This window comes from Ruegeria sp. B11 (assembly GCF_056539785.1).
The window spans coordinates 57,672-100,508 of record NZ_JBQFVO010000009.1; the positions used below are offsets into that span (position 1 = coordinate 57,672).

The window sequence follows — 42,837 nt, forward strand, 5'->3', positions numbered from 1 at the left end:
ATGAAATCTGCAATTACGGTGCGCCAAATCCAGCGCCGGAGCGATTTGATGGGCGATTCCGCTTGACCTTTGGGGCTGCACTCTGTTGAACCCACCGGGTGTGTTTCACTGCTCAAGGTGGCTGTCCCCGATGGACGATCAGAACAAAAATCTCATCCTTGCAACCGCGCTCAGCTTTCTGGTGATCCTTGTCTGGTTCGTGCTGTTCCCACCGCCGGAATCAACCACGACGCAGGACGCTGCAGAAATTGCTGCTCTGGAAGGCGACGAGGTGCAAACACCCAGCGCGACCAGCACCGTGGGTGAAGCCACAGCGACCGCCGAGGAAACGCTGCCAGAGGAACAAGCCCCTCGCGTCAACATCGACACCCCCCGTCTGAAAGGCAGCCTGTCCCTGTCCGGCGGGCGGATCGATGAGCTGTTTCTGAAAGATTATAAAGTCTCGATCGAAGAAGGCGCGCCTATTGTTGAGCTGCTGTCTCCGGTTGGTTCGGAATCGGCTTATTATGCCCTTTACGGCTGGGCACCGGGTACAGGAGTTGCAGGTGCGGATGTCCCGGGCCCCAACACGCTCTGGACATTGGAAGAGGGTGAGACGCTTGGCGTAGACAACCCCATCACGCTGGCCTGGGACAATGGCAATGGCCTGACTTTCCGCCGCACCATCGCGGTCGACCAGGACTACATGTTCACAGTTACCCAATCGGTTGAAAACGCGACCCAATCCGAGGTGGGCATGGCCCCCTATGGCATTCTTGCACGCCACGGTATTGGTGAAGATGGCGACCTTCCGGGCCTGAAAAACTTCTTCATCCTGCATGAGGGTGTGATCGGCATGGCGGACGGCACGCTGTCAGAAGTTGACTATGGTGATGTCCGCGATTTTGACATCGACCCGAACGAACGGGCGCAGGCCGAGGTCTATCAGGTCAAGGAAGATGGCTGGATCGGCTTCACGGATCACTACTGGATGACCACGCTGATCCCAGAGCCGGGCTCGACCTTCAAAGCAGCCGCAAAATATGACTCGCGCCGCAAAATCTATCAAACCGAAACGGTGCTGCCGACGCTGACCGTAGCGCCGGGTGAGACTGCTAAAGTGACCACACGCCTGTTCGCTGGTGCCAAGGAATGGGAAGCCATTCGGGAATACCAGGCCGAAGGTGTGCAGAAGTTCATCGACAGCATCGACTGGGGCTGGTTCTTCTTCCTGACCAAGCCGATCTTCTGGCTGCTGCACAACATCAACCTGCTGATCGGCAACATGGGCTGGTCCATCATCGGCCTGACCCTGATCATCAAGGCGATCCTGTTCCCGCTGGCGTTCAAATCCTACGTTTCGATGGCCAAGATGAAGGAATTGCAGCCCCAGATGGAGGCCTTGAAAGAGGCCGCAGGGGATGACCGCCAGAAGATGCAGCAAGGCATGATGGAGCTGTACAAGAAGGAAAAGGTTAACCCGGCCGCAGGCTGTTTGCCGATCCTGATGCAGATCCCCATCTTCTTCTCGCTGTACAAGGTGATTTTTGTCACCATCGAACTGCGTCAAGCCCCATGGTTTGGCCCGTTCCAGGACCTCAGCGCTCCGGATCCGACCTCAATCTTCAACTTCTTTGGTTGGCTGCCTTGGGCGGCACCGCAGCCTGAAAGCTTCATGGCGCTGATCTTTATCGGTATCCTGCCACTGCTGCTGGGTATCTCGATGTGGCTGCAGCAGAAACTGAACCCGGCACCGACCGATGCAACACAGGCGATGATCTTTGCCTGGATGCCATGGGTTTTCATGTTCATGCTGGGCGGATTTGCCAGCGGTTTGGTGGTCTACTGGATCGCGAACAACACGATCACATTTACCCAGCAATACCTGATCATGCGGAGCCAGGGCTATACGCCCGATGTATTCGGCAACATCAAATCAGGCTTCAAACGAACGCCAAAGACGGACGACAAATGAGCGGTTCGGTCACCAGCATTTGGCGGCACCCGATCAAAAGTCACGGGCGTGAACGCCTTGATCGCATTACCATGATCCCCGGGCATACCATGCCCGGGGATCGTGTTTGGGCGGTTGCACATGAGGCGTCGAAAGCGGATGGATCGGAATGGGCACCCTGCGCCAATTTCAGCCGAGGCGCGAAGGCCCCTCAGTTGATGGCAATCTCGGCGCAGCTGCAAGGCGACTCGGTCACGCTGAGCCATCCCAATCGCCCCGATCTAAGCTTTGAGCCCGACGTGCAACAGGATACCTTTCTGGACTGGGTCAAACCGCTGATGCCTGCAGATCGCGCTGCGTCTGCCCGCATTGTCCGCGCCGCTAATCGCGGCATGACGGACAGCGATTTTCCTTCGATCAGTTTGTGCAACATGTCGTCGCATCGGGCGGTCGAACAGAAGCTAGGCAGGGATCTTTCTATCGCTCGCTGGCGCGGAAATATCTGGTTCGATGGCCTGCCGCTGTGGAATGAGTTCGACTGGATTGGCCGCGACATCCGGATCGGCGAGGCCGTTTTTCATGTGCGCGAACGCATCACGCGGTGTTTGGCGACAACCGCCAACCCTGAAACGGGTGAGCGGGATGCCGACACACTGGGTGCGCTGAGCAGCTGGGATCATCAGGATTTTGGCGTTTATGCCGAAGTTCTGGAAGGCGGCACCATTCACACCGGTGACGAGGTTCAGGTTCTATGACCACACTTCCCTTTCCACTAGCTGAAACTCCAGATGAATTCGCAACGGAAACCGGTCGAAAGCTGTTTGCCGGGCCATCCGAATTCGTCAAAGGCGTCGTTGCGATGGATGGCCTGCCTGCGCCCGATCGGTTGGAGGTATGTTTCGCCGGGCGTTCGAATGTCGGTAAATCCAGCTTGATCAACGCGCTAACGGGCACCAAGGGGTTAGCACGTGCCTCGAACACGCCGGGGCGTACACAAGAGATCAACTTTTTCACGCAAGGGCCTGAACTCTATTTGGTCGACCTGCCAGGGTACGGCTATGCGAACGCGCCGGTGAAGGTCGTGGAAAAATGGCAACGTCTGCTGAAACAGTATCTGAGTGGACGTCAGACCCTGCGCCGTGCCTTCGTCCTGATCGACTCGCGCCATGGGGTGAAACCTGTGGACGCCGAGATCATGAAGCTGCTGGATACCAGCGCAGTGACCTTTCAGTGCGTTCTGACAAAGGCCGACAAGGTCAAAGCAAAAGACCGGGAAAAAGTGCTGGACCAGGTGCGCGCCGCGCTTTCGAAACATCCTGCAGCCTTCCCCGAGATCGTGTTGACCTCATCCGAGAAGGGCGACGGCATTCCGACCCTGCGTTCGATCATTGCGCATCTGGAGTGACGCTGTTCAGCAATATACAAGTCATGAGCTAAGGAAACCGGGTCGCGCCCATCGGGTACGGCCCGTTCAGATTGGCTGTTTCCGCGATCCGGTCTTGGCACCATCCTCCAAACGCCCTAACACAGGGTCCCAGAGGGACAATCAGCCATGAAGACACGAGATATGAACCGGGATTGGATCGCCACCGCCGCCACATTGAACAGCGCCCTGCCCTATCTGCAGCGATACGACGGTGCGATTGTCGTCATCAAGCTAGGTGGCCACGCCATGGGCAGCGACGAAGCCATGGAAAGCTTTGCGCGCGATGTGGTGCTTATGCGTCAGGTTGGCGTAAACCCGGTCGTCGTGCACGGCGGTGGCCCGATGATCAATGCGATGCTCGACAAACTGGATATCCAGTCCGAGTTTGTGGGTGGTAAACGCGTGACGGACAAAGCCACAGTCGAAGTGGTCGAAATGGTCCTGTCGGGCCTTGTGAACAAGCGGATCGTGCAGGCGATCAATGCGCAGGGTGGCATGGCTGTGGGTCTGTCGGGCAAGGATGCCCATTTGATGATGTGCGAACAGACCGACGCCTCGCTCGGGTTTGTCGGCACACCGTCCGAGATGAACCCCAAAGTCCTGCATGACCTGTTTGCGCATGATGTTATCCCTGTGATCGCGCCGCTGGGCGCAGGTCGGAATGGCGAAACCTTCAATGTGAATGGCGACACTGCAGCCGGGGCGATCGCCTCAGCTCTTAAGGCAGACCGCCTGCTGCTGCTGACCGATGTAGCGGGCGTCAAGAACGCAGCGGGCGATGTCGTGACCGAGCTCAAGGCTGGCCAAATTCGTGAGATGACGCGTGAAGGCACTATTGCGGGTGGGATGATTCCAAAGACCGAAACTGCGCTGGACGCGCTGCATAATGGCGTTCGGGCGGTCGTTATTCTGGACGGGCGCGCGCCAAATGCGGTGTTGCTCGAACTGTTTACGGAACACGGTGCCGGATCCTTGATCCGTCCTGATTAACGCCATAGTGATCTTCAACATCTTGCACCGGGCATTAACATGCCCGATTGTGAATGTATGGAGAACGAGCCCCTATTTCGCCTAAGCGTGTTTTTGATCCTGTTTGTTGTGTTTGCGGCGGCAGAGACTATTGCGCCAAAACGCTTACGAACCTGTCCGCGAAAAAATCGGTGGCTAACCAATCTATCAATCACTGTTTTGAACACACTGATGCTCAGGACTATGGCGATTGGGTTGCCCTTATTGGCAGTTGGCGCTGCCATTGATGCCGGGAAAAATGGATTGGGCGTTTTTAATTGGCTCGCCTGGCCAGGGTGGGTTGAGCTTATTCTATGTGTGCTGATTCTGGACTTTGCAATCTGGCTACAGCATCTGATTACCCACAAGGTGCCAATCCTTTGGCGGCTACATCGTGTGCATCACGCCGACCGAGACATGGACGTCACTACTGCAGTCCGCTTTCACCCTGTTGAAATCGCGTTGTCCATGATCCTGAAAATCGGGCTAATCTATCTGCTCGGCGCCAGCGCCCTGGCTGTGATCCTGTTCGAGATCCTTCTTAATGGCACAGCGTTGTTCAATCATTCAAACTTGAAGCTCCCCCTTGCCGTTGACGCTGTTGTACGTAGGATTCTTGTGACACCCGATATGCATCGCGTACATCATTCGGTATTCCGAACAGAGCATGACAGCAATTATGGCTTTGCACTGTCTATCTGGGACCGAATGCTGGGGACTTACATTGCACAACCTCGGGACGGGCACGAACAAATGAGCGTGGGATTGGAATGGCAGGACGATCGACCAACAAAACTGGGCTGGAGCCTGGCTCTGCCCTTCCGCCGTTGATGACCTACGCCAATGTCGAACGAGCAGCCACTCAGGTTGGGCTGATAGTTATGGGTGCACTTCATCCAAGGCCCAGTGAAGCAAAGCAACTTAATGACGGAACCCTAATCCTTCTGGGGGCTGCAGGGGCATTCTGGCCTGCTCTGAAGGCCTCGGCTGAGTGGCAGGATGGCCAACCCGACCCGGTTGATCGCTGGTCCAGACGGGTGATCGGCCAGCTTGCGCGGGACATGAGGGGCACCGCCTACTATCCGTTCGGCGACCCACCATACGCACCCTTCATTGACTGGGCACTTAAGTCCGGTCGCACCTTCAGCAGTCCGGTCGGGGCCCTGGTGCACGATACGGTAGGGATGATGATGTCATTCCGTGGTGCGTTGCATTTTGCGGATGAGTTCTCAATTCCATCCGTTTCTCAATCGTCACCCTGCACAGAATGCCCCGCGCCATGTGCAACAACCTGTCCGGTTGGGGCATTGAACACCCACAGCTTCTATGACGTAGCAGCCTGTCATGATCATCTCGATACCAAGACGGGACACAGCTGCATGAATAAAGGCTGCCTTGCCCGGCTCGCCTGCCCTCTCAGCGCCGGCGCAGAGCGCCAGCCAGAGCAATCTGCGCATCACATGAAAGCATTTCACCGATCATGACCCGCACACTGATCCTAATGCGCCATGCCAAGTCCAGTTGGGGCGATCCCTTTGCCGAAGATCACGACCGCCCGTTGAACAATCGAGGACGCAAATCGGCCCCCGCGATTGGGGCGTGGCTGCAAAGCAATGGCTGGCTACCGGATGACGTTATCTGCTCAAGCGCCAAACGCACCCGGGAAACGTGGGACAGGCTGGGGCTGAGCACCCCGGAAATCCGCTTTACCCCCGCCTTGTATCTGACAGGCCCCGATGAGATGTTCGCCGAATTGGCCACAGCCACCGGCAATACCGTACTAATGCTGGGGCATAATCCCGGCATCGCTGCATTTGCAAATCGGCTGGTACGCAACCAGCCCGACCATTCGAGATTCTACGACTATCCGACTTGTGCAACGACTGTAATCCGGTTCGATATCCCCGACTGGAATGCGCTCAAATGGCATCAGGGTGAGGTTCTGGGCTTCACGATCCCACGCGAGCTGCTGGAATAGAAAAAGGCGAGGTCGACACCCCGCCTTCTTGGTTTTCTTATCCGAGTTTAGTGTCCCAGTATCTGGCTGAGGAACAACTTGGTCCGTTCGCTCTGCGGGTTGTTGAAGAACTCTTCCGGTTCGTTCTGCTCCACAATCTGACCGGCATCCATAAAGATCACGCGGTTGGCGACCTGGCGGGCAAAGCCCATCTCGTGGGTCACACACAGCATGGTCATGCCTTCCTCGGCCAGTTCGATCATGGTGTCGAGCACCTCTTTGATCATCTCAGGGTCCAGCGCCGATGTAGGTTCATCGAACAACATGATCCGCGGCATCATGCACAGCGAGCGGGCAATCGCCACACGCTGCTGCTGACCACCCGAGAGCTGACCGGGATACTTGTCGGCCTGCTCAGGGATCTTCACCTTTTCCAGGAAATGCATCGCGCGCTCTTCGGCCTCTTTCTTGGGCGTCTTGCGCACCCAGATCGGGGCCAGCGTGCAGTTTTCCAGAATGGTCAGGTGCGGGAACAGGTTGAAGTGCTGGAACACCATGCCAACCTCGGACCGGATTTTGTCGATGTTTTTCAGGTCATTCGACAGCTCGGTCCCATCCACAATGATCGTGCCCTGCTGGTGTTCCTCCAGCGCGTTCAGGCAGCGGATCAAGGTAGACTTGCCCGACCCCGACGGCCCCGCGATCACGATCCGCTCGCCCTGATTGACGGTCAGATTGATATCGCGCAGCACGTGGAAGGCCCCGTACCACTTGTTCATATTGGTGATTTCGATGGCGATTTCGTCGCTCACCTGCATTTTGGAGCGGTCGATTTCGCGTTCAATTGCAAGTTCAGACATGTGTTGAACTCCTTAACGGTGGCCAGTCTGAAGCTTGCGCTCCAGGTACATGGAATAACGGGACATGGAGAAGCAAACCACGAAGAACAGAACGCCGATAAAGGCAAACAGTTCCCAGTAGACGCCGTTCCAGGCGGTATCGGCGCGGATGCCGTTGGTCAGGCCAATCACGTCGAACAGACCGATGATCGAGACCAAAGTCGTATCCTTGAAGATACCGATGAACGTGCTCACGATGCCCGGGATCGAGATTTTCAGCGCCTGTGGCATGATGATCAGCCGCTGCGCCTGCCAGTAGTTCAGGCCCAGACTGTCTGCGCCTTCGTACTGACCACGCGGCAGGGCAGCCAGACCACCCCGGATCACCTCGGCCATATAGGCGGCCGAGAACAGGGTCATCATGATCATCACCCGCAGGATGATGTCAAAATTGGTGCCCGGCGGCAGGAACAGGTTCAGCAGCAGCGATGCCACAAACAGCAGGGTAATCAGCGGCACGCCCCGAATGAACTCGATAAAGCCCACGCACAGGTATTTGACGATCATCAGATCGGACTGACGACCCAGCGCCAGCACGATACCGATAGGCAGCGAAACACCAATGGCCACGACACCCAACAGGATCGCTAGCATAAAGCCACCAAAGTCGCGGCTTTCCACCGGCGCGATACCGATCGGAATGATTGCATTGATTGCGTCAGCCACGGAACCGGCAGCAAACAGCCACCATAGTATGGGCAGCGCAATCGCAAGGATAATCGCGGCAAGAGACCCGGCAACCGGAAGCGCAAACTTGTACGCGAAATACCCGATGGCAAATCCGGCGGCGACCATGAGCGGCCCCCAGATCGACCCACCCCACATCAGCCAAGGCAGCAGGAACGGATAAGCCGCCGTTGCAATCAACAGCTTACGCGGCACCTTAGTGAACAACACTGGCGCAATAGCAACCAACAACAGGATGAAGGTCAGGTTCGGACGGAAATAGGCCGGCCATGCCCCGGTTTCAGGCGGGTTCGACCATGTGGCATCCGGATGCGCCGGATACGGCGGATAGAACCCATATAGCAGCTGTAGCCAACGATCCTTGATCACACCCCAGCAGGCATGACCATGCGTATCGCCCCAGGTGGCCATCATGATCTCACGACATTCCGACAGGGAATTGGCGTTCCAAACAGATTCGAACGTCCAGGACAGGATGTTGGAGAGCACATAGTAGATGAAGACCAGCGATACGATCGTCAGGATGGCGTTCAGCCAGCTTGAAAACAGGTTATGCTTGATCCAGCCCAGTACACCGACCTCGGAGGCGGGTGGTGCCTGTTCCGGCAACATTTCCGTGCGGACAAATGAAACATCACTCATATTACCGCTCCACCAGTTTGACACGGTTGTTGTACCAGTTCATCACCGCCGAAATGCTCAGCGAGATGGACAGGTAGACCAGCATCAGCAGCAGAACGCATTCCAGCTCGCGACCGGTTTGGTTCATGGTGATGCCACCCAGCGTACCCGTGATGTCCATATATCCGACCGCGATCGCCAGCGACGAGTTCTTGGTCAGGTTCAGATAGTTCGAGATCATTGGCGGGATGATCACCCGCAACGCCTGCGGCAAGATCACCAGACGCATGGTCCGGCCCGGGCGCAGGCCCAGTGCGGATGCGGCCTCGGTCTGACCCTTGGAAATGGCCAGAATACCGGCGCGCACGATCTCGGCGATGAATGCCGCAGTGTACAGCGACAGGGCCAGCCACAAGGCAATCAGCGAGTTACGAAGGTGGGTACCGCCGCTGAAGTTGAAGCCTTTCAGCTCAGGGTAGCCCAGGTGAAAACCCAGAACGCCCAGCAGGATGGCTGATGGCACGAACAAAAGGCCCAGTTGGATGTGCCAAATGGTCGGGCGATCGCCGGTCTTTTCTTGCGTTGAATTGGCCCAGGCCGAAACCTTGCGCATCGCAAAGATGCTGCCGCCAAACACGATCAAGAAGGCGATCAGGTCAAGCGAAACATCAAAGCGCAGGCTTGATGTACCGAAAAGGTGGATATCGCCCAATCCGCGCGAGAACAGAAACTCGGGGATATAGACACCGCGATTTGTGACCGCGACCGTGCCAAAAAGATCCATCGTGGCTTCTGGGTTTTCACCTCGGAAGGCGCGCGGTGCTGGCAGGCTTTCAATCAGGATCGCCATGGCGAACACGATCCAAAGCAGCACTGGAACGTTACGGAACATCTCGACATAGACCGTCATGATCCGCGCGATCAGCCAGTTATTCGACAGGCGCAAAACACCGACCATGACACCGATGATCGTTGCTGTGATACAGCCCAGAACTGCAACAACCAGAGTGTTTAGCAGGCCTATAAACGCCGCGCGCAGATGTGTATCGCGCGAGTCGTATTCCAGCAGGCGTTGGTTGATGTCATAGCTGGCCGGTTCGGCAAAAAAGTCGAACCCGACTGTTCTGCCCAGCGTTTCAAGGTTCTGAATGGTGTTGTTGATAATCCAGGCTGCCAGAAGCATGAAACCGATCATCGCTATGACCTGAATGGTCGCAGATCGGTACCGCGTATCATAAAGGAGCATGGACAGCCGGAAGTGCTCCTTCGGCGGGTCAGTGAGTGTCGTCATGACCTATGTATATCCCCGTGCATCCCGGATGTTGGCAGAGTTTGCCTCTGCTCAGATCGTTCCGGGCGTGTTTCTTATGGAAGGAAAAAGGGCGCGGGTTCCCCCGCGCCCTTTTCCGTGGATCTTAGCGGAAAGGCGGTGCGTACAGCAGGCCACCATCGGTCCACTGTGCGTTCAGGCCGCGTGCCAGACCGATCGGGGTTTCCTCCCCGATGTTCTTGGCAAACACTTCGCCGTAGTTACCGCCGACTTTGATCGCGCGCTGTGCCCAGTTCGCGTCCAGACCCAGCATCTCACCCAGCGTACCTTCGGTACCCAACAGGCGGTTTACCTCTGGGTTGTCGGTGGCGCCACTGGACATCTCGTCGATGTTCGCCGAGGTTACACCCAGCTCTTCCGCTGCGATCAGTGCGTTCAGGGTCCAGCGGACCACATCGCCCCACTCGTGATCGCCGTGACGGACCAGCGGGCCCAGCGGCTCTTTCGAGATGATTTCGGGCAGGATCACGTGGTCGCCTGCGTTTTCAAAGGTGGCGCGCGTAGCAGCCAGACCCGATGCGTCGGTAGTGTAAACGTCACAGGCACCAGCCAGATACTGCTGCTGCGCTTCGGCGTTGGTTTCGATCGGAACCGGCTCGTAGCTCATGTTGTTGATGCGGAAGAAATCCGCCAGGTTAAGCTCAGTTGTGGTGCCGGTCTGGATGCAAACGGTTGCACCGTCCAGTTCCTTGGCCGAGCTGACGCCCAGTGCCTTGGGAACCATGAAGCCCTGACCATCGTAGTAGTTGATGCCGACGAATTCGAACTTCAGGTCGACGTCGCGGCTGAAGGTCCACGTGGTGTTACGGGCCAGCATGTCAATCTCGCCCGAAGCCAGCGCGGTGAAACGTGTTTTACCGGTGGTCGGGATGAACTCAACGGCGCTTGGGTCGTCCAGAACGGCGGCGGCTACCGCGCGGCATACGGCCACGTCAAAACCCTGCCACTCACCATTGGCATCGGGGCTGGCAAAGCCGGGTACGCCGGTTGCGACGCCGCAGTTCAGCTTGCCGCGGGCTTTCACGTCGTCAACGGTACCCGCTGCAGCTGCGCCAGCAGCCAGGCCGGCAATGGTTGCCACGCCCAAAATTACGGATTTTTTCATTTTTACCTCTTCCTGATTTTCCATCCCTGAATGGAACGGTTCGATCCGGCGCATAGGCGCCAGAAAGGTTACCCAAAAGGTGTCTCCCCTTTAGTGGCCCGAGTTTGGGCGTATTCATCAACAAACGTCAAGGGCTGGATCAGGGAAAACGATAGGTCTTTTCTGCCAGAATCGGACACAAATTCACGATTTGACGAGAATCCGTCTCAGAACGAGAGGTCAAAGAACTGCTTTGCGTGCAGAAAGGCGGCCCGTTTCACTTCGGCGGCAGCATGTGCCTCATCGTCGTGGCCCCATTGTTCGATCTGCCAAAGCTCGTCCAGCCGAGAAATGCGCCATATCTCATCCGGTTTGCGCCAATTCTGCGCAGCGGCAAAACCAAGAATCAATGACCCCGACAGGCTGACGAGGTCATGAAACGCCGCCAGCTGGAACGCATTCAGTCCATGCACCCGGTCACGCAGGCCTTGCAGCACCTCGGCAGCTTGCGGTTGATGCACCACCCCTGCACGCGGGATCAACCGCGCGCCCAGCGCGTCCGCAGCCCAATCCAATGCAGGATCCCAGGCCTCGGACTGCCGCTGCTGCAACGTTTCGGGATGGGTCGCCCGATAACACAGCAGATCCGAGTCGCCGTAATCGGCCAGCATATCGGCAACCTCACCATGCTGGTGCCGCACCTTGTCGATCGCCGCATTGGCCGAACGGGTGAATGGCATCGTGGTCGGATCGATTTCCTTTTCCTGTGCATCCCATTCCCGTGCAACGGCCTCGGCCATGGCACGCGTGGGCAGGTCCAGCGCAGCCTTGGCGGGCGTTTTGACCCGTCGACCATCCAGTTCAACCGTATAGCCCACGTCGGTCTCAACGACCGTGCTTGTCGTCCAGAAGCGTTTGGGTTTCCAGTCGCTCATCTCTTTAGCCCCAGATCTTGGCCAGTGCGCCTGGCAATTCTTCGAATGTTTCGATCACATGTGTCGCAGCCGTCAGTACCCGACGATCGTGATAACCCCAGCTGACACCGATCCCGGCAACCTGCGCGGCTGCGGCCATATCCATGTCAAAGCTGGTGTCGCCCACCATGACGGCTTGCGCAGCCGGCACGCCCGTTTCAGCCAAAGCTGTTTCTATCATCGACGGGTGCGGCTTGGACGGGTGGTGATCTGCAACCTGACGAGTAATGAAATGCTGCTGCAACCCATGCCCTTCAAGCAGCGCATCAAGCCCGCGCTGAGATTTGCCTGTGGCCACTCCCAAAAGAACCTCGGGCTGAGCGTGAAGAGCCTCAATCACTTGGCGCGCTCCGGGATAAAGCGGCGAGCTTGCGGCGCCCTGCTCCAACCTTTGCGCGTGATAGGCCTGCTTATATCCGTCAACCAATGCGCTTTGTATCCGCTCGGACTGATCTGCTGCCAGACGCGCCATTGCATGGGGCAGAGATAAACCGACGATGGACAGGATGGCGTCACGGTCCGGGACCGGCAGTGACTGCGCCTGAAAACAGGCGGTCATTGCCGAAACAATGGCACCCTGACTATCGACCAGAGTGCCATCCACATCAAACAGGACTAGCCGCAATGGGGCGTTCATCGCAACTCCTCAAACGGATCATCTGCAGCGAGGTCTTCGGTCCAGCCCAGCGTATCCCAGCTGTGTTTCATATGATCCGGTAAAGGCGCCGTAAGCGAGATGGGTTTGCGGGTCATCGGGTGTTCAAAGGACAGGCTGCGGGCGTGGAGGTGCAGCTTTTTGCTGATGATACCTCCCAACTGCGCGCCCCAGCCATCGCCGAGGTTTTCCTGCCCCGAGCCGCCATATTTCCCATCGCCAATGATCGGGTGACCGATCGCCGCCATATGCGCACGCAGCTGATGAGTTCGCCCAGTCACCGGCTCCATCGCAACCCAGGCGGCTCGCCCTGCAACGCGATAGAGCGTTGCATAGAGCGTATGCGCGCGTTTTGCGCCGGGCGTATCGTTCACCTCGCTCGGATGAACAGCGATCATCTTCTCGCCTTCGCCATGCTTACCATGCCCCGGTGCCTTGACCAGCCCGGTCTTGATTTCGCCCAGGTACGGAGTTGGAACACCAGCTACCAGCGCCCAATAGATCTTTTCGGTGTTTCGGTGCCGGAAGGCTGCCGTCAGCCCTTTGGCGGCCTCGCGCGTACGGGCCATCAGCAGAACGCCAGATGTGTCCTTATCCAAACGATGCACAAGGCGCGGGTTCTCGTCATACCCAAAGCGCAACGCTTCGGACAGGCTGTCCACATGGCGGGTTTGACCGCTGCCACCCTGAACTGGCAAGCCATGCGGCTTGTTCAGCGCCAGCACGTGATCGTCTTTATAAATCACGCAAGACTGGATCATCTTTGCGTCAGCGTCCGAAACACGATGCTTTACGACAGCGGGCTTATGGTCGGCGTCTGGCAGCGGCGGCACGCGCACAGACTGCCCGGCCTCTAGCCGCGTCGAAGCTTTGACCCGACTGCCATCTACGCGCAGTTCACCCTTGCGGCACATCTTCTCGATCCGGCCCTGGCTGACATGAGGAAACAGGCGGCGCAGCCAACGATCCAGCCTCTGGTCGCCATCGTCCTCTGCTACGGTGATCACCTGTACGCCGCTCATGCCATTGCCCCTTGTTCCGCACGGCTGATCCGCCCGGATTGTGCGTGTTTCAGTGCCTTAGAAATCATGCGCGTCTGTCGCGCGCATCGGGTGCAGAGTCAAGTCTAGCCCTGATTGCGTTGCGTTCTCAGCTTGGCGAAGTATTCCAGCCGTTTTTTCAGCTCGCGCTCAAAACCACGCTCTATCGGCTGATAGAGAACCGGGCGCTTCATATCATCCGGGAAATAGTTCTGACCCGAGAACCCATCTTCGGCATCGTGGTCATAGGCATACCCTGCACCATATCCCTGATCCTTCATCAGCGATGTCGGAGCGTTCAGGATATGTTTGGGTGGCGGTTCACTGCCCGATTGCTTGGCCAGCCGCATCGCCGCCTTATACCCCACATAGGCCCCGTTCGATTTCGGAGCGAGAGCCAGATACACCAACGCCTGCGCCAGTGCCAACTCGCCCTCGGGCGAGCCCAGCCGTTCATAGGTTTCCCAACTGTGCAGGCAGATCGATTGCGCCTGAGGATCGGCCAAACCGATATCTTCAACCGCCATCCGCGTGATCCTCCGCGCCAGATAGCGCGGGTCTTCGCCGCCGGTCAGCATCCGCGCAAACCAATACAGCGCCGCGTCAGGGTCCGATCCACGCACCGATTTGTGCAGGGCTGAGATCAGATTATAATGCTCATCCCCCGATTTGTCGTATTTTGCGGCCCGCCGCATCAGGCGCGTCGACAATGCATCCGGGTCCAGATCGGCGTCCACTTTCCAAGCAGCTACCTGTTCAATCAGGTTCAGTAGTGCGCGACCGTCGCCATCCGCCATCTCCTGCAGCGCCTCGCGGGCGGCAGACGTTAGTGGCAAGGCGCGGTCAAGCTCTTTCTCGGCGCGTTGTGTCAAACGCTCAAGATCAGCAAGGCTAAGGCGTTCCAGAACCAACACCTGAGACCGGCTGAGTACCGCCGCGTTTAGCTCGAAGGAAGGGTTTTCGGTCGTCGCGCCAACCAGGAGGATCGTGCCGTCCTCCATATGCGGCAGAAACCCGTCCTGTTGCGCTTTATTGAAACGGTGGATTTCGTCAACAAATAGTAAGGTGCCCTGCCCGTTCTGACGACGGATTTTAGCAGCCTCAAATACCTTCTTCAGATCCGGCACACCGGTAAAAATCGCGCTGATCTGTACGAAATGCAGATCGGTCTCCTGCGCCAGCAACCGGGCGATGGTTGTCTTTCCTACACCCGGCGGGCCCCAGAAGATCAGGCTGGACAGGCTACCTGACGCGAGCATCACCCCCAATGGCGCATCTAGTCCCAAAACCTGCTCTTGCCCGATCACCTCAGACAGGGATTGTGGGCGCAAGCGATCCGCAAGCGGCCTGTGCGGCGAAGCGGTTGGTTCCGCAGAACCGGTATCGAACAAATCACTCACGGATCACAACCGAAACCGCAATGAGATTAACCGGCTTCCCCGCTCAATCTCCATCTGTACCCGGCGACCTGGATCGGTCAGGGCCTGAACGATATCCTCCGGTGTCTCGGTTCTGGTTCCGTTGATACCTTTTACGACATCGCCCACACGCAATCCTGCGCGGCCGCCATAGCGGTTCGGATCAACCACTACGACGCCGGTCTGAGACAGCGACAAGCCAAGCTTTACGATCACCGCCGGATTTACACCCGAAACGATCAGACCTGGCATGACCGTATCCTCGTCCAGCGTAGTCTCATCCGCCGCAGGCGTTTCAGGCGGTTTGATCAGCGCCACTTCAATATCCGAGCGGTCTTCGCCCCGCAGCCGAGTCAGGACCGACTTTCCACCCACCCCGGCAACAGCCATGCGAAATTTCATCTCGGCCGGAGAATTCACCTCGTCTCCGTCGACATGAGTGACAACGTCCCCGACCCGCAGACCCGCTTCTGCCAGCGGACTCAGTTCATGTAAGTCAGAAATCACCACCCCGAGAGGGATGGCCATACCCAGAGACTCGGCTATATCCGCGCTCATGTGTTGACCGGCCATTCCTGCCCAAGGACTTACGAAGCTTTCGTTGCCTGCCTGCGCCTGCCGCAGGAATTCGGCCACCAGATTGGCCGGAATGGCAAATCCGATACCGTTCGATCCACCTGACCGTGTCAGGATTGAGGTGTTTATACCAATCAGATCGCCATTCACATCGATAAGCGCGCCACCGGAATTGCCCGGGTTGATCGCCGCATCGGTTTGAATGAAGTACCCTCGTGCATTTCCCGTCGCTGTTCCGGTACGCGCCAGCCCTGAAATAATTCCTGATGAAACAGTTTGGCCTACGCCGAACGGATTTCCGATCGCCAGCGTCAGCTCTCCTACTTCAACCTGATCGGAATCGCGCATCTGCAGGAACGGCAGATCGTTTGCCTCTTCCAACCGCAAGATTGCAATGTCGCTTTCTTTGTCACCCAGAACGACTTCGGCAGTGAATTCACGACGGTCGGTAGTCACGACCTGAATTTCCGATGCCATCCCCACAACGTGGTAGTTTGACACCACATACCCATCACCTGTGAGGATCACGCCAGAGCCGAGCGAATTCTGCACACGGGGGCGTGGCGTCCCAAATCCACGGCCAAAGAAGTCCTGAAAGAACGGGTCAGAAAATAGCGGATTTGCCCGCCCTTCGCGCACAATCTTGGCGTAGATGTTCACAACCGCCGGGGCAGCCTGCTTTACGACAGGGGCGAACCCGAGGCTGATTTCGGTCTGGCTTTTTGGTACCTGCGTCTCCGCGGCTGCCGGTATTGCGCCCATCAGCAATACTAGGGAACACAATAGTCTTAGCATCATCGGCCCTCCGGCAATATCGCCAACCGGATATGCGGGGCCGGTGCAAAGATTGCAAGCGACATAACCCGCTGCCTTCGACAATGCCGAGGATCTACCGCTTTCTTTTGAGCTATTCGCACAAATACACAGCTTCAGCATTATGGCTTCGCAAAGCGTTGCAAAAGTTTCACAGGGAGTTGTGTTATGTGTTGGACTTGGCGCTGAATCCAATCAGAGGGAACGACCATGCACAAAGACCGGGAATTGACCTTTGCAACGGCCCTTGCCTCTCATCATCGAAATAAGAGCTTTGTGCGGGAAGAGCACGCCCACGAGTATTACCAGGCCTCACTACTGAGTGCCGTCATGCAGGGGGTCTATGATGGGACTGTTTCCATTGGTCAGCTGCTGGAACACGGAGATTTCGGTCTCGGTACCTTCAACGCCCTGGACGGAGAAATGGTGGTGCTGGATGGTGTCGCTTATCGCCTGGATGGGGAAGGCAAAGCGACAATTGCGGATAACGGCGCGCTGACACCATACGCAGCCGTCATTGACTTCAAACCAACGATTTCGCTTGCGTTGGATTCTCCGGTTAACAAATCCGATTTCGAGGAGGGTTTGGATGACATGGCCGATGCAAAGAACCTGTTTTATGCGGTTCGTTTCACCGGATTGATCAAACACATTAGGTATCGAAACGTTTTGAAACAGGAACGGCCATACAGACCTTTGCTGGAAGTCGTCAAAACGCAGGCCGAGTTTGAATTGGAAAACGTGGAGGGAACTATTCTCGGGTTCCGCTGCCCTGACTACGCAGTCGGGATCGGCGTACCGGGTTACCACTTGCATTTCATCTCTGACGACCGGACCACCGGTGGGCACGTACTTGATTATACATTGACCCGGGGAGAGATCGAAATCGATCACACCTCGTCTCTTCATCTGGAACTGCCAGAGACAGAGGATTTCTCTGACGCCAATTTGTCCGCGGGAGCGTCAGCGGATGGCATTCTGAAAGCCGAAAGCAATTAAATTTAGACCGCCTTGGATTGTCACACGGAGCAAAAGAAAACCCCCGCGTCTGCGACGCGGGGGCTGAAACTCAGATATAGCCAAGGCTTATTCTTCGTCTGCGGCCTCTTCAGCGGCAACACGAGCTTTGTCAGCTGCGCCTTTGGCGTCGATGTCGCGGTCAACGAATTCGATGATCGCCATCGGTGCCATGTCGCCATAGCGGAAGCCTGCTTTTAGGATACGGACATAACCGCCCTGACGCTCGGCGTAACGAGGGCCCAGAACTTCGAACAGCTTGGCGACGTCTTTGTCTTCTTTCAGCTGTGCTGCGGCCTGACGGCGGGCGTGCAGGTCGCCGCGCTTGCCCAGAGTGATCAGTTTTTCAACGATCGGGCGCAGTTCTTTTGCCTTGGGCAGAGTTGTTTTGATTTGCTCATGCTCGATGAGCGAGCCAGCCATGTTTGCAAACAGAGCTTTGCGGTGCTCATGAGTACGGTTCAGGCGGCGATAACCACGTGCGTGACGCATTTTCTAGTTCCTTCTTTCGCGTTTTGCTTTGTCTGGCCGGCGATGCGTGTCACCGGCTCTCCTTGGGGCGGAAGTGCCCATATGGTCCCCGGCAGCCCGGGCATTTGTGAAAACGCGCTTAGAACGCGTCTTCAAATTTCTTGGCCAGATCTTCGATGTTGTCGGGCGGCCAGTCCTCGACATCCATGCCGAGGTGCAGACCCATACCGGACAGCACTTCCTTGATCTCGTTCAGCGACTTGCGGCCGAAGTTCGGAGTGCGCAGCATCTCGGCTTCGGTCTTCTGGATCAGATCGCCGATGTAAACGATGTTGTCGTTCTTCAGGCAGTTTGCCGAACGGACCGACAGTTCCAGCTCGTCCACTTTCTTCAGCAGCAGAGGGTTGAACTCCAGACCATCGTCTTCGTCCTGGCGGCCAGCCGATTCCGGCTCGTCGAAATTGACGAAGATTGACAGCTGATCCTGCAGGATGCGTGCGGCAAATGCCAGCGCGTCTTCCGGCGTGATCGAACCGTCGGTGTCGATCTTCAGGGTCAGCTTGTCATAGTCCAGAACCTGACCTTCACGGGTCGGCTGAACGTCATAGGCAACCTTTTTGACCGGCGAATAGATCGCGTCGATCGGGATCAGGCCGATGGGTGCGTCTTCGGGCTTGTTCTTCTCAGCCGAAACGTAACCTTTGCCGGTGTTGACGGTCAGTTCCATGAACAGGTCAGCGCCATCATCCAGGTGGCAGATGACGTGATCGCGGTTCAGAACCTCGATGCCAGCGCTTTCGCTGATGTCGCCAGCGGTGACAACTGCGGGGCCTTTGGCATTGATCGACAGGCGCTTGGGCCCTTCGACTTCCATGCGCAGGGATACGCCTTTGAGGTTCAGGATGATGTCGGTGACGTCTTCACGTACACCGGCAACCGAGCTGAACTCGTGCAAGACGTTGTCGATCTGAACGCTGGTGATGGCCGCGCCTTGCAGCGAGCTCATCAGAACGCGACGCAGCGCGTTGCCCAGGGTCAGACCAAAGCCACGTTCCAGCGGTTCTGCAACCAGGGTTGCCTGACGTGCGGGATCGTTGCCCGGCTTGCCGTCAAGCTGGGTCGGCTTGATCAATTCTGCCCAATTCTTATGGATCATGTAATCCCTCCATTCCTGTCCGCGCCCCATGACCAACAAGGTGCAGACGCCCGAGGTTCAAAATGACGTGCTGGGGCCGTGCAAAAACACAGCCCCAGCCTAATTCAAAATCGCTTAGACGCGACGACGCTTCGGCGGACGGCAGCCGTTGTGAGCGATCGGGGTCACGTCGCGGATCGACGTGATGTTGAAGCCCACTGCAGCCAGCGCACGCAGAGCCGATTCACGACCCGAACCGGGGCCCTGAACTTCGACTTCCAGCGTCTTGACGCCATGTTCCTGCGCCTTTTTGCCTGCATCTTCTGCAGCCATCTGAGCGGCGTAGGGGGTCGATTTCCGCGATCCCTTGAAGCCCATGGTACCGGCAGACGACCACGAGATGGCGTTGCCCTGTACGTCCGAGATCAGGATCTTGGTGTTGTTGAAGGTCGAGTTCACATGGGCAACGCCCGATGCGATGTTCTTACGCTCTTTGCGCTTAACGCGAGTCTTATCACGTGCCATCGGTCAGACCCTCCCTTATTTCTTCTTACCGGCAATGGCCTTTGCGGGGCCTTTGCGGGTACGAGCATTGGTGTGGGTACGCTGACCGCGAACCGGCAGGTTGCGGCGGTGACGCAGACCGCGATAGCAGCCCAGGTCCATCAGGCGCTTGACGTTCATCTGAACTTCACGACGCAGGTCACCTTCGACGGTGAAGTTTGCATCGATGTGCTCGCGGATGGCCAGAACTTCGGCGTCGGACAGTTCATTGACGCGACGGTGCGCTTCGATGCCTACGGCTTCGCAGATCGCTTTGGCCGAGGTGTTTCCGATACCGGTGATATATGTGAGGGCGATTGGTACCCGCTTTGCAGTCGGGATGTTTACGCCGGCAATACGTGCCACGTGTCACTTTCCTTTTTGTTGCGGTTCCGTAACTCCGGAACCTTTTTTCACAACACTTGACCGTGGCAGTGACGCCAGAGGGTCCAGTATTATTCGAGGTGGTCGGGGCAATTGGGACGAATCCCGCATGCGGTCTTGATTCCCTTTAGGGATGGGGGTGCGTAGAGACTTTTAAGAGGATCGTCAAGCCATACAAAGTGAGGTTGGAATTTCATTCCCTCACCACATCGACCCGATGCGACATATCGTGGCAAATCCGGAGGCCTTGATCCGAAAATTTACACTGTATCTCTTCACGCTCTGCACTGAGTTTCCCTCCAAAAAATCTAAAAGCAAGGAATGGAAGAGAAAATAAGATGGCAACCGATATTGTCGATTTGAGCGGTGGAAAGAAACCGAGTATCGGACCAAACATAAAGATAGCCGTAAACACACAAATAGCAGGCAAGGTTCGTTGCCTGAACGTAGTGCTTTCCGCCTTTATAAGCTCTCCATATCTTTCGAATGCTTCTTCAAGATCTTCAGGAACCGGAACAGTCGTCGACTGCATCACCCCAAAACAGCTTCAATCGACGCCGTAACTTCCTTGATATCCGCCAGCCCGTTCACCGGACGCAGATCGCCTTTGGCGTAGTAGTAACCAATCAGCGGAGAGGTCTTTTTATAGTATTCCATCAACCGCGTGCGCAGGCTGTCTTCGTTGTCGTCGGCGCGACGGACAAAGTCATTTTCCTTGCCGCAATTGGTGCATTTGCCATCCGCAGGAATCGGCTTGGTGTTGTCGTTATAGACCTCACCACATCCGCCGCAGGTTGACCGCGCCGTGATCCGGTCCACCAGCGCGTCATCGTCCACACGCATCTCGATCACCGTATGCAGCGACTGGCCCAGCTTGGTCAGCAGAGCCGACAACGCGTCGGCCTGCGCCAGCGTCCGGGGGAAGCCGTCAAAGATGAAACCGGCGCCTTTTTCGGTGGTCAGTTTCTCTTCGATCAAGCCGATCACGATCTCATCGGTGACCAGCTTGCCCGCGTCCATGATCGCAGCAACCTTCTGGCCCATTTCCGTGCCCGAGGTTTTCGCCTCGCGCAGCATGTCTCCGGTGCTGAGTTGCACCATACCGCGGGTTTCAACCAGGTGACGCGCCTGCGTTCCTTTGCCTGCCCCCGGGGGGCCGAGAAGAATGATGTTCATCGACGAGCAGCTCCCTTTCTGCCGCGTTTCTTGCCTTTGCCGCGCAGCTGGGACTTTTCAATCAGCCCTTCGTATTGATGCGCCAGCAGGTGGCTCTGGACTTGTTGGATCGTGTCCATGGTCACAGAGACGATAATCAGAACCGAGGTGCCGCCGAAATAGAACGGGATAGCAAACTGGCCCCGCAGGATTTCAGGCAGCAGACAAACGGCCGCCAGATAGGCCGAACCCAGAACCAGCACGCGGTTGACCACGTATTCCAGATACTCGGCGGTTTTCTTGCCCGGACGGATACCCGGTACAAAACCGTTCTGCTTTTTCAGGTTGTCCGCCACATCGTCCGGCTTGAACGACACGTTGAACGTGTAGAAATAGGCGAAGAACACGATCATCGAAGCGAAGAACAGCAGATAAAGCGGCTGTCCGGGGCCGAAGTTGGCCAGCAGCCACGACATCACCGGGCCATTTGTGGCGCCCGACGAGAAGGTCGAGATCGTTACCGGCAGCAACAGCAGCGAGCTTGCAAAGATCGCAGGGATCACACCCGCCGGGTTCACCTTGACCGGCAGGTGGCTGGAGCCGCCTTCGTAGACTTTCATACCAGCCTGACGGCGCGGGTATTGGATATGGATCTTGCGCAGGGCCCGCTCCATGAACACCACAAAGGTGATCACGGCGATGACCATGATGATCACACCCACGATCACGGCGGGGCTGATCGCACCGCTGCGGCCCGAAGCGAAGAACTGCGCCAGAGCGGCGGGAACCTCGGCAATAATGCCAACGAAGATGATTAGAGAGATACCGTTACCGATGCCGCGCGCGGTGATCTGCTCGCCCAGCCACATCAGGAACATGGTGCCGCCGACCAAAGTGATCATGGTCGACATACGGAAGAACATGCCCGGATCGGTCGCAAGATCGCCCGATTCCAACGAAACCGCCAGACCATAAGCCTGAACGGTGGCCAGAGCCACGGTACCGAAACGGGTGTATTGGTTGATCTTCTTGCGCCCTTGCTCGCCCTCTTTCTTGAGCTGTTCGAGCGCGGGAACCATCGATGTCAGCAGCTGCACGATGATCGAGGCCGAGATATAGGGCATGATGCCGAGGGCAAAGATACCCATCCGCCCCAGCGCCCCGCCGGTGAACATCGAAACCATGCCGCCGATGCCCTGCCCCGCTTGCTCCATGAACTCACGCAGGGCTTGCCCGTCGATACCTGGAACCGGAATGAAGGTGCCCAGACGATAGACGATCAACAAACCCAGCGTGAACAGGATGCGGTTGCGCAGATCGGTGGCTTTGCCCAAAGCAGCCCAGCTTGTGTTGGCTGCCATTTGTTCTGCTGCTGATACCATAAATCGGTCTCTCTTATGAAAACACCGCCCGGAACCGTTTTCCGGCTCGGGCGGCGTCTTGGAAAACTCTGAGGTCTATGTAAGCGGGTCTTGGCCCGCTCACAAGCGCTTACTCTGCCGCAGCAGCTTTTGTGACCGTAAGTGAGCCGCCCGCTTTCTCAACCGCTTCAACAGCAGCTTTCGAAGCACCGGTGACTTCCAGGTTCACTTTGGCGCTGATCTCGCCTTTCGCCAGAACGCGGATACCGTCCAGCTTGCGACGGACCAGACCGGATGCAACCAGCGCGTCCTCGGTGATCGCAGCTTTGGCGTCCAGCTTGCCGGCGTCGACGAATTTCTGGATCAGGCCCAGATTGATAACGGCGAATTCCTTGCGGTTCGGCTTGTTGAAGCCACGCTTGGGCAGGCGCTGGTACAGCGGCATCTGGCCGCCTTCGTAGCCATTGATGGCCACACCCGAACGGGATTTCTGGCCTTTGATACCACGGCCACCCATTTTACCTTTGCCGGAACCGGGGCCACGGCCAACGCGGGTGCGTTTCGGTGCGGCGCCGGGATTGTCGCGCAATTCGTTCAGTTTCATTTCGCTTCTCCTAAGCCGGATGTGACCCCCGAAGCGTGATGGGCCAAACACGGCATTTCTTGATTTTGATTCTTGTGGACGGAAATCCACCGGAGCGCTCTACAGCGTTGCGGCCTCGGTTGCAAGCATTGTTCAATCACATCCCCAATACCAAAAGAGGCGCCGTATAGGCGCCTCTTCAACGGTGAGTGGTTGGGGTGTTACCCACAGTAGGCGTGTTCGCGCGCGATATCCGCGATATCGCAGCGACGAATACCGATATCATCCAGTTCGCGGTTAGTCAGGCGCTGAAGCTCGGTATAGGTGCGGTTATATTCCGTCGCCCGGGCGCGGTTTTCTTTCACGCGCTCAAACAGGTTCGCAATACGGGCGCTCAGATTGAAGCCGCCATGTGTCAGTGTAGCTGTATGTGCCATATCTTTGATCCTTTAGAATGTCGGGGCGCATTCCCCGATGTCACTTGATTTGTTCCTTCATTGGACAGGCGTGAGATAGGCACAGACGATAACGCTAACAACGCGTGTTTCGGTCTAGCCGGTATGCGTTTTGTGAATGGCAATACAGGGTCCACCTGCTACTCTGAATGCACCGAGTGTCCGCTCAGCAGGCAAAGCCGCTGTTTGATTTCGCGGTATACGAGGCTAAGCTGCGGCGACGGATTCGGGTAGTTACACACAAATTCAATCAAGCACAGATGCTCCTCGCGGAAACAAAAACGAGGTTGACAGCAAGCATATGAGAATGGTCGCATAAGCTATAGTCTGATTAGCAGGGAATATAGCCATGAAAATTCCTTTCAGTGCGACCTTATTTATTTGGCTTTGTATGTCATCTACCTCTGCGTGGGCACAAGAAACCACCGAGGGTAGGCAAGTTGGTGAAATGACCATCTCGGAGGCCGACATGCATGCCCCTGCATCAGATGCGTTTTCGCCTTATGCGGGACGTGACTTTCCAACTAGACCTCTTTGGGGCGACACCCACTTGCATACATCGCTCTCACTTGACGCGCGTGCGTTTGGTGTACTTCTTTCGCCTTCAGACGCGTTTCGGTTTGCACGTGGAGAAGAAGTAACTACTTCTCATGGCCTACGGGCGAAGTTGTCTCGCCCGCTCGATTGGCTCGTTGTTTCAGACCATTCAGACGCGATGGGGGCGATGAACGAGATCGTCGCGGGGAACGCAACTTTGATGGGCGACCCAACTTTACGCGATTGGAACGACAGGTTGAACCAAGGAGGCAATGTGGCCCTTGGAGCGACAATGGAGGTTATCGAAACTTTCGCCGGAATTACCGGTGAAGCTTTGCCGGAGGCTATTGCGGACCGTCGTTTTGTACAGTCGGTTTGGGATGACTTTACGGAAACTGCAGATGCCTATGATCAACCGGGATCGTTCACAGCGTTTATCGGCTACGAATGGACGTCGACAGAGGGTGGTAACAACTTGCACCGTAATGTCATCTATAGGGACGACAAAATTCGGGCGCGGCAAATGTTGCCGTTTACGACTGCCGAGACTTTCAATCCTGAAGATCTGTGGGATTGGATGGAAAGATACGAAGAAACGACAGGCGGGCGCGTCCTTGCATTGGCGCACAACGGAAATGTTTCCAATGGTTTGATGTTTCCTGTCGAGACAAACCCCGATACCGGCGAACCGCTCACAGGAGATTACGCGGAAAGACGCGCCAAATGGGAGCCACTGTATGAGATTACTCAGATCAAAGGCGACGGCGAGGCCCACCCGTTCCTGAGCCCAAATGACGAGTTTGCAGATTACGAAACATGGGACGTCGCAAACCTTGGCCCTGTCCCCAAAGAAGACTGGATGTTGCAGTACGAGTATGCTCGCGAGGCTTTAAAAAATGGATTGAAGCTTGAGACGCAGCTTGGGACCAACCCTTACAAGTTCGGTGTCGTGGGATCCACAGACAGTCACACGGCCTTGGCGACAGCCCAGGAAGACAACTTTTTTGGTAAGCACTCAGGCGTGGAACCTGAGCCTGGGCGCTGGCAGCATGTTGTCGGCGAGTTTGAAGCGACCAGAATTCTGGGCTGGCAGATGGCTGCCTCTGGTTATGCGGCGGTTTGGGCCAAGGAAAATACGCGAGCATCTATTTTCGACGCGATGGAACGCAAGGAAGTATATGGTACAACGGGTAGTCGGATCACGGTACGTTTCTTCGGGGGATGGGATTTCGAAGAATACGATGCTCAATCGCGGCTTCCTGCGGAGATTGGGTATGGCAAAGGCGTACCGATGGGGGCAGATCTACCGGAAGCGCCCGGTGATGCCTTTGCGCCGAATTTTCTCGTCGCTGCACTCAAGGATCCGTACTCGGGTAATCTGGATCGTATTCAGATAGTCAAGGGCTGGCTAACAGAAGCCGGTGAGACACAAGAAAAGGTTTTTGATGTCGTCTGGTCCGGCGATCGGGATATCGGTGCCGATGGCAAGCTACCGCCTGTCGGCAATACCGTGGACGTCGAAACCGGCACGTTCACGAATTCAATCGGATCGCCGGAATTGATAACCGTCTGGTCTGATCCCGAGTTTGATCCGGGACAAAAAGCCTTTTACTACGCACGCGTGCTGGAAATTCCCACGCCGCGATGGACGGTTTACGAAGCTATTCGGTTCGGCGACGAACTACCTGAAGAAGTACCTACATCCACACAAGAACGGGCTTATACTTCGCCCATTTGGTACACTCCGGAGGGGTAACACTTCACCGCAAACGCGCTCATGTTTTATAGCTGCGTTGGGCTCGCAGCAGACAAACATAATCGCAAACACGAAAAAAGGCCCCCGAGTTTTCGAGGGCCTTTCAATTCTCAAAAAAAAGACTGCGCTTAGCCGCGCTCTTCGATGATCTCAACCAGATGCGGGATCTTGTTGACCATGCCGCGGACCGAAGGAGTGTCCTCCAGCTCGCGGGTGCGGTTCATCTTGTTCAGGCCTAGGCCGATCAGGGTTGCGCGCTGTTCGGCGGGGCGGCGGATCGGGGAGCCGATCTGCTTGACGACGATGGTTTTTGCCATTGTTCGCTCTCCTTACGCTTCTGCTTCGGCGGCAGCCGGTGCTTCGTCCCGCTTGGGCAGGATGTCGGCGACCTTTTTACCGCGACGTGCGGCAACCGAACGCGGGCTCTGCTCTTTTTGCAGGCCGTTGATGGTGGCGCGGATCATGTTGTACGGGTTCTGCGAGCCCAGCGACTTGGAAACAACGTCCTTAACGCCCAGCATTTCGAACACAGCACGCATCGGACCACCGGCGATGATACCGGTACCTTCAGGCGCGGTACGCATAACCACTTTACCGGCGCCGTGACGGCCTTCGATGTCGTGGTGCAGGGTACGACCTTCGCGCAGTTGCACGCGGATCATCTGACGCTTGGCTTGTTCAGTCGCCTTGCGGATGGCCTCAGGTACTTCTTTGGCTTTACCTTTGCCAAAGCCGACGCGGCCTTTCTGATCACCGACAACCACCAGAGCGGCGAAGCCAAAGCGCTTACCACCTTTTACGGTTTTCGACACGCGGTTGATTGCGACCAGACGGTCTGCAAATTCCGGTGCTTCTTCACGGTCGCGGCCACGGCCCCGACGGTTTTCACGTTCTGCCATTTGGCATCCCTTTTCTCATGTGGCGCTTCTCGGCGCCGTTTGTTCAATCCAAGTGAGCCCCGACTAGTGCCGAGGCCCCCGGATCATCGGGGCGGATCGAAACCCGCCCGCAAGTCTTAGATCTTCAGACCACCTTCACGCGCAGCGTCGGCCAGAGCCTTCACCTTGCCGTGGAACAGGAAGCCGCCACGATCGAAATAGGCCTCTTCGACGCCCGCCTTTTTGGCACGCTCGGCGATGGCCGCGCCCACTTTGGTGGCCGCTTCGACGTTGTTCTTGCCCACAACGCCCAGATCCTTTTCCAGGGTCGAGGCTGCGGCCAGGGTCACGCCACGTACGTCGTCGATCAGCTGAACAGAGATGTTCTTGTTCGAACGGTGTACTGACAGACGCGGACGACCCGCGTTGACCTTGCGAAGTTTGTTCCGAACGCGCAGGCGGCGCTTCAGAAACAGGGTTCTTTTGCTGTTTGCCATTGTCTGCGTCCTTACTTCTTCTTGCCTTCCTTGCGGAAGATGAACTCGCCCTTATAGCGGATGCCCTTGCCTTTGTACGGCTCGGGACGGCGCCATTCGCGGATTTTGGCCGCGACTTCGCCCACCTGCTGCTGGTCGATACCTTCCACAACGATCTCGGTCTGCTTCGGCGCGGTGATGGTGACACCTTCCGGAGCAGTGAAATCAACATCGTGGCTGTAGCCTAGGTTCAGCTTCAGGGTATTACCCTGCATCTGAGCCCGGTAACCAACACCCTGGATCTCCAGCTCTTTTTTGAAGCCGTTTGTTACGCCTTCAACAAGATTAGCGACCATGGTGCGGCTCATGCCCCACTGCTGTCGCGCACGCTTGGACATGCCACGGGGATCGATCTTGACCACGTTGTCTTCAACCGACAACGTAACGTCGTCGGTGGCGGTGAAGCTACGAGTGCCTTTCGGACCTTTCACTTCGATGGTCTGACCCGACACAGAGGCGGTAACGCCGCTGGGCAGCTCGACCGGTTTTTTACCAATACGAGACATTGCAGACCTCCTTAGAAGACGGTGCAGAGCACTTCGCCGCCAACATTGTTGGAGCGAGCGTTTGCGTCCGACATCACACCTTTCGGAGTGCTGACAATCGACACGCCCAGACCCTGACGGACCTGCGGGATGTCATTGACGCCCATGTAGACGCGACGGCCAGGCTTGGAAACCCGCTTGAGTTCGCGAATAACAGGGGTGCCTTCGTAGTATTTCAGGCTGATTTCGATGGCCGGATGACCGTTTTCACCGGTCGTCGCTTCGTAGCCACGGATGTAACCTTCGTCCGCCAGCACGTCCAGAACCCAGCCGCGCAGCTTGGAAGCCGGGGTGGAAACGGTGGACTTGCCGCGCATTTGCGCGTTGCGGATACGGGTGAGCATATCGCCGATAGGATCATTCATATCTATGTCTCCCTTACCAGCTCGATTTCACCATGCCGGGGATCTGACCAGCAGAACCCAGCTCGCGCAGCGCGATACGGCTGACCTTCAGCTTACGGTAGTAAGCGTGGGGACGACCGGTCAGCTGACAACGGTTGTGCAGACGGGTAGCCGAGCTGTTGCGCGGCAGTTTCGCCAGTTTCAGACGCGCTTTGAAACGCTCTTCCATCGGCTTGCTCTCGTCATTCGCGATTTCTTTCAGCTCGGCACGCTTTGCGGCATATTTGGCCACCAGGCGTTCGCGCTTCTTCTCGCGTTCGATCATTGCTTTCTTAGCCATGTCTCAATCCTCCCGGCGCTTACGCGTTGAACGGCATGTTGAATGCTTTCAACAATGCCTTTGCTTCAGCGTCGGTTTTCGCTGTGGTGGCAATTACGATATCCAGGCCCCAGACCTCGTCGACCTTGTCGAAGTCGATTTCCGGGAACACGATGTGCTCTTTCATGCCCATGGCAAAGTTGCCACGACCATCGAAAGACGGCTTCACACCGCGGAAGTCACGAACGCGAGGCATCGCGATGGTGATCAGACGATCCAGGAATTCGTACATCCGGTCGCCGCGCAGGGTCACTTTCGCACCCAGCGGCATGTCTTCACGGACGCGAAAACCCGCGATCGACTTCTTCGCCTTGGTTGCAACGGCCTTCTGGCCGGCAATCGCAGTCAGATCCTCGACAGCAGCTTTCGCTTTTTTCGAGTCTTTGACGGCCTCAGCACCACAACCGATGTTCAGAACGATTTTTTCCAGCTTGGGCAGCTGCATGTCGTTCTTGTAGCCGAACTCTTCTTTCAGAGCGGCACGGATTGTTTCAGCGTACTGAGCTTTCAGACGCGGGGTATAGTTTGCGGTATCAAGCATCGATCACGTCCCCCGTGGTCTTGGCGAAGCGCACTTTCTTGTCGCCTTCCATGCGGAAGCCAACGCGGGTTGCTTTGCCGTTTTTGTCCAGCAGTGCCAGGTTCGACAGCTCGATCGGGTTTGCCTGAGGCAGGCGACCACCTTGCGAGGTTTGCGACTGACGGGTGTGGCGGATGGCGATGTTGATGCCATCGACAACAGCTTTACCGGCTTTCGGGTCAACCGAGGTGATAGTTCCCTCTTTGCCCTTGTCCTTGCCGGCCAGCACGACGACCTTGTCGCCTTTGCGGAGTTTAGCAGCCATGATTACAGCACCTCCGGAGCCAGCGAGATGATTTTCATGAAGTTCTTGCCGCGCAGTTCACGAACAACGGGGCCAAAGATACGGGTACCTACGGGCTCGTTGTTGTTGTTCAGGATGACGGCGGCGTTGCGATCGAAACGGATCGCGGTGCCGTCTTCGCGACGGACTTCCTTGGCGGTGCGTACGACGACGGCCTTACGGACGTCACCTTTCTTTACGCGGCCGCGCGGGATGGCTTCCTTCACCGAGACGACAATGATGTCGCCGACGGAGGCGTATTTACGCTTGGAACCACCCAGGACCTTGATGCACTGAACTCGGCGTGCGCCGGAGTTGTCAGCGACATCCAGATTGGTCTGCATCTGGATCATGTGGTTTCTCCCGACCTGTGGGGGCTGGTCTCGTTAAATCCCCCAGGGTTTCGACAAATGGAAAAATCCCGGAAGCTTACGCTTCCAGAACTTCCCAACGTTTCGTCTTCGATTTCGGCGCGCATTCGATGATGCGTACGGTGTCGCCGACCTTGAAGGCGTTCTTTTCATCGTGAGCCCTGTATTTCTTGGACTTACGGATGGTTTTCTTCAGAACCGGATGCGTAAAGCGGCGCTCGACGGATACGGTTACGGTCTGTTCGTTGGCGTCGCTGGTCACGGTGCCTTGCAGGATACGCTTGGGCATCTGATTACTCCTCGGATGCCGCAGCAGCGGCCTTTTCGTTCAGAATGGTTTTGACACGGGCAGCGTTGCGGCGGGCCGCTTTGATGCCGGCTGTGTTTTCCAGCTGACCGGTTGCCTGTTGAAAGCGCAGGTTAAAGCTTTCTTTCTTCAGGTTGGCCAGTTCCTCGCGGAGCTGGTCCGGGGTCTTGTCACGCAGTTCTTGGGCGTTCATCGCCTTTTCCTTTGCTCAAAACACCAGAAGGCCCCCTTACAGGGTCACCTTTGACCTGGTGGATGAATGATAGACATACGAATCGCCCGACAACGCCGGGAGATCGCAGGATGCCGCCGTATAAGGGTTTGGGGGGTGGGTGGCAAGGGAAAGTTTCAAACCGTGTTCGGGCAGATGAAACTACCTGTTTCCAAATTACCGCCGCCCTCTGAAACCGGGCAGCAGATGACTACTGCGACCTTTCTGGATCCCGACAAACGCGGCCAAGTGCTCAGGCACCTTTCTCCTGCATTTTCCGAACCATTTTCAGGCGCGCGCGTCGCGGCAGCAGCGGCATGACCCAACCCAGCACAAACGCGAGCGACTTATCGTTGATCACCGTGAGCTTTCCATCGATCATGGCGTCATAGCCGACTTTGGCCACGGCCTCAGCGGTCGCCCCTTTTTGGGCAACAAGCTTCGTTCCCTCAAGATTTGCAGCAGCAGCAAATTCGGTCGCGACATAGCCCGGCTCCAGCGCCGTCACAGTGACGCCCTTACCTTTCAGCTCCTCCGCGAGCGCCTGACTGAAACTCGAAACATAGGCCTTGGTGGCAAAATAGGTCGCCTGCAATGGACCCGGCATATGCGCCGCAGTCGAACTGACATTCAGTATCTTTCCGCCACCGCCACTGATCATATCCCTGCCGAACAGATGACACAGAGAGACAAGGGCTTCGACGTTCAGCCGGATCATATCCAGATCGTCCGAAAGGCGGCGATCCAAAAAAGCCCCATGCCCTCCGAATCCAGCATTGTTGATCAGGTAGTCGACCGTCAGGTCTTTGCACTTGACGGCCTCATAAAGTTTTTCCGCGCCTCCAACAGCACCCAGATCAAGCGGAATGGCAGTGACAGTAACATCGTGGGCTGCCTCAAGCTCTGATCTGAGGGCATCTAACGCATCTCCGCGTCGCGCACTGATGATCAGATTGCCGCCTCGCGACGCATGATAACGTGCCAGTTCCCGACCAATTCCGGATGACGCGCCTGTGACGAGAGCTGTTTTGGTCATAGTATCCTCCGACGAAGTAACTGGAGCGCTTTCACCTTGACGCTTTAAGACGCTTCACTCCCATTTATAGTTGAAGCTAACAGAAATCCGCTCGTCCTCGGCCATGTTCATCGGCACTTCGTGGCGCAGCCAGCTTTCCCACAGCAGGATGTCACCTACCTGCGGCTTCATATAGATGAAAGGCTGCAATTCCCGGCGCCCGCCCTTCAGCCGCGTCGGTGCGGCCATCATGCGGCCCGACCGCGGGTCTTCCAGTTTCAACGCACTGGCCCCTTCGGGCATGGACACATAAGTCGTGCCTGAGATGACGCTGTGCGGATGCAGGTGGCTGGCATGCATCCCGCCTTCAGGGAGGATATTGATCCACAGATCCTCAAGCTTCAGTGCGCGGTCGTCCAGATCAAACTCCAAATCCTTGGCAAAAGCAGCGACGTGCTGATTCAGCACTTTGACAAGATCGGCAAATATCGGAAATCGCCAAGGCAAATCGGTCAGCGAAGCATAACTGGTGTAGCCGGGATACGCGTTCGCTTCACACCAGTCCTGCCCGGCCTCATCATCTTCAGCAATAACAAGGCATGAACTTTCCAATTCCTCCGCGTCGATCCTGGGATCGAATTCGGACAAGTTTGCGCGATAGAGACGGGTGACGAAGAGTGATTCAATCTGTGCCATGGGCTGGGCATACCCCAGCCCTCTCGGCAAGACCAGCCGCTTAGGTCTTGATGGGCCCTTTGCCACAGCGTGGTATCGGGCGACCTCCGTCGGCATAGGCGAGGCACAGCACGATCTCATCCGGTTTCGGCGCATCTGGGATGTTCAGCGTCATCGTGTCGAAATGATCGAACGACCACGGATTGTCCTTGTGCCCCAGCGGAAGATCAATCGCGCAACCCGGCGCGCCCAGCTTGGCGTTGGACGGTATCACCGCCTCACCTCCGCCCACCGCAGCGCGCATGGGCGCACCGAGTTTGGGGTGGATCACCGCCCCGCCCTGCTCAAGATCGCCGTTCATGCCGACAATCGCGGCTTTGCCGTACGAAACCGGCGGCCCATCAAGCTGAGAAACTGCCTCAGCGGCGAGTTCCGAACCCAGAATGGCGCCGATCTCGAACAACTCTGAAAGATCGTCCGAGAAGTGCCCGGCCAGAGGGTTCTGCATCACCGCCAGCGCTGCAACCCGACTGATCGGATCACAAGGCTGGCCCAACTGGTCGGTGGTTATGACTTCCTTAATGAGCATCTTTTTGCGCAGCTGAACCATAGGGCCCTCCCATTCCTGCAAGTTAGCCTAGAGGCGGGGTGGCTGGAGGTCGACGTTTTTCAGGACCCACGAAATCACGGGCTGCCGAGCCAAAAGAAAACCCCCGCCGGTTTCCCGACGAGGGTAAATCTTGTGACGAGCGAGGCCATAGCCCCAATCGCTTACCAGTCTTCGCGGACCACAACGCGGGTCTTGATCGGCAGCTTCATCGCGGCCAGGCGCAGGGCCTCGCGGGCGATGTCGTCATTGACGCCATCGATCTCGAACATCACACGACCGGGCTTTACCTTCGCTGCCCAGAAGTCAACGGAGCCTTTACCTTTACCCATACGGACTTCGGTTGGCTTCGAGGTCACGGGGGTATCCGGGAAGATCCGGATCCAGACGCGGCCTTGACGTTTCATGTGACGGGTCATGGCACGACGTGCAGCTTCGATCTGACGCGCGGTGACGCGCTCGGGCTGCAGTGCTTTCAGACCGTAGGTGCCAAAGTTCAGATCGGAACCGCCTTTGGCGAGCCCCTTGATCCGGCCTTTGTGCATCTTGCGGAATTTAGTACGCTTTGGTTGAAGCATATCTTTCCCTCCTTAGCGACGACCGCCACCAGCACCACGAGGTGCAGGGCCGTCCTGGAGTTCCTGTGCTTTACGGTCACGTGCCTGCGGATCGTGCTCCATGATCTCACCTTTGAAGATCCAGACCTTGATCCCGATGATCCCGTAAGGAGTCATCGCTTCGGCATGTGCGTAATCGATGTCGGCACGCAGGGTGTGCAGAGGCACGCGGCCTTCGCGGTACCACTCGGTCCGTGCGATTTCGGCGCCGCCCAGACGACCAGCGACGTTCACCCGGATACCCAGGGCGCCCATGCGCATGGCGTTCTGAACCGAGCGCTTCATGGCGCGACGGAACGAAACACGACGTTCCAGCTGCTGAGCGATGGACTCGGCAACCAGCTGCGCGTCAAGCTCGGGCTTGCGCACTTCGACGATGTTCAGGTGCAGTTCGCTGTCGGTCATACGAGCAAGCTTTTTGCGCAGAACTTCAATGTCTGCACCTTTCTTGCCGATGATGACACCGGGACGTGCAGTGTGGATCGTAACGCGGCACTTCTTGTGCGGACGTTCGATGATCACACGGGCAACACCGGCCTGCTTGCACTCTTTGTTGATGAACTCACGGATCTTGAGGTCTTCCAGCAGAAGATCACCGTAGTCCTTGGTGTCGGCGTACCAGCGGCTGTCCCAGGTGCGGTTGACCTGAAGGCGCATGCCGATCGGATTGACTTTATGTCCCATTAGGCTTGCTCCTCAACTTGACGCACCTTGATGGTGATCTCCGAGAACGGCTTCATGATCTTGCCGAAACGGCCACGTGCACGCGGACGACCGCGCTTCATGACCAGGTTCTTGCCAACCCAGGCTTCGGCGACGATCAGTTCGTCGACATCCAGGTTGTGGTTGTTCTCGGCGTTGGCGATTGCAGACTGCAGGCACTTCTTGACGTCCTGCGCGACACGCTTGTTCGAGAAAGTCAGGTCAGTCAGAGCCTTCTCAACTTTCTTGCCACGGATCATCTGCGCAACCAGGTTCAGTTTCTGCGGGCTAGTACGGAGCATGCGCGTTTTCGCCATTGCTTCGTTTTCAGCCACGCGGCGGGGGTTCTTTTCCTTGCCCATGACTTACTTCCGCTTCGCTTTTTTGTCAGCGGCGTGACCGTAATAGGTACGAGTCGGCGAGTATTCACCGAACTTCTGACCGATCATGTCTTCCGAGACGTTGACGGGGATATGCTTATGGCCGTTGTACACACCAAAGGTCAGACCCACGAACTGGGGCAGAATGGTGGAACGACGCGACCAAATCTTGATGACTTCGTTGCGGCCCGACTCGCGCGCTGCTTCGGCTTTTTTCAGCACGTAAGCATCGACGAAAGGACCCTTCCAAACAGAGCGAGACATAGATTAACGTCCCTTCTTCTTGGCGTGCCGCGAGCGGATGATCAGCTTCTGGGACGCTTTGTTCTTGTTGCGGGTACGCTTACCCTTGGTGTCCTTACCCCACGGAGTAACCGGCGTACGGCCACCCGAGGTACGACCTTCACCACCACCGTGCGGGTGGTCGATCGGGTTCATTGCAACACCACGAACCGACGGACGAACGCCCTTGTGGCGCATACGACCGGCTTTACCGAGGTTTTGGTTGCTGTTGTCGGGGTTGGACACGGCACCAACGGTGGCCATGCATTCCTGACGGACCATGCGCAGCTCGCCCGAGCTCAGACGGATCTGAGCGTAGCCGCCATCGCGACCAACGAACTGAGCGTAAGTACCGGCCGCACGTGCGATCTGACCGCCTTTGCCAGGCTTCATCTCGATGTTGTGGACGATGGTACCAATGGGCATGCCCGAGAACGGCATTGCGTTGCCCGGCTTGATGTCGGCCTTGGCGGATGCCACGACTTTGTCACCAACAGCCAGACGCTGCGGAGCCAGGATATATGCCTGCTCGCCGTCTTCGTATTTTACCAGTGCGATGAATGCGGTCCGGTTCGGGTCATATTCGATCCGCTCGACGGTTGCCGCGACATCAAATTTGTTCCGTTTGAAGTCAACGATCCGGTAGAGACGCTTTGCGCCACCGCCGCGGCGGCGTGAAGTGATCCGTCCGGTGTTGTTCCGGCCGCCCGATTTGGTCAAACCCTCAGTGAGAGACTTGACCGGACGTCCTTTCCAAAGCTCCGAACGGTCGATCAGCACCAGCCCGCGCTGGCCCGGCGTCGTCGGCTTGTACGACTTGAGTGCCATGCTTTCTGTCTTCCGTTTAGCAAGTGCGAGGGATTTCCCCGCTATGTGATAGGCCCCCGTAGGTGCCAAGGGTATAGGGCCCCGAAGGTCCCCGGTTACAAATATCAGAGGCCCCGGAACGAATCCGAGGCCGCAAGATTGGGAGCGTGTAGCAGTGTTGGGGATGGGTGTCTATAGGGTGCGGCCCAAGATTCTTATGGAGACCAAAGAAAAAGTCACCGCAACATTTGCCCCAGGTTTCAATTTCGCAAGTCGCGCGATCAGTGGGTATTACTTATTCGGCCGGAAGAACTCAGGTAACTTGCCACTCACTGATACAATGCGCGAACCTCGGCGAAGGACAACAGGCGGCGGTGTTTTTCGTCCCACAGGTGCAACCGCGCGTTGGCAATGCTCTCACGAATGGTCATCCTGTTGCTGTTTGCCAACTCGTCGTGATCGCGCAGCACTTCGGTCAGGCGGTAGAACGGAATGCGGCTGTACAGATGGTGCACGTGGTGGATGCCGATATTGGCACTGAACCACTGTAGCACCGGCGGCAGAATATAATGCGAGCTTCCGTGCAGGGCCGCCTCGTGCAACTGCCAATCCTTGTCCGATTCCCAATGCGTTTCTTCGAATTGGTGCTGAACATAAAACAGCCATACTCCTGCAGTTGCCGCAATCAGGGTTGAGGGCAGAAAAATCAATAGGACCGGCATCAAGCCGCCATAGTAGTAGACAGCAAAAAGGGCGGTCAGAATAGCTATATTGGTACCCATCGCGCTGACCCAGAACCGAGCGCTACCAGTTAAACCCAAGGGCAGACGGTTTTGGAGCAGGAACAAATAGCCGGGACCAAGTACGAACAGTGTGACCGGATTGCGGTAAACGCGATACCAGAACCGGTTCATGGGAGACTTGGATTGGTACTCAGCCACTGTCAGCGTGTGGATATCCCCCATTCCCCGCTTGTCCAAGTTACCCGAACTGTTGTGATGGTAAGAATGAGTGCGGCGCCAGACATCATAGGGTGTAAGGGTCAGCACCCCGATCACCCGTCCAACCCAGTCGCTGACTGTCCGGTTCTTGAAGAACGCCCCGTGCCCGCAATCGTGTTGGATCGCAAACAGGCGCAGCAGGAAGGCCGCATTCAGGACCGCAATGGCAAATGCCAGCCAGTAGCTGATGGATAATGCCATCCAGGACAGCGCCCAAAGCACAAAGAATGGGATAATGCTGACACCCAGCTCAAAGGAACTGCGCCATTGATTAGGTTCGCGGTATTTGGCAAGCGTCGAAACCCAATCCCGCGCGGCAGTTCTATCCGGGTTTTCCCGGGTCGAGAGAGAGGTTTCGGTCATGCGCCTGCCATGTCTTTTGCTTGTTGGAAGCCGGCTAGACTACCCGCGCGACATAGCAAGCGAATTGTGCAAAACATGAGAGTTTAGTGCTCAAATTTTTGTGTCGCCGCGTAAGAACAACCCCCATGAGCACGCCACTTACCTCTCCCCAAAGACGCGTCCAATCACGGACCGCCGGATATATCGATGTGTGGTCTCTCTTCCAGGGTTGCACGTGCTTCTGACGCGTTTCTGATGAGTCAACGCAACTCTTACCCCAACGACCGCCTTCTGCAGAGCGGCTCAGACTCTACCGCGATACGTTGCTTGAGTTTGATATGACCCAAAACCTCGCGAAATGCGCGGTGCTTGGGTTTCCCTTCCAGATAATCCGCCAGTTTGAGCAGGTTGATAGGGTGCTTCGTAATTAACGCCTCGATCCGCTGCACCGCTTCGTCCAGCACGTAGTGATCCACGTACTGGCAGGCCACCTGTGTGGGCGTCAGGAGACAGTAATCCTGCGGACGTTTCTCAGTATAGCGCGTGATGTCGAAGGGCGACGCACCGAGAGCGTGGAACTTGGGGATGTGCACACGCATCTCGGCCTCGACGTGTTCCAACACCGTACCCGAGGTCTGGCGAAACCCCAGCGGACCAAGCTTATCGACCACATGATTGCGCATCGCCGGAGAGATCATGTCCACATCCGCCCGGTCGTATTTCAGATCGTCGAAAACCGACAAAAGCCCCAGCTTTTCATCGGCGATCTGAAAATAGGGCTCGGCGCTGAAAGCCCGCATCCTCTCCAACACCTGCGCACGGGCAGTTTCAGGGTCTGAAACGAAATCGGCCCCGGCGGGTTGAACCGCCGGGGCCGTGAATAGTCGCAGTAAGCGTCGGATCAAAGACCGGTGCTCACGTCGATTGTGTTACCCTCTTCCAGGGTCACATATGCTTTTTTGACGTCTTTCCGACGGCCCAGCTGGCCGCGGAACCGCTTGACCTTGCCTTTGGTCACAGTAGTGTTCACCGCTTTGACCTTTACACCAAACAGAGCCTCAACGGCCTCTTTGATTTGCGGCTTGTTGCTGTCGATCGCCACTTCAAAGACAACCGCGCCGTTTTCGGACGCCATCGTCGACTTTTCAGTGATGATCGGCTTGCGGATCACGTCGTAGTGTTCTGCCTTCGCGCTCATTTCAGACGAGCCTCCAGTGCTTCGACAGCCGCTTTGGTGAGCACCAGGGTGTCACGCTTGAGGATGTCATAGACGTTTGCGCCCATCGACGGCAGGATATCCAGACCTTCGATGTTCTTGGACGCTTTCAGGAACCCTTCGTTCACGGTCGCGCCGTCGATGACCAGAGCACGTTTCCAGCCCAGGTTTGCAACCTGTTTGGCCAGAGCGGCGGTCTTGCCTTCGGCTTCGGCGTTCTCGATCACGACCAGTTCACCTGCCTTAGCTTTGGCCGACAGAGCGTGGCGCAGGCCAAGCTTGCGGAACTTCTTTGGCAGGTCATGACCATGCGAACGCACGACGGGGCCTTTATAGATACCACCACCACGGAAGATCGGCGCATTACGGTCACCATGGCGTGCGCCACCGGTGCCCTTCTGGCGATAGATCTTCTTGGTCGAATAGCTGGTTTCCGAGCGGGTCTTGACCTTGTGGGTGCCGGCCTGCGCATTGTTGCGCTGCCAACGGACCACACGGTGCAGGATGTCCGCGCGCGGCTCGAGACCGAACAGGTCTGCATCCAGCTCGATGTTGCCGGCCTTGCCGCCGTCCAGTTTGATTACATCAAGTTTCATGCTTCACCACCTTCCGCGGGAGCTTCTTCCGCAGGTGCTTCGGTTGCAGCCGATTTCACAGCAGCCGGGAAAGGCAGGCCTTCCGGTGCTTTCTTCTTGACGGCGTCCTTGACGGTGACCCAGCCCGATTTCGGTCCGGGAACGGCGCCTTTGATGAAGACCAGGTTCCGGACGGCGTCGGTTTTGACAACCTCCAGGTTCTGGGTGGTGACACGGGCAGCGCCCATGTGACCGGCCATCTTCTTGCCTTTGAACACCTTGCCCGGGTCCTGACACTGACCGGTCGAACCGTGCGAACGGTGGCTGATCGAAACACCGTGCGAGGCGCGCAGACCACCAAAGTTCCAACGCTTCATCGCACCGGCGAAGCCTTTACCGATCGAGGTGCCCGAAACGTCAACTTTCTGACCTTCCAGGAAGTGTTCTGCCGAAATCTCGGCGCCCACATCGATCAGGCCATCTTCGGAGACGCGGAACTCGGCCAGCTTACGCTTGGGCTCGACCTTGGCAGCGGCATAGTGACCGCGCATGGCCTTCGAGGTGCGTTTTGCTTTGGCAGCACCGGCGCCCAGCTGAACGGCAGTGTAGCCGTCTTTGTCAGCGGTGCGCTGTGCAACAACCTGCAGGTTGTCCAGGTGAAGAACGGTCACAGGGATCTGCTTGCCGTCTTCCATGAACAGGCGGGTCATGCCAACTTTTTTTGCGATAATACCAGAGCGCATAATCTATACCCTCCGATCTTACGACTGCAGCTTGATCTCGACGTCCACACCAGCAGCGAGGTCGAGCTTCATCAGCGCGTCAACGGTCTGGGGGGTCGGATCAACGATGTCCAAGAGACGCTTGTGCGTACGGATCTCGAACTGGTCGCGGGATTTCTTGTCAACGTGAGGGCCACGGAGAACCGTGAACTTCTCAATCTTGTTCGGCAGCGGGATCGGGCCGCGCACGTTCGCGCCGGTCCGCTTGGCAGTGTTGACGATCTCTTGCGTGCTGGCATCCAGAACGCGATAGTCAAATGCCTTCAGCCGAATACGGATGTTTTGGCTTTGCATATTAACAGCCTTTTTTAGGCGTTGAGGTTGAGAGGAGGACAGACGCGCATCGCCAACCCTCTTCGAACCCAAAAGGCGGGAATCATCCCGCCTTGATGTTCTTGATGAGAACTCGCGCGTATTAGTGGGGTTGGTGGGATTTGGCAAGGGGGAAATCAGATATCGTCAGTCTGACAGAATAGAGTTCAACGAGACGGATCAACGAAGTCTCGATTTGCTAGCTGAGCGAAAGAGACTCACCCACATACGCTCTGCCTATGCGTCGCCCTCGTCATCAAGGTTAGAGCAATGATAGTATTTTGCTTGTTCAACAATTGCATCCATAAACTCAACTACGTTGTTGCGTTCAAAATAAGTCATCCGAAATTCAGGCGGAAGTAATGTCAATGAACCCTTCGCACTATGCTTAGTCCATCGATTCAAGAGCTTAACCTGAGGCAGTATGTTCCATAATTTGGCTTCAATTTTTGCAGCTGATTGAATTTCAATTCCTGTGTCAGTGTATGGCCAATACGAGTTTGGATAATTGCGTATTACCCAACTTCTGAAGTTAAGTATTTGAGTTTCGTGCTGATAATAGTTTTTGTTAAGAGGCACCACGGCGATGTGCAGATATCCGTTGTCAGTTTCCCTAACGCTAATTTCATACGCATCACTGAAATCAAGTGTGCGAAGGTTAACGTATCGATCATACTTGGTTAGGTAGTCGTTGCTTTTGGTTGGCACAATCACTCTCGAAAACGAAACACTACATCCTTCAATGAGAATGTTTGAGTAACCCATGCTTTTTAAGGCGCTATATACCTGCGCATCACTGGATGGCGCGGACACCAAAACGTTCGGGGCTAAAGTTCCAATCCAAAATACTAAACTTGAAAAAATTGACATCGCAAAGCGCGGCTTTTTGGACATGTCCAAATCATCTTCTCTCAAAGGATTGGTCGGTTAAAAAAGAGACTGCCAGATTGTGGTTTCAATAGTGACTGTGTTCAATCTCTAAAAGTAATAAAGGCCGCCCCTTTTGGAGCGGCCTACTTAGGCTCACCGATGTGCCGGGCTGAACCCCGACCTACCGTGATTACTCGATGACTTTCGACACAACACCGGCGCCGACAGTGCGACCGCCTTCGCGGATCGCGAAGCGCAGACCGTCTTCCATCGCGATCGGCGCGATCAGCTCAACGGTGAAGCCAAAGCTGTCGCCGGATAAAACCAATTCGGTGACGTCTCAGTTCCCAAAACCCACAGGCTAGTTCCTAACAAGCCATGGGGCTTCAACCTTCATGCCTTGATAGACCGCGTGCATGAAAAGGTGTGCAATCACAGGGTCATTTGAAAATGGCGAGAATTGCAGATTTCCCTCTCTGACATCGCCTTCCGCTTCATAGACCACCTCGTCGCCTTTAATCGTTACACGCACTTCAAGCTCCGCCAGTGTTTCCGGATCGACGGCAGTAGGATCGTCCGACAAAATCACAAAGTCCGCGACTTTTCCAACTTCGATAGACCCCTTCTCGTCTTCTTCAAAATGCTGCCAGGCGGGCCAGATTGTCATGGCTTTCAAGGCGGTCATAACGTCGACTCTTTGATGGGGACCCAAAATGTCACCAGACCGTGTGCGGCGGGTTACCGTCGCGGCGAGAACACGCATGCTGTTCGGAAAGGCGACCGGCGCATCGTGATGCGTGCCGAACTTCATGCCACGCTCGTGCAGCCATCCTGTAGGCGAAATATTTTCTGCGTTTATCGGCCCGACCGTATGATCCCGGTGCCAATCGCCCCAATAAAACGTATGCATCGGGAATAACGACGGAAACACACCAAGGCGCTTAAAACTGGCAACCTGATCCTCTCTTAGAAACTGACCGTGCACCAGAACGGGCCGGTTGTCAGGGTCGCCATACTTGATCTGCGCCTCTTCGAGCGCAGCAATCAGCATGTCAGATGCTCCTTCGCCGTTGGAATGCACAAGGATCTGGAAATCATTCTCGTAACACCAGTTCACAGCGTCCTGGAGTTGTTCCATGGTTATGGCGGCATAACCTGCGTACCCCGCGGCATAGTTTCCAACCGGATCATAGTAGGGTCGATCCCGCAAAGCCGTGAAGCCCTGCGGCGAACCGTCAATTGTCAGCTTGCAGCCCCCTACCCGAACCCGGTTGTCATAATCCGCCGAGGTGTTTGCTCCGATATACTCCCTCGACTCAAGAACATCCGGGAAGGCTACTACATCGATTGGAAGAGCTTCTTTGGCGGCAACTTTCTTAAGAACTTCGACGATTTCACCTGAAGATCGACCTTCTTGTCCAGTCGTATATCCAAACTTTGCCCAAAGCTCGGTTCCAGCTCGGGCAAATTCAGCAAGACCTTCTTCACCCAAATTCCCCAACATCGGCACGAGAACAGAAAAGAACGCGTATTCTTCCAGAACTCCATTTGGCTCACCGGCTTCATCGCGTTGGATCACCCCGCCCGGAGGTGCGTCAGACGCCGCTGTGATACCTGCCAACTCCAGCGCTTTCGAGTTTGCCACGCCTAGGTGCCCGGACTGATGAATAATGACAACGGGCAAGTCCTCAGACACCATGTCCAACTCCTGTCGTGTCGGGTGGCGGAGTTCCTTCAACTGAGCATTGTCGTAGCCAAAGCCAATGATCATTTGGACCTGTTCAACGGCCTGCGCATTCTCTTCGGCCCAGTCAGTCAGTGTGGATTGCAGACTGGCGATATCAATGACATCTCCGTCCGGTGGCGCAAGAAGGTTAGCTGACAGTGCCTGCAAACCGCCCATGACGACATGTCCGTGGCTATCAACGAAACCCGGAAGCATCGCGCGCCCTTCCAGATCATAGGTTTCAGTTTCTTCACCCTGATGCGCCGACAAGTCAGGCAGCGGACCAACCGCAAGAATGCGCCCGTCTTTGACTGCGACAGCTTCGGCGGACGGAGCCGTATCGTTCATCGTTACAATTGGTCCGCCCAAATAGATCCGATCCGCAATCTGTTGTGAGGACGCAGAGGTAGATGAGAAAGCAACCGCTGCGACAAGACAAACTGAACGCGCCCAAAAGTGCATCTTATGACCTCTTTCTAATTGCAATGTCTCAATACGAAAGAAGTTAGCATTACTGTTGGCTTAGGCAAAAACGAAAAAGGGCGCCCCGAGGGACGCCCTTTCTTTGTATATTCGCTTACGCGAATTACTCGATGATTTTCGAGACGACGCCGGCGCCGACGGTGCGGCCGCCTTCGCGGATCGCAAAGCGCAGGCCGTCTTCCATCGCGATGGG

The 42,837-nt window shown here is 56.5% G+C and carries 56 protein-coding genes and 1 pseudogene (1 of these 57 cut by a window edge); 10 read left to right on the forward strand and 47 right to left on the reverse strand.

Going from position 1 to position 42,837, the window contains the following annotated elements; translation table 11 throughout:
* From ACR0I1_RS19825 to ACR0I1_RS19860, 8 genes are all read left to right on the forward strand, one after another.
* Positions 1–4, forward strand: partial view of a putative bifunctional diguanylate cyclase/phosphodiesterase gene (locus tag ACR0I1_RS19825; protein WP_480707639.1) — the 3' portion only. 1,538 nt of this gene lie to the left of the window's left edge; only the last 4 of its 1,542 coding nucleotides appear in the window; its start codon lies beyond the left edge, outside the window; the stop codon is at positions 2–4.
* A gap of 126 nt (positions 5–130) precedes the next feature.
* Positions 131–1,954: a membrane protein insertase YidC gene (gene yidC / locus ACR0I1_RS19830; RefSeq protein ID WP_170392873.1), complete on the forward strand. Its 1,824-nt coding sequence runs from the start codon at positions 131–133 to the stop codon at positions 1,952–1,954.
* On the forward strand, positions 1,951–2,688 hold the full coding sequence (locus ACR0I1_RS19835; protein WP_480707640.1) for an MOSC domain-containing protein: 738 nt from the start codon (positions 1,951–1,953) through the stop codon (positions 2,686–2,688). The genes yidC and ACR0I1_RS19835 overlap by 4 nt, the downstream gene beginning before the upstream one ends.
* Complete coding sequence (gene yihA / locus ACR0I1_RS19840; RefSeq protein ID WP_170392875.1) at positions 2,685–3,338, forward strand: ribosome biogenesis GTP-binding protein YihA/YsxC; 654 nt, start codon at positions 2,685–2,687, stop codon at positions 3,336–3,338. Before ACR0I1_RS19835 ends, yihA begins: the two co-directional genes overlap by 4 nt.
* Before the next feature lie 147 nt (positions 3,339–3,485).
* Complete coding sequence (argB, locus tag ACR0I1_RS19845; protein ID WP_170508738.1) at positions 3,486–4,349, forward strand: acetylglutamate kinase; 864 nt, start codon at positions 3,486–3,488, stop codon at positions 4,347–4,349.
* A 57-nt stretch (positions 4,350–4,406) separates the two neighbouring features.
* Complete coding sequence (locus ACR0I1_RS19850; protein WP_170508739.1) at positions 4,407–5,198, forward strand: sterol desaturase family protein; 792 nt, start codon at positions 4,407–4,409, stop codon at positions 5,196–5,198.
* On the forward strand, positions 5,198–5,851 hold the full coding sequence (locus ACR0I1_RS19855; protein WP_223117086.1) for a ferredoxin: 654 nt from the start codon (positions 5,198–5,200) through the stop codon (positions 5,849–5,851). Before ACR0I1_RS19850 ends, ACR0I1_RS19855 begins: the two co-directional genes overlap by 1 nt.
* The gene (locus tag ACR0I1_RS19860; RefSeq protein ID WP_480707641.1) at positions 5,848–6,345 is read left to right on the forward strand and encodes a SixA phosphatase family protein; all 498 of its coding nucleotides are present in this window, start codon (positions 5,848–5,850) and stop codon (positions 6,343–6,345) included. The genes ACR0I1_RS19855 and ACR0I1_RS19860 overlap by 4 nt, the downstream gene beginning before the upstream one ends.
* 47 nt (positions 6,346–6,392) lie before the next feature.
* Here the strand turns inward: ACR0I1_RS19860 and ACR0I1_RS19865 are convergent, their stop codons facing one another.
* The 9 genes from ACR0I1_RS19865 to ACR0I1_RS19905 all read right to left on the reverse strand — a co-directional run bounded on the left by ACR0I1_RS19865 (position 6,393) and on the right by ACR0I1_RS19905 (position 16,403).
* Positions 6,393–7,184, reverse strand: coding sequence for an amino acid ABC transporter ATP-binding protein (locus ACR0I1_RS19865; protein WP_304621965.1), 792 nt, complete (start codon positions 7,182–7,184; stop codon positions 6,393–6,395).
* Between the two features lie 12 nt (positions 7,185–7,196).
* On the reverse strand, positions 7,197–8,552 hold the full coding sequence (locus tag ACR0I1_RS19870; protein ID WP_480707642.1) for an amino acid ABC transporter permease: 1,356 nt from the start codon (positions 8,550–8,552) through the stop codon (positions 7,197–7,199).
* Position 8,553: 1 nt separating this feature from the next.
* Positions 8,554–9,822, reverse strand: coding sequence for an ABC transporter permease subunit (locus tag ACR0I1_RS19875; protein ID WP_170392881.1), 1,269 nt, complete (start codon positions 9,820–9,822; stop codon positions 8,554–8,556).
* Between the two features lie 124 nt (positions 9,823–9,946).
* A complete protein-coding gene (locus ACR0I1_RS19880; protein ID WP_170392882.1) occupies positions 9,947–10,966 on the reverse strand; it encodes an amino acid ABC transporter substrate-binding protein in 1,020 nt (339 codons plus the stop codon).
* 206 nt (positions 10,967–11,172) lie between these two features.
* The gene (locus tag ACR0I1_RS19885; RefSeq protein ID WP_170392883.1) at positions 11,173–11,880 is read right to left on the reverse strand and encodes an ATP12 family protein; all 708 of its coding nucleotides are present in this window, start codon (positions 11,878–11,880) and stop codon (positions 11,173–11,175) included.
* A gap of 4 nt (positions 11,881–11,884) precedes the next feature.
* Positions 11,885–12,556: an HAD-IA family hydrolase gene (locus tag ACR0I1_RS19890; protein WP_170392884.1), complete on the reverse strand. Its 672-nt coding sequence runs from the start codon at positions 12,554–12,556 to the stop codon at positions 11,885–11,887.
* Positions 12,553–13,596 carry an RluA family pseudouridine synthase gene (locus ACR0I1_RS19895; protein WP_480707643.1) on the reverse strand — a complete coding sequence of 348 codons (1,044 nt, stop codon included), beginning with the start codon at positions 13,594–13,596 and terminating at the stop codon, positions 12,553–12,555. The genes ACR0I1_RS19890 and ACR0I1_RS19895 overlap by 4 nt, the downstream gene beginning before the upstream one ends.
* A 104-nt stretch (positions 13,597–13,700) precedes the next feature.
* Positions 13,701–15,014 carry a replication-associated recombination protein A gene (locus ACR0I1_RS19900; protein WP_480707644.1) on the reverse strand — a complete coding sequence of 438 codons (1,314 nt, stop codon included), beginning with the start codon at positions 15,012–15,014 and terminating at the stop codon, positions 13,701–13,703.
* A 3-nt stretch (positions 15,015–15,017) separates the two neighbouring features.
* Positions 15,018–16,403: a trypsin-like peptidase domain-containing protein gene (locus ACR0I1_RS19905; RefSeq protein WP_480707645.1), complete on the reverse strand. Its 1,386-nt coding sequence runs from the start codon at positions 16,401–16,403 to the stop codon at positions 15,018–15,020.
* A 228-nt stretch (positions 16,404–16,631) separates the two neighbouring features.
* On the opposite strand from ACR0I1_RS19905, the gene budA reads away from it, so the two are divergent.
* A complete protein-coding gene (gene budA, locus ACR0I1_RS19910; protein ID WP_480707646.1) occupies positions 16,632–17,420 on the forward strand; it encodes an acetolactate decarboxylase in 789 nt (262 codons plus the stop codon).
* Between the two features lie 87 nt (positions 17,421–17,507).
* Here the strand turns inward: budA and rplQ are convergent, their stop codons facing one another.
* The 9 genes from rplQ to ACR0I1_RS19955 form a co-directional block, all read right to left on the reverse strand.
* A complete protein-coding gene (gene rplQ, locus ACR0I1_RS19915; RefSeq protein WP_170392888.1) occupies positions 17,508–17,930 on the reverse strand; it encodes a 50S ribosomal protein L17 in 423 nt (140 codons plus the stop codon).
* Positions 17,931–18,048: 118 nt separating this feature from the next.
* Positions 18,049–19,065 carry a DNA-directed RNA polymerase subunit alpha gene (locus ACR0I1_RS19920; RefSeq protein ID WP_010437127.1) on the reverse strand — a complete coding sequence of 339 codons (1,017 nt, stop codon included), beginning with the start codon at positions 19,063–19,065 and terminating at the stop codon, positions 18,049–18,051.
* Between the two features lie 114 nt (positions 19,066–19,179).
* Complete coding sequence (gene rpsK / locus ACR0I1_RS19925) at positions 19,180–19,569, reverse strand: 30S ribosomal protein S11 (RefSeq protein WP_008757289.1); 390 nt, start codon at positions 19,567–19,569, stop codon at positions 19,180–19,182.
* Positions 19,570–19,584: 15 nt separating this feature from the next.
* Positions 19,585–19,953, reverse strand: coding sequence for a 30S ribosomal protein S13 (gene rpsM, locus ACR0I1_RS19930; protein WP_008757392.1), 369 nt, complete (start codon positions 19,951–19,953; stop codon positions 19,585–19,587).
* 211 nt (positions 19,954–20,164) lie between these two features.
* On the reverse strand, positions 20,165–20,503 hold the full coding sequence (locus ACR0I1_RS19935) for a hypothetical protein (RefSeq protein WP_223117090.1): 339 nt from the start codon (positions 20,501–20,503) through the stop codon (positions 20,165–20,167).
* Entirely contained in the window at positions 20,503–21,147 is a 645-nt protein-coding gene (locus tag ACR0I1_RS19940; RefSeq protein WP_170424551.1) for an adenylate kinase, read from the reverse strand. The genes ACR0I1_RS19935 and ACR0I1_RS19940 overlap by 1 nt, the downstream gene beginning before the upstream one ends.
* The gene (gene secY / locus ACR0I1_RS19945; protein WP_170392890.1) at positions 21,144–22,508 is read right to left on the reverse strand and encodes a preprotein translocase subunit SecY; all 1,365 of its coding nucleotides are present in this window, start codon (positions 22,506–22,508) and stop codon (positions 21,144–21,146) included. Before secY ends, ACR0I1_RS19940 begins: the two co-directional genes overlap by 4 nt.
* 109 nt (positions 22,509–22,617) lie before the next feature.
* On the reverse strand, positions 22,618–23,091 hold the full coding sequence (rplO, locus tag ACR0I1_RS19950; protein ID WP_039538304.1) for a 50S ribosomal protein L15: 474 nt from the start codon (positions 23,089–23,091) through the stop codon (positions 22,618–22,620).
* A gap of 200 nt (positions 23,092–23,291) precedes the next feature.
* Positions 23,292–23,507, reverse strand: coding sequence for a DUF1127 domain-containing protein (locus ACR0I1_RS19955; RefSeq protein ID WP_170609974.1), 216 nt, complete (start codon positions 23,505–23,507; stop codon positions 23,292–23,294).
* Positions 23,508–23,994: 487 nt separating this feature from the next.
* On the opposite strand from ACR0I1_RS19955, the gene ACR0I1_RS19960 reads away from it, so the two are divergent.
* On the forward strand, positions 23,995–25,818 hold the full coding sequence (locus ACR0I1_RS19960) for a DUF3604 domain-containing protein (RefSeq protein WP_480707647.1): 1,824 nt from the start codon (positions 23,995–23,997) through the stop codon (positions 25,816–25,818).
* A gap of 128 nt (positions 25,819–25,946) precedes the next feature.
* On the opposite strand, the gene rpmD is transcribed toward ACR0I1_RS19960, so the two are convergent.
* From rpmD to ACR0I1_RS20105, 29 genes and pseudogenes are all read right to left on the reverse strand, one after another.
* Complete coding sequence (gene rpmD, locus ACR0I1_RS19965; RefSeq protein WP_039538297.1) at positions 25,947–26,135, reverse strand: 50S ribosomal protein L30; 189 nt, start codon at positions 26,133–26,135, stop codon at positions 25,947–25,949.
* 12 nt (positions 26,136–26,147) lie between these two features.
* A complete protein-coding gene (gene rpsE, locus ACR0I1_RS19970) occupies positions 26,148–26,717 on the reverse strand; it encodes a 30S ribosomal protein S5 (protein ID WP_155148691.1) in 570 nt (189 codons plus the stop codon).
* A gap of 116 nt (positions 26,718–26,833) precedes the next feature.
* Positions 26,834–27,193, reverse strand: a complete 360-nt coding sequence (gene rplR, locus ACR0I1_RS19975) for a 50S ribosomal protein L18 (protein ID WP_170392895.1) — start codon at positions 27,191–27,193, stop codon at positions 26,834–26,836.
* Positions 27,194–27,204: 11 nt separating this feature from the next.
* Complete coding sequence (gene rplF / locus ACR0I1_RS19980) at positions 27,205–27,738, reverse strand: 50S ribosomal protein L6 (protein WP_170392896.1); 534 nt, start codon at positions 27,736–27,738, stop codon at positions 27,205–27,207.
* An 11-nt stretch (positions 27,739–27,749) separates the two neighbouring features.
* Positions 27,750–28,142 (reverse strand): 30S ribosomal protein S8, encoded by a 393-nt coding sequence (gene rpsH / locus ACR0I1_RS19985; protein ID WP_010437099.1) that lies wholly within the window; start codon positions 28,140–28,142, stop codon positions 27,750–27,752.
* Between the two features lie 13 nt (positions 28,143–28,155).
* Entirely contained in the window at positions 28,156–28,461 is a 306-nt protein-coding gene (gene rpsN / locus ACR0I1_RS19990; protein WP_010437098.1) for a 30S ribosomal protein S14, read from the reverse strand.
* A gap of 19 nt (positions 28,462–28,480) precedes the next feature.
* The gene (rplE, locus tag ACR0I1_RS19995; protein ID WP_010437097.1) at positions 28,481–29,041 is read right to left on the reverse strand and encodes a 50S ribosomal protein L5; all 561 of its coding nucleotides are present in this window, start codon (positions 29,039–29,041) and stop codon (positions 28,481–28,483) included.
* Positions 29,034–29,345 (reverse strand): 50S ribosomal protein L24, encoded by a 312-nt coding sequence (gene rplX / locus ACR0I1_RS20000; protein ID WP_010437096.1) that lies wholly within the window; start codon positions 29,343–29,345, stop codon positions 29,034–29,036. The genes rplE and rplX overlap by 8 nt, the downstream gene beginning before the upstream one ends.
* A gap of 2 nt (positions 29,346–29,347) precedes the next feature.
* The gene (rplN, locus tag ACR0I1_RS20005) at positions 29,348–29,716 is read right to left on the reverse strand and encodes a 50S ribosomal protein L14 (RefSeq protein WP_008757934.1); all 369 of its coding nucleotides are present in this window, start codon (positions 29,714–29,716) and stop codon (positions 29,348–29,350) included.
* Positions 29,717–29,792: 76 nt separating this feature from the next.
* Positions 29,793–30,023 (reverse strand): 30S ribosomal protein S17, encoded by a 231-nt coding sequence (gene rpsQ, locus ACR0I1_RS20010; RefSeq protein WP_068340771.1) that lies wholly within the window; start codon positions 30,021–30,023, stop codon positions 29,793–29,795.
* 4 nt (positions 30,024–30,027) lie between these two features.
* Positions 30,028–30,234, reverse strand: a complete 207-nt coding sequence (rpmC, locus tag ACR0I1_RS20015) for a 50S ribosomal protein L29 (RefSeq protein WP_010437082.1) — start codon at positions 30,232–30,234, stop codon at positions 30,028–30,030.
* Positions 30,235–30,505: 271 nt separating this feature from the next.
* A complete protein-coding gene (locus ACR0I1_RS20020) occupies positions 30,506–31,288 on the reverse strand; it encodes an SDR family NAD(P)-dependent oxidoreductase (RefSeq protein WP_480707648.1) in 783 nt (260 codons plus the stop codon).
* Between the two features lie 54 nt (positions 31,289–31,342).
* Positions 31,343–31,963: a 2OG-Fe(II) oxygenase family protein gene (locus ACR0I1_RS20025; RefSeq protein WP_480707649.1), complete on the reverse strand. Its 621-nt coding sequence runs from the start codon at positions 31,961–31,963 to the stop codon at positions 31,343–31,345.
* 40 nt (positions 31,964–32,003) lie between these two features.
* The gene (locus ACR0I1_RS20030; protein WP_170424539.1) at positions 32,004–32,552 is read right to left on the reverse strand and encodes an amino acid synthesis family protein; all 549 of its coding nucleotides are present in this window, start codon (positions 32,550–32,552) and stop codon (positions 32,004–32,006) included.
* Between the two features lie 161 nt (positions 32,553–32,713).
* A complete protein-coding gene (gene rplP / locus ACR0I1_RS20035; protein ID WP_039538270.1) occupies positions 32,714–33,127 on the reverse strand; it encodes a 50S ribosomal protein L16 in 414 nt (137 codons plus the stop codon).
* Between the two features lie 12 nt (positions 33,128–33,139).
* Positions 33,140–33,850, reverse strand: coding sequence for a 30S ribosomal protein S3 (gene rpsC, locus ACR0I1_RS20040; protein WP_008758042.1), 711 nt, complete (start codon positions 33,848–33,850; stop codon positions 33,140–33,142).
* Positions 33,850–34,230 (reverse strand): 50S ribosomal protein L22, encoded by a 381-nt coding sequence (gene rplV, locus ACR0I1_RS20045; protein ID WP_039538267.1) that lies wholly within the window; start codon positions 34,228–34,230, stop codon positions 33,850–33,852. The genes rpsC and rplV overlap by 1 nt, the downstream gene beginning before the upstream one ends.
* A 3-nt stretch (positions 34,231–34,233) precedes the next feature.
* Positions 34,234–34,512 carry a 30S ribosomal protein S19 gene (gene rpsS, locus ACR0I1_RS20050; RefSeq protein ID WP_010437056.1) on the reverse strand — a complete coding sequence of 93 codons (279 nt, stop codon included), beginning with the start codon at positions 34,510–34,512 and terminating at the stop codon, positions 34,234–34,236.
* Between the two features lie 3 nt (positions 34,513–34,515).
* Entirely contained in the window at positions 34,516–35,358 is an 843-nt protein-coding gene (rplB, locus tag ACR0I1_RS20055) for a 50S ribosomal protein L2 (protein WP_008757664.1), read from the reverse strand.
* 308 nt (positions 35,359–35,666) lie between these two features.
* Entirely contained in the window at positions 35,667–36,701 is a 1,035-nt protein-coding gene (locus tag ACR0I1_RS20060) for a fatty acid desaturase (protein ID WP_480593240.1), read from the reverse strand.
* 251 nt (positions 36,702–36,952) lie between these two features.
* Positions 36,953–37,585 carry a hypothetical protein gene (locus tag ACR0I1_RS20065; protein WP_480707650.1) on the reverse strand — a complete coding sequence of 211 codons (633 nt, stop codon included), beginning with the start codon at positions 37,583–37,585 and terminating at the stop codon, positions 36,953–36,955.
* A complete protein-coding gene (locus tag ACR0I1_RS20070; protein WP_008757532.1) occupies positions 37,582–37,878 on the reverse strand; it encodes a 50S ribosomal protein L23 in 297 nt (98 codons plus the stop codon). Before ACR0I1_RS20070 ends, ACR0I1_RS20065 begins: the two co-directional genes overlap by 4 nt.
* On the reverse strand, positions 37,875–38,492 hold the full coding sequence (gene rplD / locus ACR0I1_RS20075) for a 50S ribosomal protein L4 (RefSeq protein WP_010437039.1): 618 nt from the start codon (positions 38,490–38,492) through the stop codon (positions 37,875–37,877). The genes ACR0I1_RS20070 and rplD overlap by 4 nt, the downstream gene beginning before the upstream one ends.
* Positions 38,489–39,214 (reverse strand): 50S ribosomal protein L3, encoded by a 726-nt coding sequence (gene rplC / locus ACR0I1_RS20080; RefSeq protein WP_170649090.1) that lies wholly within the window; start codon positions 39,212–39,214, stop codon positions 38,489–38,491. Before rplC ends, rplD begins: the two co-directional genes overlap by 4 nt.
* Before the next feature lie 18 nt (positions 39,215–39,232).
* Positions 39,233–39,547, reverse strand: coding sequence for a 30S ribosomal protein S10 (gene rpsJ / locus ACR0I1_RS20085; RefSeq protein ID WP_008756422.1), 315 nt, complete (start codon positions 39,545–39,547; stop codon positions 39,233–39,235).
* A 255-nt stretch (positions 39,548–39,802) separates the two neighbouring features.
* The gene (locus ACR0I1_RS20090) at positions 39,803–40,459 is read right to left on the reverse strand and encodes a hypothetical protein (RefSeq protein ID WP_480707651.1); all 657 of its coding nucleotides are present in this window, start codon (positions 40,457–40,459) and stop codon (positions 39,803–39,805) included.
* 166 nt (positions 40,460–40,625) lie between these two features.
* A pseudogene (locus ACR0I1_RS20095) lies at positions 40,626–40,769 on the reverse strand (EF-Tu C-terminal domain-related protein); the annotation flags it as partial.
* Positions 40,770–40,796: 27 nt separating this feature from the next.
* Positions 40,797–42,509, reverse strand: a complete 1,713-nt coding sequence (locus ACR0I1_RS20100) for an amidohydrolase (RefSeq protein WP_480707652.1) — start codon at positions 42,507–42,509, stop codon at positions 40,797–40,799.
* 238 nt (positions 42,510–42,747) lie between these two features.
* Positions 42,748–42,837: EF-Tu C-terminal domain-related protein (locus tag ACR0I1_RS20105; RefSeq protein WP_211330766.1), on the reverse strand; the 90-nt coding region annotated here is incomplete at its 5' end.

Bases quoted from the DNA above. Each gene is read 5' to 3' on its own strand.
- rpmD (WP_039538297.1), bottom strand. From the start codon at position 26,135: ATGGCAAAAACCATCGTCGTCAAGCAGATCGGCTCCCCGATCCGCCGC.
- ACR0I1_RS19855 (WP_223117086.1), top strand. From the start codon at position 5,198: ATGACCTACGCCAATGTCGAACGAGCAGCCACTCAGGTTGGGCTGATA.
- ACR0I1_RS19835 (WP_480707640.1), top strand. From the start codon at position 1,951: ATGAGCGGTTCGGTCACCAGCATTTGGCGGCACCCGATCAAAAGTCAC.
- ACR0I1_RS20020 (WP_480707648.1), bottom strand. From the start codon at position 31,288: ATGACCAAAACAGCTCTCGTCACAGGCGCGTCATCCGGAATTGGTCGG.
- ACR0I1_RS19940 (WP_170424551.1), bottom strand. From the start codon at position 21,147: ATGAACATCATTCTTCTCGGCCCCCCGGGGGCAGGCAAAGGAACGCAG.
- rplE (WP_010437097.1), bottom strand. From the start codon at position 29,041: ATGCTTGATACCGCAAACTATACCCCGCGTCTGAAAGCTCAGTACGCT.
- rpsJ (WP_008756422.1), bottom strand. From the start codon at position 39,547: ATGCAAAGCCAAAACATCCGTATTCGGCTGAAGGCATTTGACTATCGC.
- rplQ (WP_170392888.1), bottom strand. From the start codon at position 17,930: ATGCGTCACGCACGTGGTTATCGCCGCCTGAACCGTACTCATGAGCAC.
- rpmC (WP_010437082.1), bottom strand. From the start codon at position 30,234: ATGAACGCCCAAGAACTGCGTGACAAGACCCCGGACCAGCTCCGCGAG.
- yidC (WP_170392873.1), top strand. From the start codon at position 131: ATGGACGATCAGAACAAAAATCTCATCCTTGCAACCGCGCTCAGCTTT.
- ACR0I1_RS19920 (WP_010437127.1), bottom strand. From the start codon at position 19,065: ATGATCCATAAGAATTGGGCAGAATTGATCAAGCCGACCCAGCTTGAC.
- ACR0I1_RS19880 (WP_170392882.1), bottom strand. From the start codon at position 10,966: ATGAAAAAATCCGTAATTTTGGGCGTGGCAACCATTGCCGGCCTGGCT.
- ACR0I1_RS20030 (WP_170424539.1), bottom strand. From the start codon at position 32,552: ATGGTTCAGCTGCGCAAAAAGATGCTCATTAAGGAAGTCATAACCACC.
- rplF (WP_170392896.1), bottom strand. From the start codon at position 27,738: ATGTCTCGTATTGGTAAAAAACCGGTCGAGCTGCCCAGCGGCGTTACC.
- ACR0I1_RS20070 (WP_008757532.1), bottom strand. From the start codon at position 37,878: ATGAGCGCGAAGGCAGAACACTACGACGTGATCCGCAAGCCGATCATC.
- rpsN (WP_010437098.1), bottom strand. From the start codon at position 28,461: ATGGCTAAGAAAGCAATGATCGAACGCGAGAAGAAGCGCGAACGCCTG.
- rplV (WP_039538267.1), bottom strand. From the start codon at position 34,230: ATGGGCAAGGAAAAGAACCCCCGCCGCGTGGCTGAAAACGAAGCAATG.
- rplD (WP_010437039.1), bottom strand. From the start codon at position 38,492: ATGAAACTTGATGTAATCAAACTGGACGGCGGCAAGGCCGGCAACATC.
- ACR0I1_RS19860 (WP_480707641.1), top strand. From the start codon at position 5,848: ATGACCCGCACACTGATCCTAATGCGCCATGCCAAGTCCAGTTGGGGC.
- rplO (WP_039538304.1), bottom strand. From the start codon at position 23,091: ATGAAACTGAACGAATTGCGCGACAATCCCGGCGCCGCACCGAAACGC.
- ACR0I1_RS19955 (WP_170609974.1), bottom strand. From the start codon at position 23,507: ATGGCACATACAGCTACACTGACACATGGCGGCTTCAATCTGAGCGCC.
- rplN (WP_008757934.1), bottom strand. From the start codon at position 29,716: ATGATCCAGATGCAGACCAATCTGGATGTCGCTGACAACTCCGGCGCA.
- rplB (WP_008757664.1), bottom strand. From the start codon at position 35,358: ATGGCACTCAAGTCGTACAAGCCGACGACGCCGGGCCAGCGCGGGCTG.
- ACR0I1_RS19875 (WP_170392881.1), bottom strand. From the start codon at position 9,822: ATGACGACACTCACTGACCCGCCGAAGGAGCACTTCCGGCTGTCCATG.
- ACR0I1_RS19935 (WP_223117090.1), bottom strand. From the start codon at position 20,503: ATGCAGTCGACGACTGTTCCGGTTCCTGAAGATCTTGAAGAAGCATTC.
- rpsQ (WP_068340771.1), bottom strand. From the start codon at position 30,023: ATGCCCAAGCGTATCCTGCAAGGCACCGTGACCAGCGACGCCAACGAA.
- ACR0I1_RS19960 (WP_480707647.1), top strand. From the start codon at position 23,995: ATGCATGCCCCTGCATCAGATGCGTTTTCGCCTTATGCGGGACGTGAC.
- rpsH (WP_010437099.1), bottom strand. From the start codon at position 28,142: ATGAATGATCCTATCGGCGATATGCTCACCCGTATCCGCAACGCGCAA.
- rplR (WP_170392895.1), bottom strand. From the start codon at position 27,193: ATGGCAAACAGCAAAAGAACCCTGTTTCTGAAGCGCCGCCTGCGCGTT.
- ACR0I1_RS19905 (WP_480707645.1), bottom strand. From the start codon at position 16,403: ATGCTAAGACTATTGTGTTCCCTAGTATTGCTGATGGGCGCAATACCG.
- rpsK (WP_008757289.1), bottom strand. From the start codon at position 19,569: ATGGCACGTGATAAGACTCGCGTTAAGCGCAAAGAGCGTAAGAACATC.
- ACR0I1_RS20090 (WP_480707651.1), bottom strand. From the start codon at position 40,459: ATGTCCAAAAAGCCGCGCTTTGCGATGTCAATTTTTTCAAGTTTAGTA.
- rplC (WP_170649090.1), bottom strand. From the start codon at position 39,214: ATGCGCTCTGGTATTATCGCAAAAAAAGTTGGCATGACCCGCCTGTTC.
- ACR0I1_RS19870 (WP_480707642.1), bottom strand. From the start codon at position 8,552: ATGAGTGATGTTTCATTTGTCCGCACGGAAATGTTGCCGGAACAGGCA.
- rpsE (WP_155148691.1), bottom strand. From the start codon at position 26,717: ATGGCAGAACGTGAAAACCGTCGGGGCCGTGGCCGCGACCGTGAAGAA.
- ACR0I1_RS20100 (WP_480707652.1), bottom strand. From the start codon at position 42,509: ATGAACGATACGGCTCCGTCCGCCGAAGCTGTCGCAGTCAAAGACGGG.
- ACR0I1_RS19895 (WP_480707643.1), bottom strand. From the start codon at position 13,596: ATGAGCGGCGTACAGGTGATCACCGTAGCAGAGGACGATGGCGACCAG.
- argB (WP_170508738.1), top strand. From the start codon at position 3,486: ATGAAGACACGAGATATGAACCGGGATTGGATCGCCACCGCCGCCACA.
- yihA (WP_170392875.1), top strand. From the start codon at position 2,685: ATGACCACACTTCCCTTTCCACTAGCTGAAACTCCAGATGAATTCGCA.
- ACR0I1_RS19850 (WP_170508739.1), top strand. From the start codon at position 4,407: ATGGAGAACGAGCCCCTATTTCGCCTAAGCGTGTTTTTGATCCTGTTT.
- secY (WP_170392890.1), bottom strand. From the start codon at position 22,508: ATGGTATCAGCAGCAGAACAAATGGCAGCCAACACAAGCTGGGCTGCT.
- rpsS (WP_010437056.1), bottom strand. From the start codon at position 34,512: ATGTCTCGCTCTGTTTGGAAGGGTCCTTTCGTCGATGCTTACGTGCTG.
- ACR0I1_RS20060 (WP_480593240.1), bottom strand. From the start codon at position 36,701: ATGACCGAAACCTCTCTCTCGACCCGGGAAAACCCGGATAGAACTGCC.
- ACR0I1_RS19885 (WP_170392883.1), bottom strand. From the start codon at position 11,880: ATGAGCGACTGGAAACCCAAACGCTTCTGGACGACAAGCACGGTCGTT.
- rplX (WP_010437096.1), bottom strand. From the start codon at position 29,345: ATGGCTGCTAAACTCCGCAAAGGCGACAAGGTCGTCGTGCTGGCCGGC.
- rplP (WP_039538270.1), bottom strand. From the start codon at position 33,127: ATGCTTCAACCAAAGCGTACTAAATTCCGCAAGATGCACAAAGGCCGG.
- budA (WP_480707646.1), top strand. From the start codon at position 16,632: ATGCACAAAGACCGGGAATTGACCTTTGCAACGGCCCTTGCCTCTCAT.
- rpsC (WP_008758042.1), bottom strand. From the start codon at position 33,850: ATGGGACATAAAGTCAATCCGATCGGCATGCGCCTTCAGGTCAACCGC.
- ACR0I1_RS19865 (WP_304621965.1), bottom strand. From the start codon at position 7,184: ATGTCTGAACTTGCAATTGAACGCGAAATCGACCGCTCCAAAATGCAG.
- ACR0I1_RS20025 (WP_480707649.1), bottom strand. From the start codon at position 31,963: ATGGCACAGATTGAATCACTCTTCGTCACCCGTCTCTATCGCGCAAAC.
- ACR0I1_RS19890 (WP_170392884.1), bottom strand. From the start codon at position 12,556: ATGAACGCCCCATTGCGGCTAGTCCTGTTTGATGTGGATGGCACTCTG.